This is a genomic window from Streptomyces sp. SCPE 10 (assembly GCF_051980735.1).
Classification (GTDB): domain Bacteria; phylum Actinomycetota; class Actinomycetes; order Streptomycetales; family Streptomycetaceae; genus Streptomyces; species Streptomyces misionensis.
In genome coordinates this window covers 4,212,665-4,270,335 of record NZ_CP197069.1, presented here as the reverse complement: position 1 = coordinate 4,270,335, position 57,671 = coordinate 4,212,665, and the positions used below count along the sequence as shown (strand labels likewise).

Below are 57,671 nucleotides of genomic sequence, written 5' to 3'. Positions count from 1 at the left end.
GACGCGCTCGGTGTCGCGCGCGCCGACGTGTACGGCACCTCGATGGGCGGCCGGGTCGCGCAGTCGCTCGCGATCCGATACCCGGAACGGATCCGCCGGTTGATCCTGGGCTGCACCTCCCCGGGCGGTCCGCACGCCGTGGAACGCGACGTGTCGGTACGGCGGTCCCTCGCGCAGCCGGACGCGGAGGCCGTACGCCGGGTGCTGGCCGACCTGATGTACTCCCCCGCCTGGCGGGCCGCGCACCCCGGCCCCTACCGGACCCTCGGCGACCCGCGGATGCCCGCCCACGCGCGCCGCGGTCACCTCGTCGCCAGCAACGAGCACGACGCCTGGAGCGATCTGCCGCGCATCGTGGCACCCACCCTGATCCTCCACGGCGACCAGGACCGGCTGACCCCGGCGGACAACCTCCGCCTGCTGGCCTCCCGTATCCCCGGTGCCCGCGCCCACCTTTTCCCGGGTGCCCGGCACGCCTACTTCGAGGAGTGCCGGGATGAGGCGGGGGAACTGGTGCGGAGGTTTCTCACCGAGGAGGCATGATGACGAGCGGCCGTGCCCTCCGGCCGGAACGGTCCGGCCGCGGGGCGGTTCACAGGCCGAAATATAAGGCGTAGAGGGCTGCCTGGGTGCGGTGGGTGGCGCCGATCTTCGCGTAGATGCTGCTGAGGTGGTTCTTTACGGTCTTCTCGGAGATGTGGAGGTCCCGAGCGATGAGCCGGTTGCTCAACCCCAGGGCCAGGAGGCGGAGCACGCCCTGCTCACGTGCGGTGAGGGCGGGGTCGGCGGGCGCTGCGTCGTTGTCGGGGAAGGTGGTGGACACCGGAGCGGACGAAGTCGCCCCCGCGGGGTCGGTCAGGCCTGCGTCCCGGGCATAGAGAGTCGCCTGGATCCGGTCGGTGGCGCCGATCTTCAGGTAGATGCTGCTGAGGTGGTTCTTCACCGTCTTCTCGGAGATGTCGAGGTCCCGAGCGATGAGCCGGTTGCTCAACCCCAGGACCAGGAGGCGGAGCACCTCCAGTTCCCGGGAGGTGAGTTCCGCGACCGATGCTTCTTCCACGTCCTGTCTCTCCATGCGTCTCCCAAAGGGCATGAGAAATAACGTCCAAGGAATTTCCTTCACCTGGCGCCCTCGCCCCAGGCGGTTTGCCGGCGAGGGCACGTGACACGCAACGGTCATGGTGGGCACCCCGGTGTTTCGATCGGCCGGACCGCGCACGGCCCGGGAAGGAGCGGAGGGAGAGGAGGCCGGCCGGTGGTCACGACGGTCTTCCGCCGGACCGAGGTACCTTCCTCCGGAAGCATCGCCACGAGTTCCAGATCCCAGCGGATCGACGGAAAGCGCACATGGGCATGGCGGCAATGAGAACTCCCCCGTGTGAATACGCCATATCGTTCGCAAGACGAAAATGGCTGTCATGGTGTCTTCGAACTCCCCGGCGGCGGCCAATGGTCGGCACCCCACTGGCGGACGGGGGGTTCTGCACGGTGGCGGCCGGATACTGCCCCGCCTCCGAGTCGGCCCGGTCAACTGAAGGGCTTCACCCCCTGCCGGTCGGCGGACAGGGGCTCGGGCGTGAACTCGCCGGAGTCACAGGGGAGGAGACTGCTGCCGGCCGCGGTCGTCCGCCGCTCACAAGCGGCGTCGACCAGCCGGTGGAAACGCCCGGTGGCGTCCGCCGGGACCCGATGTCATCGGCGGTGGCCGGGGCGGAAGACACGATCTTCGGGAGGGCGCGGGCGATCGGGTCGCCGGCTCGGTGCCGAGGGAAGAGGGCCTCGGTGACGGGGCTCCTGCCCGTGCCGTCCATGGGCACCGAGGCGGCCTTCGCGATCCGCCGGCGCGACATCGCGTCCCGACGCGTCGTCCTGCGCCTGGCAGACGCTCCGCCGTGGTCGCACCGGAACCATAACCCCGGCTCGGTCACCCACGGCCTGCGTAAACGGCGCCCACCGGGCCTGAACTGGGATGGCACTCCGGCCGCCGTGCGGCCCGGAACATCGTCGACCACGCGGGCCCGGCGACGGCGCTCGTCAGGTTGCCGCCCGACCTCGCGCCTCTTCGTGTACGGGGCCGCCGTGGGGTGATCGCACCCGGCCGACGCCGTCGGGGCAGCGTGGCTGCCTGTGAGGTCGTACGCCGCCCGGATCTCCATGATCTCCCTGCTGTCCTTCACCCGCTCGACCCTCATCGGGAGCGATCGTGCTCTTGCGAGCGGGGAGATATCTGGCAGTGCTCAGGAAACCCCTAGCCATCAGTGGGGCAATAAGATCATTCCATGGTCGCTGTCAAATGGCAACGGTTTAGGCCTTTCGCAGCGAAACCACGGGCCGGTGCCGGCCCGGGTCCTCGACGGCTTGATCCCGGAAGGCTCGACGAACCCTCCGGGATCGGTGAATTCCCACTCTCTGTAATCCCGGGAACCGGGCTGCGAAGACAGACGTGCGTGATCCTCGTCCTCAACGAGGAGAAGGATCACGCCAAGGTCGCCTTCGAGGCGGGCAGCACGCTCGACCGGCATGCCTCGCGGGCCGCCGCGAGGAGCCTCACGCGTGCCAGTCGCTTGCGATCTTCAGCAGGCGGTCGTTCGCCTCGGGAGTGCCGATGGTGATCCGCACCCCCTCGTCGCCGAAGGGGCGCACCATGATCCCCGCCGCCTCGCACGCGTCGGTGAACGCTCGCGCCTGCGAACCGAGGCGCGACCAGACGAAGTTGGCCTGGCTGTCGGGAACCGTCCAGCCCGCGGCACGGAGCGTGCGGGTGACCCGGGCGCGCTCGTCCACCAGGGTCCGCACCCGCTCCAGCAGTTCGGATTCCGCGTTCAGCGAGGCCCGCGCGGCGGCCTGGGCGAGTCCGCTGACGCCGAACGGCACGGCGCAGGCCCGCAGCGCGGCCGCGACCGGTGGATGCGCGACCGCGTAGCCGACGCGCAGCCGCGCCAGCCCGTACGCCTTGGAGAAGGTGCGCAGAACGGCGACGTTGGGCCGCTCGCGGTACACCTCGATGCCGTCGGGTACGTCGGGGTCGTCGACGAACTCGCGGTACGCCTCGTCGAGCACCACCAGTACGTCGCCCGGCACCCGGTCGAGGAGGTGCTCCAGCTCGTCGCGGTGCACGGCCGTGCCGGTCGGGTTGTTGGGATTGCACACGATGATCACTCTGGTGCGGTCCGTCACCGCGTCGGCCATGGCCTTCAGATCGTGCCGCTCCTCACGCAGCGGAACCTGCACAGCCGTCGCCCCGTTGGCCCAGGCGAGCTGCGGGTAAGCCTCGAACGAGCGCCAGGCGAACATGACTTCGTCCCCATCGCCGGCCGCGGCGCGCAGCAGGTCCCCGGTGACCCCGAGCGAGCCGGTGCCGGGCACGAGGTGCTCCGGGGGCACCGCGAGCGTCTCGGACAGCTCCGTGACCAACGCGCGGTTGGCCGGATCGGGATAGCGGTTGACGCGCTCCAGTTCCTCGCGCAGCACGGCGACGACCGACGGCAGCGGGGGATAGGGATTCTCGTTCGACGACAACTTGTCCACCCGGTCGCTGGGCGCGGCCCGGCCGGGGACGTAGCGAGGGAGCTGGGAGACGTCGGCGCGCAGTCGGGGGGCAGGCCTGGCAGGCATCAAAGGGACTTCCTGAACGGGGAGCGGGTTGTGGCGGGTGTCGTTCGCCGGGGCCCCGAGGGCCCGGCGGCACGACGGGCGCCTGGGCGTCGGATCAGTCCGCACGCCGTCGGCTCCGTCGTGTGCGGCTGCGTGTGTCACGCGCCCGTGACCCCGACGGCACGTGGCGCCGAGGCGCGGCGTGCCGCCGGGGTTGCCGGGGGCAGGGTCAGGCGGCGGCCTCGGCCGGCACGTTCTCCTCCTCGACGGCCGTGGTCAACACGCCCGCCTTGGCGAACTCCTCCAGGAAGGTGGGGAAGGACAGCCGGACGTCCTCGAAGCCCGAGAACCGGTTGGCGGACTGCATCCGCAGGCCCGCCACGAACAGCGACATGAAGATGCGGTGGTCGCCCCAGCTGGACAGCGTCACTCCACCGGGGTACGTCTGCGCGCCGCGGACCACGAAGCCGTCGCAGACCCCGTCCTCGTAGAGGACCTCGATGTCCACGCCCGCACGGGTCAGTTCGCTGGCCATGGCCTCGATGCGGGAGGCCTTGTGGAAGCGGGTGAGACGCCCGCCGGTCACCCGCAGGCTGCCCTGCACGTACGCCCCGAGGGCGGCGAGCGTGGGCACGATGTTGGGGCAGTCCCGCACATCCACTTCGAAGTCGCCGCGCATGCTTCCCGGCGGGTTGTCGACGGTCAGCGTCGAGGTGGCCCGGTCGAAGGTGACGCTCACTCCGAGCTGCTCCAGGATCGGGACGATCGCGAACTCGCCCTGCATGCTGTCGCCGTACACGTTGGTCAGGACGGTCCGGCCCGGGAAGAGCGCGGCGGCGGCCAGCAGGTACGAGGCCGAGGTGTAGTCCTCGCGCGTGGTGAAGTCCTGGGCCTGGTAGGCGGAGGGCTCCACCTGGTAGTGGCGCATGTCCTCCGACGCGGAGACCTTGATGCCCGCCTCGGTCAGGCTCGCCAGGGTCTGCCGGATGTACGACTTGGAGAAGACCTCGCCCGTCACCTCGATCTCCACCGGTCCCTCGGCCAGCGGCGCGGCGAACAGGATGGCGGTGATGAACTGCGAGCTGATGTCGCCCGGAAGCCGGCAGGTGCCGCCCTTCAGGCGGTGTCCCCAGTTGACGACCGGGGCCTGGTCCTTCCCGACGATCGACTCGATGTCCGCGCCGAGTTCGCGCAGTGCCTGGAGCAGGGGCTCCATCACGCGGTTGCGCAGCGTGGCGTCACCCGTGACGACGACCGGCGACGGCTGTGCGGAGGCCAGCGCCGTCACGACGCGGAACACCAGACCCGAGCCGCGCGACTGGATGACGCGCCCGATGCGCGGGGACGACTGTCCGATGCCCTCGATCTCCAGGAAGTCGTCGTGCTCGGTGATCTTCGCGCCGATCGCACGGCACGCGTTCTTCATGGTCTCCGTCTCGTCGCAGCGGAGATCGTTGAAGACGCGCGTCGTGCCATCGGCCAGAGTGCCGACGAGAATAGCCCGCTGCGTCTCCGGTTTCGAAGAAGGGACTCGGAACGTTCCGGAGAATGAATCGACCGGATCGACCTTCAGTAGCATCCTCGTATCTCCCGTTTTCCATCGTTCGCCGTCTGATACCTGTGCAAGCAATGTCGCTTCGACGTCCGGGCCGGTGGTATCCGCGGAGCGAGAACATGCCATCCCACCACTGGGACTTCGATGCCGGGGCGGGAAGTCGGAAAGCTTCTCCTGCCGCGCGGCGACTACCCTGCTTCGACAGTGGGGCGCGATAGGAATTCTGTGTCCCGTGCGGCGTGCGGGCAATAGGTCTATTTTCCCATTCCGGTTTCCACTCAGGCCAGGAACCGGAACTCCCGCTCGTAATAGACCATGGGGGCCGCGCCTTCGCCCAGGCGTGCGTCCGACACCCTGCCGATCAGGATCATGTGGTCCCCGGCCGGGTGCCGGGCGTGCACCTCGCAGTCCAGTTCGGCGAGCGCGCCCGCCACGGCCGGCAGTCCTGCGGGCGTACAGGACAGACCGCCCGATGCGAATTTGTCGGTGCCCTTGGTCGCGAACTGCTTCGCCACTGCTTCGTGTTCGGGTCCGAGCACACTGACCGCGAAGCGTCCGCAGGAGTCGAACGCCTCGAAGGAGTCGGCCGAGTTGGCCAGGCAGACCAGGATCAGGGGTGGCTGCAGGGACACCGAACAGAACGAACTGGCCGTGAATCCGCGCGGCAGTCCACCGTCGCCCAGAGTCGTCACCACGACAACTCCGGCCGCGAAGCGGGCCATTGCCGCCCGGAACTCCTCGGAGCTGGCTCGCCGTACCGTCTCCGTCGTCACAGCAACACCACATCCTGTCCCGCGAGATTCAGTCCGGATTCGAAGCCCAATTGCGGGGCGATGTCCCCTGCCGTGTGCGGCGCCGGCGATATCCGCGAAGCGCGTACACGTCATCCGCCCACGTGGTGCTCAGACAATGGGACGGCACGTGGGGAAGTGCCTTCTGGCGCGCAATGACAGCCCTCCACCGGCGGTGGGCGTGTCAGGAATTCTGTGTCCCGTGTGGCACGAGGGCAATAGGTCCATCTACCCATGGCGTTTCCGGCCTGCTGCCCTCTACGAGCCTGTCCCGGCGCCCCGTTCAGCGCACTCGGTCGGCTTTTCCGGCCGGTGTCCCGGCCCCTGGGCCGGCCCGCGGGAAGGGGGTGAGGACAGGGCGCGGAGACCGGCGGAGATCTGGCCGGTCCCACGCCGGACACGGGGGCCCGACGACCGTCGCGCCTGGACGGCGCGGGCAGGCCGGTGGCGAGGCCGGCGCCGGCCGACGTGTGCGTCACCCCCTGTGACCTGCATGTGTTCGAGACCACCCGGACATCGCCACGCCCCTGAGACCGGCGGTGTGCCCGCATCCGCGTCGCCGGGGCGCCGGGACCTAGGTCCTATTCTGGCCGGGCCGGTCCCATGCGAGGCTGGGGCAGCGCGAAAGCGCGTTGGGGGCCGTTCCGGAATTCACGTCATGTTTCTCCTTCGGTTTTGAGGGGCCCACCGCTGCCGTAAACCGGCCACCCTGGCCGGGCGCGATCATAAAGCCTTTGAACCGTGAGGACGACATCTATGTCCGGCGCAATTCTGTTTCTGACCCGCTGGCCTTTGTACGAGGACGAACGGCGCTGGGAGAACCGCCTCGCCGCTCCCGAGGTCGTCTTCGACCCGGAGACCGACCGCGTCACCTACGTGTGCGACGAGGGCGGCCGCAGCGGGGTACCCGCTGACGCCGAACGGGTGCACGTCGTACCGGACTTCGGCGATCTGGACGGCGTGCTGGAACTCGTCGACGCCATCGTCCGCGACCAGGGACCGTTCGACCACGTCATCGGCTTCTCCGAAATGCTCCTCGACCTCGCGGCGACCCTGCGCGAGCGGTACGGCATCCCGGGTCCCGGGCCTGAGGAGATCTCCAGGTTCCGCGACAAGACCGTCATGAAGGAGACGCTGCACCGGGCCGGTCTCCGGGTGCCGCGTTGGGCGTCCTGCCGGACCGAGGAGCAGATCCTCGCGACGGCCGAGGAGTTCGGTTACCCGGTGATCGTCAAGCCGGTGCGTGGGGCGTCCAGTCAGGGTGTGCGCGAGATCGCCTCGGCCGAGGAGCTGCGGGCCCTGTGCGCCGAACGGACCCTGGACGACCTGGAGATCGAGGAGTTCGTACAGGGCGAGATCCTGCACGTCGACGGCGTCCTGGACGCCGAGGGCAAGCCGCTGTTCCTGTGCACCTCGCGCTACATCTCCACCTGCCTGGACTTCGAGCGCCTCGGTGAACCGCTCGGCTCCGTCTTCCAGACGGACCCCGTGGCGCGCGGCCGCTGCGAGGACTTCGCCGTGCGTTGCCTGACCGCGCTCGGCCTGCGGAGCTCCGCCTTTCACCTGGAACTCTTCGACACCGGCGACGAGTTGGTGTTCCTGGAGGTCGGAGCCCGGGTGCCGGGCGCCGACGTGTCGTACGTCATCCATGACGTGCACGGTGTGAACCTGTTCCGGCTGTGGACCGACGTGCTGCTCGACCGCCCGCTCGACCTGCCGGTCCCGGACCCGGAGCTGAGCGGCGGTTGGCTGATCATTCCGGGCCCCAGGCCACTGCCCCAGAAGGTCACGTCCGCCACTCCGCTCTTGGGCGACGTCCCTTATGTCTACCGCGAACTGGTGCCGCGGCAGGGGGAGGTCCTGGTCTCCCGTCCCGGCTCGTACGCCACGCTCCAAGGCGGCCGCTTCCTCTTCCGGGGCGGCACCCAGGAGCAGATCGAGGCCGCCGTGCGCCAGGCGCGTGCGCAGTACCGCCTGACGACTGAGCCTGTCCTGTAACGCGCTCGAACATCTCGTGCCATTCGGCAGTCGAACCATCGAGTCTGTGGAGGAAAAGACGTGGGTCAGTTGAGCCATGCGGAGTTGATCGACAAGAAGTTCGTGCTGTTCGCCGAGGGCTGCTTCGGGCTCTTCACGAGCAAGATCGCGGCCTCGCTGATCCGCTACAACGGGGATCGCTGTGTCGCCGTGATCGACAGCCGCAAGGCCGGCAAGACCGTTCAGGACGTCCTCGGCTACGGTGGCGCGATCCCGATCGTCGGCCGTGTCGAGCACGCTCTGCATCTGCACCCCGAGGTAATGATCATCGGCAAGGGTCTGCACTCCGCCGAACTGCCCTCCGGCTGGCGGCCGCATCTCCTCGCAGCCGTCCAGAACGGCCTCCACCTGATCAACTCGATCCACTACCGCCTCAACGACGACCCGGACATCGCCCACGCCGTCCGTGAGAAGGGCGTCACCGTCTGGGAGACCAAGGACTCCCCGGCCGTGCCGCTCAACCGGGCTCGTGTCCTGGACCTGGACACCTGGGTCATCCACACCTGCGGCAGTGACTCCAACATCGGCAAGAAGACCGCCGCCCTGGAGATCTGGAACGAGGCCAACCGCCGTGGCATCCGCACCGGCTTCGCCGCCACCGGCCAGAGCGGCATGCTGATCTCGGGCCACGGCGTCGCGGTCGACGGCGTGGCCGGCGACTTCATGGGCGGTGCCGTCGAGCAGGCCGTCCTGGAGGCCGCGGCCGGCAACGACTGGGTGGTCGTCGAGGGCCAGGGTTCCCTCAACCACATCGGATTCAGCGGTGTCGCCCTCGCCATCCTCCACGGCTCCCTGCCGCACGCCCTGGTCTTCTGCCACCGTCTCGGCGCCGAGCGCACCAAGGTATGGGAGACACCCATCATCCCCATCCCCGAGCTGATCCGCATGAACGAGGAGCTCACCGTCTTCGAACGGCCCGCCAAGGTCGCCGCCATCAGCGTCAACAGCTTCGGTTTCACCGAGGAGGAGTACCGCCGGGAGGCCGAGAAGCTGGAGGCCAACACCGGACTCCCGGTCGTCGACCCGGTCCGTGAGGGCAGTGCCGCCCGGCTCGTGGACATCCTGCGTGCCCACCAGGCCGAGACCGAGGACCGTCAGGCGGCCCGCCTGCGCTGAGGGAGGTCCCCGTACCGGAACTTCGAGGAGATGCACAGATGAAGAGAGCGATCCTGCTCCTCCTGCACCTAGGCAAGTCGTACACCGAGGAGATCGCCGCGGCCGCCGCCGGGCTCGACCTGGCCCTCGTCGGCCTCAGCTCCCGGCCGGAGGAGCCGGCGGTCCTCGACGGGACCCGTCGCCATCTGGCGGACTGCGTGGTCACCGAAGAGGCCGAACTGCGCTCCGGCGACGTCGAGAAGGCCCTCCGCGAACTCACCGACCGGGGCTACCGGATCGAGGCCGTCCTTGCCTCCTTCGAGGGCTACCGGCTTTTGATGGCCGAGTTCAACGAGAAGCTCGGTGCGCGCGACTCCACCCAGGCCGCGTTGCGTCTCTGCCTCGACAAGTTCGAACTGCGCCGTTACCTCTTCGCCGAGGGACTGAGCGAGGTTCGGGTCAATCGCCTCGCCCCTGGCGCGATACCCGATCTCGACCCCGACACGCGCTGGTTCGTCAAGCCGGTGCGCGGTGCCTCGTCCTTCGCCACCTTCGTCCTGGACGACGTCGGGGATCTGGCCGAACTGCCCGCGATCCAGGAGCAGATGCGCGCCGACCGGCGCATGAAGGCGATCTTCATGGACCGGTACGACTTCCTCGTCGAGGAGTACGTCGAGGGACCGGAGTTCAGCTTCGAGACCGTCGTCCTCGACGGACGGGTCCACCACCTGTGCGTCCACGAGAAGGCCCGTGTGGAACGCCTGGAGCGGACCACCCTGGAGGGGATGTCGGTCAGTCCGCCCGCGAGCATCGACCGCGAACTCGTGCTGGAAGGATCCGACCACGTCACCCGCTGCCTCGCCGCGCTGGCGGGCCGCGGGCTGACCGCCGGCGTCTTCCACATCGAGGTCAAGTACTGGGAGTCCAGGAAGCGCTGGGAGATCATCGAGATCAACCCCCGGATGGGCGGCAGCCTCATCAACCCCAGCACCCAGACCGTCACCGGATACTCCCTCCTCGACCTGTGGACCGAGTCCCTGCTGCTGCCCGACGGCGAGCGGGACGCCTTCTGCGACCGGCTCACCCGCGCCTCCCAGCTGGAAGCCCTGCGCACCGGCGCACCCACCCGGGCGACCGTGTTCCTCAGCAAGTACGGGGAGAAGGGGCGGACCATCGACGAGATCCGCTTCGAGCCGCCCACCCGCCCGCCGCGGATCCTGCGCCTCCACGTGGTGGAGGGAACCGAACTCGACGCGTCCGACCGGGGGATCTGCCTGATGGACGCCCTGTGGGACGTTGCGGCCGACGACCTCGAGGCCGAGACCGCGTTCCTCGACCGACACGCGGCGGAGCACTTCCACGTCCGCTACCGCTGATGCCGGCGGCCTCGGCGCCGGGTCCACCCACGTCGTCGAGGAGATCGCCCGGGATTTGGCCACCACCGCGCCGGGTGGCGGCACACAGCACACCCTGCCTTTCCGTGTACGTCTGTCTGCGAACCCTCTTGTGAAGGAGAACGCGATGAACCGCGTGCAGAACACCGGGATCAACCATCCGAAGCCGCTCTACACCGAGGAACAGAGCCGTCTGAAGAAGGCCGAACTCGACCGCTATATGGACAAGAAGATGGCGGAGTGGAAGGCCACCGTTCCCTTCGCGTCCCACCTGACCGAGCCCGAGCTCCACCAGGCGTACTACCGCCGCACCCTCATCGAGCACGTGTGGCGGATCCGCCTCTCCCGGGTCAGCCAGTCCAAGGCCATCTACAAGATCGCACAGGTGGCGCCCAGGGCCGCCCGTGACTACGCGCAGTACCAGGCCGAGGAGATGCTGCACGACAAGCTGTACATCAGCGACGCCGAGGCCGCAGGCATCACCGAGGAAGAGATCCTCGCCACCGAGCCCTACCTCTCCACTCGCCTCCTCGAGGGCTTCTTCTACTACACCCTGGAGCACGAGTCGGCACTCGCCCCGGTCGTCTCCAACTACCTGGTCGAGTACACCCAGGTCAAGCTTCAGCCGGCCATCGTCGACAACCTGCAGGAGCGGCTCGGCAAGGAGAACGTCAAGGGGCAGGCCGCCCACCTCCACGTCGACACCACCGAGGACCACTCCCAGGAGATGTGGGACATCCTCCGCCAGCTGATCTTCACCGAGGAGGACTTCCAGCAGGTCTTCAAGTACATCGACGATGTCCAGGAGATCCTCGCGATGTTCTTCCGGGAGATCTACGAGGACACCGTCGCCAAGCGCCCGGAGCCCGCCGCCGTCTGATCCGTACATCCCGGATCCACGCCGCCGGCCGGACCGGCACGCGAGGATCTCGTGCGCTGGAGGGGTGAACGGTCGAGGCCTTCACGGGGACGGTCCGCGTCCCCGCGCCGAGACCACGGGTCCGCCGGGCGGTCTTCACCGGCGGACCCGCACCAGCCGCACCCTTCACCGCACCTCCTTACGCCCAGCAGAGAGGAAAACGGGGATGTCCGCACCCGACACAGCAGCGTTCGTCAAGGAATACCGGGAGAACGGCTTCGCGCTCGTCGAGCGGCTTTTCGACCCGAGCGAGGTCGCCGAGCTCAACACCGCCATCACCGAGGTCCTGGATGTCCCGGACATCGGCTCCGTGGCCGAGGTGGAGCCGGGCGACAACGGCATGGCCCGCCGGATCTGGGCGCCCACCAAGCAGCACGGTGCGTTCGAGCGTGCCTCCGCCAACCCCCGGCTGCTCGACCATGTCGAGGCACTCATCGGCCCCGACATCCTGTTCCACTACAGCAAGCTTCACCTCAAGGCGCCGCGGGTGGGCAGTGTCGTGGACTGGCACCAGGACTTCGCCTACTACCCCCACACCAACACCGACCTGGTGACGGCCCTCCTCTACCTGGACGACACCACCAGCGAGAACTCCGCCCTCCAGGCGATCCCGGGCTCGCACCTGCGCGGCCTCGCCGACCACTACGTCGACGGCTTCTTCCGCGGCAAGGTGGCGGGTGCCGACGCCCCGGACGCCTCGCTCGCGGTGTCGCTCGAGGCGCCCGCCGGCAGCGTGATCTTCATCCACCCCCTGCTGCTGCACTACTCCTCCCCGAACCGCTCCGACCGCTACCGCCGCGCCTTTCTGCCGGCCTACCGTGCGGCCGACGCCTACCCGATCCACTTCGGCGCGCACGCCGGCCACAACGAGGCCGGAGTAAGGCTGCTGCGCGGCAATGTGTCGGACTCGGCACGCGTGGAGGGCGGGGCGTGGCGCCTTCCGCTCGCGGAGCGCCCCTTCGGCTCGCTCTTCCAACTCCAGGAAGACGCCCGGGACACCGCGGCGGCCACCGGGTACGCCACGCTGGAGGACGCGAAGTGACAGCTCCGTGAGCGCGCCGAACGTGACGGTCGTCCACGCGTGTCTGCGGGGCGGCGCGGGCGGCAGTCCCACGGCCGTCGTGCTGGAGGACGACGCGACCGGCCCGCCGCCGGGCGCGGACGAGCGGTACCGGACCGCCGTCGCACAAGGCACCTCGCACGCCGTGTACATACGTCACGCCGACGACGCGACGGAGCTGCGTTTCTTCACCGCGGAAGGGGAACTGCCCGCCTGCGGTCACGGTACGGTCGCCGCCCTCGCCCTCCTCGCGGCACGGTACGGCGGTGCCTGGCCCTACCGGACGACCTTGCGGGCCGGGGGGCGCGTCTTCGCCGGCCGGGCCGAGCGTGACGGGGAACTGATCACCGCTGCCTTCGATCCCGGACCCGTCGATCTGCGCGAACCCACCGCGGAGGAGCGCGCCTTGGTTCTCCCGACCCTCGGGCTCGGGCCGGACGAGACCGGATCGGACGTCCGGATCGCGGGTGTGGGCCGCGAACGCATTCTGGTGCCGGTCCCCCATCGGGACGTGCTTGCCGCGCTGCGCCCGGACCTCGACGGCCTCAGGGCGGCCTGTGACCGGTTCGGCCTGCTCGGCGCGTACGTCTACTCGGAGCCTTCGCCCGAGGGGGCGATCGCCGCCCGGATGTTCGCTCCTTCGATCGGCGTTCCGGAAGACATCGCCAACGCCAACAGCACGGCCTGCCTCGCCGCGCATCTGGCCGGACGGGGTGTCCACCGGATCGCCGTCGACATGGGTGACGCCCTCGGCAGCCAGGCCACCATCACCGCCGCCGCGGGACCGGACCTGCACGTCGAACTCGGCGGCACCGCGAAGGTACTGACGGGGCAAGACCATCGGATTTTGAGCGATCGGAAGGTGTGAACGTGGTCGCGAGCAGTTTGTCAAGCCAACTGCGGTCAGACTCGGATGAGCTGAGAGTTCACTGGAACTCGCCGCTCAGTGGGCAGCAGAAGGCGACGGGGAAATACACGATCGGCCAGCTCGACTTCGACGGGATCGTCGACTTCGCGCGCGAAGCGGACGACCTGGGCGTCGACTCGCTCCTCATGGGGATCGGCTACCACATGCCCGACCCCCTGCCGATGCTCGGCGCACTGGTCCGCGAGACCGAGCGCGTCAAGTTCCTCCTCGCCTACCGTCCCGGGCTGCTGTCACCGACGCTCTTCGCCCAAGTGGTCAACACCGTCTCGTGGATGTCGGACGGACGGATATCCCTCAACCTGGTCGCCGGTACCTCCCCGGCCGAGCAGGCGTATTACGGAGATTTCCTCGCGCACGACGAGCGCTACGCACGGTCCAATGAATTCCTGGAGATTCTCCACCGGTTCTGGAGCGGTGAGAAGCCGCTGTCCTACGAGGGCGAGCATTATCGCATCAAGGACGCGCAGATCGGTCTGGGGTTCAAGGGGGGAAGCCGCCCCGAGATCTACATCAGCGGGGCGTCCGAGGTGGCTCAGCAGACCGCCGTGGACCACGGCGACTGCTGGCTGCGGTACGGCGATACGCCCGAGGGAATGGCCGCGGCGGCGAAGTCCGTTCTGACGCAGGGCGGCCGGGTGGGAACCCGTATGCACGTGTTGGCGAGAGAAACCCGTGAGGAAGCGTTGGCGGATCTCGCCGATCTGATGGGCGATCCCGATGAGAATCACCGGAAAATGATCGCGGACGCCGTGGCCTCCTCCGATTCCGTGGCGGTGAACACGTCTTTCCAGTTGGCCGAGGCCGCCGAGGCCGACTGGCTTTCTCCCATGCTGTACTCCGGTGCCGTGGCATATCGCGGTGGGCCGGCACTCTGTGTGGTGGGCAGCTATGAGGAAGTCGCGGCGTATCTCTACGAGTACAAGGCGGCCGGGATAAGCGAGTTCATTTTCTCGGGCTGGCCGACCCGGGATGAGATGCGGATCTTCTACACCCGTGTGCTGCCGCTGTTGCGCGAGCACGAACGCGCCGGCCAGAAGGTGTGAGAGGGCCGGAGGCGGTGTTCTGCCGGTCCTCTCATCGTTCGATGGCGTGAGGCCGGGGGGCGGCGTCCGCGGTCTCCACAGCGAGGTCCGCGCCGGCGCGCCCCGAAGGGGGGCCAGGGCGGGGCTGCCGCCTGTCCGGTCCCGGCGGCAGCCGATCGACGGCACCCGGTTCCGGGTCCTCGACAAGCACAAAGGCCCAGGTCAGATGCTATCTGACCTGGGCCTCACCTGAGCCGCTTTCGGGATTCGAACCCGAGACCTACGCATTACGAGTGCGTTGCTCTGGCCATCTGAGCTAAAGCGGCGTGCTGCGTGCACCTAGGGTGCGGTCGGCAACGTCGGTAAGTCTACACAGTTTCCGGGAGTGCTTCGTACCGGCCCCCGGACCGGGGTCCCGGGGCCGGGGCGGGGTCAGGAGCAGCGCTTGCCGCGGGCCGGCGGGGTGCCGTGCAGCAGGTAGCTGTCGATCGCGGAGTCGATGCAGGTGCTGCCCCGGCCGAAGGCGGTGTGGCCGTCGCCGGCGTAGGTGAGGAGGCGGCCCGAGGACAGCTGGCGGGACAGGGACTGGGCCCAGCGGTAGGGGGTCGCCGGGTCGCGGGTGGTGCCGACCACCACGATCGGTGCCGCGCCCCGCGCCGGGATGCGGTGCGGCTCGCCCGTGGCCCGGACCGGCCAGTACGTGCAGTTCAGCGAGGCCCAGGCGAGGCCCTCGCCGAAGACCGGGGACGCCTTCTCGAAGGCCGGCACGTCCTTCGCGAGCTGCTCGGGGCCGGTGAAGGCGGGCGGCAGGTCCAGGCAGTTCACGGCGGCGTTGGCCATCATCAGGTTCGTGTAGTGGCCCGAGGCGTCGCGTTCGTAGTAGCTGTCCGAGAGGGCGAGCAGGCCCTCGCCGTCGTGGTCCTTCATCGCCGAGGTCAGCGCCGCGCGCAGCCGCCCCCAGGCGCCCTGGTCGTACATCGCCGCGATCACGCCGGTGGTGGCCAGGGCCTCGCCCAGTTCGCGGTGCGGGTCGCCCGTGGGGAGGGGGCGCGCGTCCAGCTCGCGGAAGAAGACCTTGAGGCGGTCGCCGGCCTGGGCGGGCGTCGTGCCGCTGCCGCCGAGCGGGCAGTCCGTCTGCCGTGCGCAGTCCTCGGCGAAGGCCTTGAAGGCGGTCTCGAAGCCCGCCGTCTGCTCCAGGTTCACCGTGCGGGAGTCCAGGGAGGGGTCCAGCGCCCCGTCCAGGACCACGCGGCCCACCCGGCCCGGGAAGAGACCGGCGTAGGTCGCGCCGAGGAGGGTGCCGTAGGACGCGCCGACGTAGTTCAGCTTGGGGTCGCCCAGCACCGCGCGCAGCACGTCCATGTCCCGGGCCGCCTCGACGGTGGAGACATGCCGCAGCAGCCGTGCCGAGCGGGCCCCGCAGGCCTGTGCGAACTTCTTGTCCGCCGCCACCACCGCGTCGCGTTCCGCCTGGTCGTCGGGGGTCAGGTCGGTCTGCGTGTACGTGTCCATCCGGCGGTCGTCCAGGCATCCGACGGGCTCGCTGCGGGCGACGCCGCGCGGGTCCATGGCGACCATGTCGTAGCGGGCGCGGACCTCGGCGGGGTAGCCGAGACCGGCGTACTGCTGGAGGTAGTCGATCGCCGAGCCGCCCGGACCGCCCGGGTTGACCAGCAGCGAGCCGAGCGGCTTGGCGCCGCCGGTGACGGCCTTGCGGGCCACCGCGAGCCGTACGTCACCCGCGTCGGGCCTGGCGTAGTCCAGCGGTGCCTTCATCGTGGCGCACTGGAAGCCGGGAGCGCCGCAGTCGCGCCACTTCAGCCGCTGTGTGTAGTACGGCCTCAGCGACGCGGGCGTGGTGCGCGGCAGCGGGGCCAGGAGGGGGACGTCCGCCGCACCGGTCCGGGTGGCCGCCGCCGAGGACGACGCGACCGAGCCGCCGGGTGAGCACGCGGACACGAGGAGGGCCGCGGTCGCGAGGGCGACGGCCGTGAGGCGGGCCCGGGTGCGGGACGCCGTGCACCGGCGGCGGGAGGGGGAGGACCAGGTGTGCATCTGGCGAGATTAACGCTGTGCGATACAGGGAGTGCGGTGCGTGCGGATTGTCGCCCCGTACGAGGGACGGCGGGCGGCGGCGGTCCATCCCGTGGGTGACGGCGGGCGCAACCGGTCCACCCCTTGGGGGACGGCGGGCGTCGCCGGCACACCGTCGTCACTCGCCCGCGACAGGAGCGGGCGCCGTCAGCCCGCCCGCAGGGCCATCGTCATCGCCTCCACCGCCAGCAGCGGCGGCACATTGCGGTCCAGGGCCTCGCCGCAGGCGGCGATCGCCTCGATGCGGCGCAGGGTGGACTCCGGCGAACTGGCCCGGGCCAGCCGCTGCAGCGCGTCCTCGGCGTCCGTGTTGGCGATGGCCACGCGGGAGCCGAGCTGAAGGGCGAGGACGTCGCGGTAGAAGGTGGTGAGGTCGCCGAGGGCCACGTCCAGGCTGTCGCGCTGGGTGCGGGTCCGGCGGCGCTTCTGCATGTCCTCCAGGTCCTTCATCACGCCCGCCGTGCCGCGCGGCAGCCGGCCGCCCTGGGCCGCGCCGAGCGCCGCCTTCAGCTCCTCGGCCTCCTTGCCGTCCGTCTCCTCGGCGAGCTGCTTGGCGTCCTCGGCGGCCGCGTCGACCAGTTCCTGGGCGGCCCTGAGGCAGGCGCCGACCTCGTCCAGGCGCAGCGGGAGCCGCAGGACGGCGGCGCGGCGCTCACGGGCCGCCGGGTCGGTGGCCAGGCGCCGGGCCCGGTCCACGTGCCCCTGGGTGGCGCGGGCGGCGGCGGCCGCGGCCTCCGGTTCGACGCCGTCACGGCGTACCAGCATGTCGGCGATCGCGTCCACGGACGGGGTGCGCAGGTTCAGATGGCGGCAGCGGGAGCGGATGGTCGGCAGGACGTCCTCGACGGAGGGAGCGCACAGCAGCCAGACCGTGCGGGGGGCGGGCTCCTCGACGGCCTTGAGGACGGCGTTGGCCGACTTCTCGTTCAGCCGCTCGGCGTCCTCGACCAGGATGATCTGCCAGCGGCCGTTCGCCGGGGCGGTGAAGGACTTGCGGACGGTGTCCCGCATGTCCTTGACCAGGATCTCAGCGCCGACCGCGGCGACGGTGGTGACGTCCGCGTGGGTGCCGAGCAGGGCGGTGTGGCAGCCGTCGCAGAAGCCGCAGCCGGGGGCCCCGCCGAGGGCGCGGTCCGGGCTCACGCACTGGAGGGCCGCGGCGAAGGCCCGCGCGGCCTGGTTGCGGCCCGCGCCGGGCGGGCCCGTGAACAGCCAGGCGTGCGTCATCCTCGACGCCTCCGGCAGCGGCGCGTCGGTCGCCGCGGCGGTGACCTGGGCGTCGGCGTCCCGCGCGGCGGCGCCCAGCACCGCGCACACCTTTTCCTGCCCGACGAGGTCGTCCCACACGCTCACGGGTCACGCCGCCCTTCCGTCACACTCCGCGTTCCGACCTCCATTGTGCGGGTGGGGACCGACAACGGTGGCGCCCACCGATACGGAGCGGCGCCCGCCCCCTGCCCGGCAGGGAACGGGCGCCGCTTCCGCGAGGCGCGCGGGGATCAGCCCCGGCGGCCCCGGCGGGACCGGTCCTCGTCGTGGTCGTCGTACGAACCCAGCAGTTCGTCGGCCAGGGACGGCAGGTCGTCCAGCGGGGTCTCCTCGGCCCAGTCGGGGCGGGGGCGGCGGCGCGCGGTGCCCTCGGCGCCAGGCTGGGGCATCTCGCGGGTGCGGTCCTCGGAGCCGTCGGGTCCGGCCGCCGGGCGCTCGTCGCGGAAGAAGCCGCGCGGCATCCGGTCCGCCGGGGCGTCGTCGCGCACCGGAGGCAGTACGGCGGTCTCCTCCGCGTCCACCCGGGGCAGTACGGCGGTCTCGTCGGCGGCGCCCACCTGGGGCAGCACCGCCGTCTCGTCCGCCGCACCCGGAACGGCCGCCCCGGGGCCGACGGCCGGCGGCTGGGGCAGCTCGGCGGTCACCTCGGCGTCGGAGCCGGAGTCCCGGTGGCCGTCGCGGGCCCCGCGCCCGGCGAGCCCGTCCTGGTCCGGCGAGACGACCGGCGTGGGCACCGTCTCCTCCGTGCCCGGGCCGGGCGACACCACCGGGGTGGCGACCGTCGACGCGTCCGGGGTCACACCGGGGACCTTCGGGAGGGGGCTGCTGGGCCTGCGGGCCGCGGCATCGGCTGCGGCAGCCGCCTCGGCCGCCTGGCGGCGGGCCTCCTCGGCGCGGAGCAGTGCCGCCTCCGCCTTGCGCTGGGCCTCCAGGCGCCGCGCCTCCTCCTCGGCACGCTCCTTGGCCTGCCGCGCCTCCTCCTCGGCGCGCAGCCTGGCCTGCCGGGCCTCTTCCTCCGCGCGGATCCGGGCCTCTTCCTCGGCCTGCTTGCGGCGGCGCTCCTCCTCCGCCTTGCGGCGGGCCTCCTCCTCGGCGCGGGCCTTCTCCTCGGCGAGCAGGCGCTGACGCTCCTCCTCCGCGCGCCGGGCCGCCTCGGCCGCCCGCTGCCGGGCCTCCTCCGCCTGACGCTCGGCCTCGCGGCGCTGCGCCTCCTCCAGCTCGCGGCGCTTGCGCTCCTCCTCCTCGGCACGCAGCCGGGCCAGCTCCGCCTGACGCTCGCGCTCCAGGCGCTCCTCCTCGGCCTTGCGGGCGGCCTCTTCCTCGGCCTTGCGGCGCGCCTCCTCCTCGGCCTTGCGGCGCGCCTCCTCGCGGGCCTCGATCTCGGCCTGGGACAGCGGCAGCACGGTGTCGAGCCGGTGCCGGATCACGGTGGTGACGGCCTCGGGCTCCTGGGCGGCGTCGACCACCAGGTAGCGGCCCGGGTCGGCGGCGGCCAGGGTGAGGAAGCCGGCCCGCACCCGCGCGTGGAACTCCGCGGGCTCCGACTCCAGCCGGTCCGGCGCCTCGGTGAACCGCTCGCGGGCGGCCTCCGGGGAGACGTCGAGGAGCACGGTGAGGTGCGGGACGAGCCCGTCGGTCGCCCAGCGGTTGATGCGGGCGATCTCGGTCGGGGACAGATCGCGGCCGGCGCCCTGGTAGGCGACCGACGAGTCGATGTAGCGGTCGGAGATGACGACCGCGCCGCGCTCCAGGGCGGGGCGTACGACGGTGTCGACGTGCTCGGCGCGGTCGGCGGCGTACAGCAGCGCCTCCGCGCGGTGGGACAGGCCCGCCGAGGACACGTCCAGCAGGATCGAGCGCAGCCGCTTGCCGACCGGGGTGGCGCCCGGTTCGCGGGTGAGCACGACCTCGTGGCCCTTGCCGCGGATCCACTCGGCGAGCGCCTCGGCCTGGGTGGACTTGCCCGCGCCGTCGCCGCCTTCGAGGGCGATGAAGAAGCCGTTCGCCGCCGGGGTCTCCACGGGGTCGTCGCCGCCGAGCAGCGCGTCCTTGAGGTCCTGGCGCAGCGGGATGCCGGAGCGGTCGTCGACCTTGGCGAGCACCAGCGCGGCCACCGGCAGCAGCAGCGCGCCGATCAGCATCAGCGTGAACGAGGCGCCGCCGTGGGCGAAGACGAAGCGGCCGTTCTCCAGCCGGTGCCGGCCGATCAGCCCGGCGATCACCGGGGCGATCAGCGCGCCGAGCGCTATGCAGACGCGGACCACGGCCTGGAGGTGCTCGGTGACCCGCGCCCTGCGGTAGTCCTCGGTCTCCTGGTCGAGCAGCGCGTGCCCGGTGTTGGCGGCGACGCCCGCGGCGAAGCCGGCGAGGGTGGCGATCAGCAGCACGGTGGTGACGTCCGGGACCAGCCCGGCGGCCAGCAGCGCGATGCCGGTGAAGGCGATGGCCAGGGACAGCAGCCGGCGGCGGGACAGCGAGGGCAGCAGCGCGGGGGCCGTACGGATGCCGACGGCGACGCCGCCGGTCAGGCCCAGCACCAGCAGGCCGAACAGGACCGGGCCGCCGCCCAGGTCGGTGGCGTGCAGCACGCAGACGGAGACGGCCGCGGCGATGGCGCCGGCCACGGCGGCGCAGGCCGGGACCAGCAGCGGGATGGCGCCCGTGCGCCCCTTGTCGACACCGGTGCCGGTGCGCGGGCGGCGCAGGCCCTCCAGCGGGGACCGGGCGCGCGGGGTGCGCGTGTCGGGCAGTTCCAGGTAGGTCAGCAGGGACAGCGAGGCGGCGAACAGACCGGCCGCGACGTACGACGCGAGGGCCGCGTGGTGCTGGTCGAACCAGGGCACGCCGGTGCCCAGCAGGTTGTTCAGCAGGGCGGCCACGACCAGGGCGGCGGCGGCCAGCGGGACGGCGAGGAAGCCGGTGCGCAGCGCGAGGCGGCGCAACGCGTCCATGTGGTCCGGCAGCGGCCGTACCGTCGCGCCCTCCGGGGGCGGGGCGGGCAGCAGGGCGGGGGCGGCGCTCTCGCGGCACACCGTCCACAGCCGCTCGGCGACGCCGGTGACGAAGGCGGTGACCAGCAGCACGGCCGGCGCGTCCGCCGGGGTCCAGTCGATCCACAGCGGGGCGACGATCAGCAGCGCGGCCCGCAGTCCGTCGGCGCCGACCATGGTCCAGCGCCGGTCGAGCGGGCCCTCCTGCGCGGTGAGCGTGGTCAGCGGGCCGAGCAGGACCGCGCCGAACAGCAGCGCGGCGAGGCCGCGCGCCGCGAAGACGGTCGCCACTGCGAACGCCACGCCCCGGTAGCCACCGCCGAACGTCCCCTGGTCGATCGCCGCCTGGAGGACGAGGAGGACCAGGACCAGGAGGGCGAGGATGTCGCCGACGCCGCTCACCAGCTGCGCGCTCCACAGGCGCCGCAACTGCGGTCGGCGCAACAGGGAACGCACGGCGCGCTCGCGGGAGTCCGCGACCAGGGCGTCGTCCGGTTCTGGGGTGTGGGCCGTTGGCTGCTCGGCTCGCGTCATGCGTTCAGCCTATCCGTAGCCGACGACACCACACCTCGCTCTCCTGGCATGCGCACGCCCCGACACCAAAGTGATGCCGGGGCGTGTGCGAGGCGAAACGAGGAAAGCGTCGGCCGTCCGGACCGGGGGCCGGGGCTCGGCCCTCCGCGCCGGGCCGGGGCTCAGTCCTCCGTGCCGGAAGGCGTCGACTTGGCGGCCGTCGCCTTCTTGGCGGTCGTCTTCTTCGCCGTCGTCTTCTTCGCGGCGCTCGCCGTCTTCTTGGCCGCCGCCTTCTTCGCGGCGGTCTTCTTCGCCGGGGCGGTCTTCTTGGCCGCCGCCTTCTTCGCGGTCTTCTTGGCCGGGGCCTTCGCGCGCTTCTCGGCGAGCAGCTCGAAGCCGCGCTCGGGGGTGATCGTCTCGACGCTGTCGCCGGAGCGCAGGGTCGCGTTGGTCTCCCCGTCCGTGACGTACGGGCCGAAGCGGCCGTCCTTGACCACGACCGGCTTGTTGGAGACCGGGTCCTCGCCCAGCTCCTTCAGCGGCGGCTTGGCGGCGGCGCGCCCACGCTGCTTGGGCTGGGCGTAGATCGCCTGCGCCTCCTCCAGCGTGATCGTGAAGAGCTGGTCCTCGGACTGGAGCGAGCGCGAGTCCGTGCCCTTCTTCAGGTACGGGCCGTAGCGGCCGTTCTGCGCGGTGATCTCCACGCCGTCGGCGTCGGTGCCGACGACCCGCGGCAGGGACATCAGCTTCAGCGCGTCGTCCAGGGTCACCGTGTCCAGCGACATGGACTTGAAGAGGGAGGCCGTGCGCGGCTTCACCGCGTTCTTGCCGGTCTTCGGGGTGCCCTCGGGGAGCACCTCGGTGACGTACGGGCCGTAGCGGCCGTCCTTGGCCACGATGGTGTGGCCGGTCTGCGGGTCGGTGCCCAGCTCGAAGTCGCCGCTCGGCTTGGCCAGCAGTTCCTCGGCCAGCTCGACGGTCAGCTCGTCCGGCGCCAGGTCGTCCGGGATGTCGGCGCGCTGGTGCTGCTCGGTGTCCTTCTCGCCGCGCTCGATGTACGGGCCGTAGCGGCCGACGCGCAGCACGATGTCGTTGCCCACCGGGAACGAGGAGACCTCGCGGGCGTCGATCGCGCCCAGGTCGGTCACCAGCTCCTTCAGGCCGCCGAGGTGGTCGCCGTCGCCGTTGCCCGCGTCGGCCGCGGCGCCGGTGACGTTGCCCTCGCCGAAGTAGAAGCGCCGCAGCCACGGCACCGCCTTGGCCTCGCCGCGGGCGATGCGGTCGAGGTCGTCCTCCATCTTGGCGGTGAAGTCGTAGTCGACCAGCCGGCCGAAGTGCTTCTCCAGGAGGTTCACGACGGCGAACGACAGGAAGGACGGCACGAGCGCCGTGCCCTTCTTGAACACGTAGCCGCGGTCCAGGATGGTGCCGATGATCGACGCGTAGGTCGACGGGCGGCCGATCTCGCGCTCTTCCAGCTCCTTGACCAGGGATGCCTCGGTGTAGCGGGCCGGGGGCTTGGTGGCGTGGCCGTCGACCGTGATCTCGTCGGCGGACAGCGCGTCGCCCTCGGCGACCTGCGGCAGCCGGCGCTCGCGGTCGTCCAGCTCGGCGTTGGGGTCGTCGGCGCCCTCGACATAGGCCTTGAGGAAGCCGTGGAAGGTGATCGTCTTGCCGGAGGCGCTGAACTCCGCGTCCCGGCCGTCGGCGGCGGTGCCACCGATCTTCACGGTCACGCTGTTGCCGGTCGCGTCCTTCATCTGGGAGGCGACGGTCCGCTTCCAGATCAGCTCGTACAGCTTGAACTGGTCGCCGGTCAGGCCGGTCTCCGCGGGCGTGCGGAAACGATCACCCGAGGGGCGGATCGCCTCGTGCGCCTCCTGCGCGTTCTTCACCTTGGCGGCGTACGTACGCGGCTGCGGGGGCAGGTATTCGGCGCCGTACAGCTGCGTGACCTGGGCGCGGGCGGCCGCGATGGCGGTCTCGCTCAGCGTCGTGGAGTCCGTACGCATGTACGTGATGTAGCCGTTCTCGTACAGCTTCTGCGCGATCTGCATCGTCGCCTTGGCGCCGAAGCCGAGCTTGCGGCTGGCCTCCTGCTGGAGCGTCGTCGTACGGAACGGCGCGTACGGCGAGCGGCGGTACGGCTTGGACTCCACCGAGCGCACGGAGAAGCGGGTGTTCTCCAGGGCGGCGGCCAGCCCGCGGGCGGTCGCCTCGTCCAGGTGGAGCGTGTTCGCGCTCTTCAGCCGCCCGAGGGAGTCGAAGTCACGGCCCTGTGCGACACGCCGGCCGTCGACCGTCTGGAGACGGGCGACCAGCGAGGACGGGTCCGAGGGGTCGCCGGCCCGGCCGGTGCCGAAGGTGCCGGTCAGGTCCCAGTACTCGGCGGAGCGGAAGGCGATGCGCTCGCGTTCCCGCTCGACGACGAGCCGGGTCGCGACGGACTGGACACGGCCGGCCGACAGCCGGGGCATGACCTTCTTCCACAGCACCGGGGAGACCTCGTAGCCGTAGAGGCGGTCGAGGATGCGGCGGGTCTCCTGGGCGTCGACCAGCTTCTGGTTGAGCTGGCGCGGGTTGGCGACGGCCTCCCGGATGGCGTCCTTGGTGATCTCGTGGAAGACCATCCGCTTGACCGGGATCTTCGGCTTCAGGACTTCCTGGAGGTGCCAGGCGATGGCCTCGCCCTCGCGGTCCTCATCGGTGGCGAGGAAGAGCTCGTCGGAGTCCTTCAGCAGATCCTTGAGCTTCTTGACCTGCGCCTTCTTGTCCGCGTTGACGACGTAGACCGGCTGGAAGTCGTGCTCCACGTCCACGCCGAGGCGGCGGACCTCGCCGGTGTACTTCTCGGGCACCTCGGCGGCGCCGTTGGGGAGGTCACGGATGTGCCCGACGCTCGCCTCGACGGTGTAGCCGGGGCCGAGGTAGCCCTTGATCGTCTTCGCCTTGGCAGGCGACTCGACGATGACGAGTCGGCGGCCGCCCTGTGCGGTCTCGCTGGTCGGGGACAACTTCGCTCTTCTCTCCGGTCGACGCTTTGGCCTCCCCAGGCCTTCGTCCCGGGGTCGCGGCGTACTGCTGGCACGTGTGACGCTGCGGAGTGTGACGGTACATCCCGCCCCCGTGTCAAACGGGAAAAGCCCACAACGGCCACTCGAACGGTAACCCGACTACCGGCATTCCTGCCGCCCGGAGTGCCGGGTACCCCGGTGCGGCCTGTCCGGAGCGTATTGCTCCTCTTACTTTCGCGGCACGCTTTGGGAAGGACGCACGCCGACGTCAGAGGCGGGTGAGGCAGTAGCCGCCGAGGACCAGCGCCAGGGCTGCGGCGAGGCTCGCGACGGTGGCCGATGCGACCCGGTTCACACCGTCCGCCACCGGCTCCCCGCGCCGCAGCCGTACGCCGGTCCACACCAGGAGGGCGGCCCCGAACAGGGCGAACACCGCCCCCGCGAAGATCTCCGGTCCGCTTTCCATCTCCCGCCCGCCCCCTCTTTCCCCGCCCTGCGCGGGGAGCGTGACACGCCGGAGGGACACGGAGGGGACCGGCGGGCGACATCGGGGTGAACGACCTCCCGGCCGCCCCGGCGCCCCCGAGCGGGGGCCGGCCGCCTGGACCTTCCGCCCCGCAGGACCCGCACTATTCCGGCCGTTTTGCCGCCGGGTGTGCCGGAGGCATACGACGGGCGCGCGGCGGGGGCGGCACGCGGGGGGGCGTCCGGGGAGGGAGGGGCGGTGGTGACTGCCGGGGCGGGGCGCCGGGGGCGCACACGCCGGTGACCCGGCGACGCCCCCTCGGCGACGCGCGGGCGGCCCGGCCCGTCGGCTGGGCGGCGGGCCGGGCCGGCGGGACCACCCGCCCTCGTCACCTCACTGCGCCGGCTCCAGGAAACCCTGCTCGACGAGGAGCCTGATCTGGGCCGGGGTCTGGTCGCGCAGCCGGACGGAGTCCTCGCCCATCAGCTGGGCGATGGCGTCCAGGATGCGGCCGGCGCTCAGGCTGCCGTCGCACACGCCCGCGAAACCGGCGCCGACCGTGTCCACCTTGGTGGCACGGCGCATGCCGCGGTGCTGGCGCAGGACCACATGTTCGGGATCCTCCGCGCCGGGCAGCCCGACCTGCTCCTGCACCACCTCGCCGACCAGCCGGAAGTGGCTGGCGAGCAGGGCCGCGTCGTCGTGCTCCCGGAGGTAGTCGAGGCGGTCGAAGTGCGCCCGGATGGTGTCCCCGAGGGGCTGCTCGACCGGGTGCGGCCACTCCTCCACCGTGATGGAGGGCTCGGCCGCGCCCGTCCTGCGCAGGGTGATCCAGCCGAAGCCGACCGCCCTGACCTTGCGCGCCTCGAACTCGTCGAGCCAGGCGTCGTACCGCGCCTGGTACTCCGCCGGGTCCCCGCGGTGGTCCCCGGCGTCCCTCAGCCACAGCTCGGCGTACTGCGTGACGTCCTGCACCTCGCGCTGCACGATCCAGGCATCGCACCCGCGCGGCACCCACGACCTGAGCCTGTCCTGCCAGTCCTCCCCCGCCACGTGCTGCCAGTTCGCGAGGAACTGCGCGAACCCGCCCTCGTTCAGCCGTTCCCCCGCCTGCTGAACGAGCGAGCGGCACAGATCGTCCCCGCCCATCCCGCCGTCGCGGTAGGTGAGCCGCGCGCCGGGGGAGATGACGAAGGGCGGGTTGGAGACGATCAGGTCGAACTTCTCGTCGTCCCGGACCGGTTCGAACAGCGAGCCCTCGCGCAGCTCGGCGGCGGGGGCGCCGGAGAGGGCCAGCGTGAGCGCGGTGATGTGCAGGGCGCGCGGATTGAGATCGGTGGCCGTCACGCGCGTGGCGTGCCGCGAGGCGTGCAGCGCCTGGATGCCGGAGCCGGTGCCGAGGTCCAGCGCGGCGGCGACGGGCGTGCGCACGGTGATGCCGGCCAGTGTGGTGGACGCGCCGCCGACACCGAGCACCACACCTTCGGCGCGCTGTCCGATGCCGCCCGCGCCACCGACCGCGCACCCGAGGTCGGAGACGATGAACCAGTCCTCGCCGCCGGGACCGCCGTACGGCCGCACGTCCACGGTGGCGGCCACCTCGTCGCCGCCCACCCGTGTGAGCCAACCGGCCTCGACGGCCTCCTCGACGGGGAGCACGGCTGCCACCCGCTCCCGCGCCACGGGCTGCTGGAGCAGGAAGAGCCGTACGAGGGTCTCCAGCGGCGTGTCGCCACGGGTCGCCCTGAGCGCGGGCACGGTCTCGCTGCGGGCCAGCGCCGCGTACGCGGGGGCGCCGAGCAGGTCGAGCAGACCGTCGGCGGTGAAGGAGGCGGCCAGCAGCGCGTCCCGCAGGCGCGCGGTGGTCTCGGGCCGGTCGGCGGCGGGCAGGGAGGCGGGTCCGGAGTCAGTCACGCCCCCATTGTGTCCCGCGCGCCCCGTCAGGGACGGCCTGAGCACGCCCGGCGAGGGGGCGGCGCCGGCAACGGCCGCGCACCCCGGCCCGCCGACCGCCGACGGCGACACCGGCCCGCCACGGCCCTCGTCACGGCATCGACCCGGCCCCTGGGACGGCGTCAGCCCGCCGCGGCGCCCGTGGACGGCGACGCGGACGCCGCGTCGGCGACCTTCTTGCAGCTGGCCTGCTGCGCGATGGCGTCCTGGACCTCGCCCTGCTGGAGCTTCTTCAGCGACTCGGTGCCACTCTGGTGCTTCTTCTCCAGCTCCGTCATCTGCTGGGCGACGTCGTGCAGCCCGGAGGCGAACTTCGCCTGGTCCTTGGTGTTCAGCCCGTCGACCTGCTTCTTCAGGTCGGCGTAGGAGGCCGCCAGGCTGTTGAAGCTCCTGACGACGTCGTTCAGCCGCTTGGCGCCGTCCTCGACCCCGGGGGGCGCACCGGCCTCGTTGACGGCGGTGGCGATCGCCTTGTAGCCGTCGGCCATGTCCTGGAAGGCCTGGGAGTCGGTCTTCTGGAGCGTCTCGGGCTTGGCGGTGTCGGCGGCGGTCGTGGAGATCGCGTCGTTGGCCGCCTTGATCTTCGCGTCCTGCGCGGGCACGGCGTCGCACACCGACTTGGCCCAGGCGACCAGCTTGGGGTCGGGGCCCTTGGGCGCGCTGTTGCTGCTGCAGCCCGACAGCGCCACCACCAGTACCGCACCGCCGGACAGTGCGGCCGCGAGCTTCTTGTTCACCGGATTGGTCCCTTCCATGGCTCTCGGGCCCCGGACCCTACACGGCGGACGCACACCCTCCGCACACCGATCGCCCCCTAGGTACCTTTTCTTACTTTTTGCGCGAGAGAAGGCTCACGGCGGCACCGCACCCGCACACACGGACGGGCGGGCGGCACGCCGTCAGCACGCGCCGTCCGCCCGCCGGTTACCCGGGCTCCGCCCGAAAACCTACGAAACCACCGCCGCGTCCGCCGAGTTGGCGACCCGCTCGGCACTCTCGTCGTCGCCGACGGCGATGCCGCGCCGCTTGGAGACGTACACGGACACGATGATCACCAGCAGCGCGAGGATCGCGATCCCGATCCGCACGCCGAGGTTCTTGTCGCTGCCGTAGGAGAACTTGATCACCGCGGGCGCGATGAGCAGCGAGACCAGGTTCATGACCTTCAGCAGCGGGTTGATGGCCGGGCCGGCGGTGTCCTTGAAGGGGTCGCCGACCGTGTCGCCGATCACCGTGGCCGCGTGGGCCTCGCTGCCCTTGCCGCCGTGGTGGCCGTCCTCCACCAGCTTCTTGGCGTTGTCCCAGGCGCCGCCGGAGTTGGCGAGGAACACCGCCATCAGCGTGCCCGCGCCGATCGCGCCGGCCAGGTAGGAGCCGAGCGAGCCGACCCCGAGCGTGAACCCGACGAAGATCGGCGCCATCACCGCGAGCAGACCGGGCGTGGCCAGCTCCCGCAGGGCGTCCTTGGTGCAGATGTCGACGACCTTGCCGTACTCGGGCTTCTCCGTGAAGTCCATGATCCCGGGCTTCTCGCGGAACTGCCGCCGCACCTCGAACACCACCGAACCCGCCGAACGTGACACGGCATTGATGGCCAGGCCGGAGAAGAGGAAGACGACCGCGGCGCCCGCGATCAGACCGACCAGGTTGTTGGGCTGCGAGATGTCCAGGGACAGGCTCAGCGGCGCGCCCGGCCCGGTGAGCTTGGCCCCGACGTCCTGCACATTGGTGGTGATCGCGTCGCGGTACGACCCGAACAGCGCCGACGCGGCGAGCACGGCGGTGGCGATGGCGATGCCCTTGGTGATGGCCTTGGTGGTGTTGCCGACCGCGTCCAGGTTGGTGAGCACCTGCGCGCCCGCGCCCTCGACGTCGCCGGACATCTCGGCGATGCCCTGCGCGTTGTCGGAGACCGGCCCGAAGGTGTCCATGGCGACGATCACGCCGACCGTGGTGAGCAGGCCGGTGCCGGCCAGCGCCACCGCGAACAGCGCGAGCATGATCGAGGTGCCGCCGAGCAGGAACGCGCCGTACACGCCGAGCCCGATGAGCAGCGCGGTGTAGACGGCGGACTCCAGGCCGACCGAGATGCCGGACAGCACGACGGTGGCGGGACCGGTCAGGGAGGTCTTGCCGATGTCGCGGACCGGGCGCCGGGTGGTCTCGGTGAAGTAGCCGGTCAGCTGCTGGATGACGGCGGCGAGCAGGATGCCGATGGCCACCGCGACCAGGGCGAGGATCCGCGGGTCGCCGTCCTTGCCCTTGATCGCCGCGTCCGTGACACCGCTGAGGCCGGAGTACGTCGACGGCAGGTAGACGAAGACCGCGACGGCGACCAGCGCGAGGGAGATCACCGCGGAGATGAAGAAGCCGCGGTTGATCGCGGACATGCCGCTGCGGTCGGCGCGGCGCGGGGCGACCGCGAAGATGCCGATCATCGCGGTGATCACCCCGATGGCGGGCACCAGCAGAGGGAAGGCGAGCCCGGAGTCGCCGAACGCGGCCTTGCCGAGGATCAGCGCGGCCACCAGGGTGACGGCGTAGGACTCGAACAGGTCGGCCGCCATGCCGGCGCAGTCGCCGACGTTGTCGCCCACGTTGTCGGCGATGGTCGCGGCATTGCGCGGGTCGTCCTCCGGAATGCCCTGCTCGACCTTGCCGACCAGGTCGGCGCCGACGTCGGCGGCCTTGGTGAAGATGCCGCCGCCCACACGCATGAACATGGCGATCAGAGCGGCGCCGAGACCGAAGCCCTCCAGGACCTTCGGCGCGTCGGCGGCATAGACCAGCACCACACAAGAGGCACCCAGCAGGCCGAGGCCCACGGTGAACATGCCGACGACACCGCCCGTGCGAAATGCGATCTTCATCGCGGTGTGCGAGACGGTCGTGAGGTCTTTTTCGGGTTCGCCTTCGCCCGGCGTGGCTTCCCGGGCCGCCGCGGCGACCCGGACATTGCTTCGTACGGCGAGCCACATGCCGATATAACCGGTGGCCGCCGAGAACACGGCTCCGATCAGGAAGAACACCGAACGCCCGGCACGCTGATTCCAGTCGTCCGCGGGCAGCAGCAGGAGCAGGAAGAAGACGACCACGGCGAATACGCCGAGTGTGCGCAGCTGCCGGGCGAGATACGCCTTGGCGCCTTCCTGCACCGCTTCGGCGATCTTCTTCATGCTGTCGGTGCCCTCGCCCGCCGCAAGCACCTGGCGCACCAGGATCCCCGCGACCACCAGCGCGGCGAGGGCGACCGCCGCGATGACGGCCACGATGACCCTGTTGCCGTCGGTGAGTACCGCGGCCGCGAGGGATGTGGGGTGGTCCAACTGAGAGGGGGTAGAAAGCCCCGCCATTCGTCCTCCTTGACGCTTGGGCTGAGCTCAAGATGTGGACGGATTGTAGGTACCAGTGAGTGATGCCAAAAGAGCACGGTAAACGGAATTGCCTTGCCCGCCCAGGTGAGCGAACCCGAAAGAAGTAATGCCTCAAAGGCATTGACGGACGCCGTCGGTCCCATTGAACCTTGATCGAATGATACGGCTATTGATCGTGAATTCCTTCACGAATTCCGGGGCCCGTCTTTCGGCCGATCTTCCGACGGCGGGAAACGGTCTGCCCACAACGCGATCAGGGCCCCGCGCTCGGCAGGGCCCTGAGGTGGTTCGGAGGTGGTCGGGTGGTGGCGTCAGGCGGCGGTGACGGCCGGCGGGGCGGCCGGCCAGGTCATGCGGATCAGTCCGCCGTTCTCGCCGGTGGTGACCTCGACGTCGTCCACGAGGCCGCTGATGACCGCGAGGCCCATCTCGTCCTCCTCGGTCTCCACGTCCGCGTCGGCGGCGGCGCCCCGGGAGGTCCGCTCGGCGGGGACCGCGTGCGGGGCCTCGTCGCCGACCTCGATGGAGAACTGTTTCTCCTCCTCGATCAGCGCCACCTTCACGGGCGCCGTGATGCCACCGCTCTGGTGCAGTCCCACGGCACGGGAGCAGGCCTCGCCCACGGCGAGCCGGACCTCGTCCAGGACGGCCTCGTCCACTCCGGCCCTGCGCGCCACCGCTGCCGCCACCAACCGGGCGGTCCGGACGTGCTCGGGCAGCGCGCTGAAGCGGAGTTCGACGGTGGCCATGCATCCCCCTCGCGACTACGGGACTGCGGACGGGCCGGCCCGCGAACCGGCCCTCATGAACTTCGATACCCGGATCCTTCCGGGCACACCCGGCACGGGCCCCTACGAAGTACGAGTCCGGCCGGACCGGTCCAGGACGGGCACACCGACGTCCGCACCGGTCACCAGCCGTCGGTCAGGACGGTCGGCGACCGGAGTCGGCCGGTGGCCCGCCAAGGGCCGGCGACAGGGTCAGTCGGTGGCCGCCACCGCTTCCTCGACCGAGGTGTGAATCGGGAACACCTTGGTGAGGCCGGTGATGCGGAAGATCTTGAGAATGCGCTCCTGGTTGCAGACCAGGCGCAGCGAGCCCTCATGGGCACGCACTCGCTTCAGGCCGCCGACCAGCACGCCGAGACCGGTGGAGTCGAGGAAGTCCACGCCCTCCATGTCGACGACAAGGTGGAAATTGCCGTCGTTCACCAGCTCGACCAGCTGCTCGCGCAGCTTGGGCGCGGTGTAAACATCGATTTCGCCACCGACCTCGACGACCGTACGATCGCCGACGGTACGGGTCGACAGGGACAGGTCCACGGATCCTCCAGCACCTTGCTATCGAGCGGTCGCCCCTCGGGCACCTCGGCTTGCGGCCCCCGGGACGCAACGCCAGCCGCGATGGCATTCAATCACTTACCGGCAGGCGTGCACGACGCCTTGACTCCATTGTCCGTCACGCCAGTGACACACTCGGTGCCGATGGCCAACAATCACCGATCCGATCGACCCGTGCGGGACCCGGCGTCCCGCCCGTCGCCGGGCACGGTCCTGGACCGGCTCGCGTCCGGTCCGAGCCGGGCTGCGCGCATCACTCATACGGAGCACTTGCCCCCGCGTACGGGGCGCCATGCCGTCTGGCCTGACCGGATTCGGCCGGAGGTGATCGCGGCCTTGCGAGAGTGCGGCATCGAGCATCCCTGGGCGCACCAGGCGCTGGCCGCCGAGCACGCCCTGGACGGCGACTCGGTGATCGTCGCCACCGGCACCGCCTCCGGGAAATCGCTCGCCTACCTCGTCCCCGTGCTGTCCACCCTTCTGGAGGGTTCCCAGGCGCCGAACGGCCGAGGGGCCACCGCGCTGTACCTCTCCCCCACCAAGGCGCTCGCGGCGGATCAGTGCCGGTCGGTGAAGGAACTTTCACAACCTCTCGGCACCGCAGTACGCCCGGCCGTGTACGACGGCGACACTCCGTTCGAAGAACGCGAGTGGGTCCGGCAGTACGCCAACTACGTCCTCACCAACCCCGACATGCTGCACCGCGGGATCCTGCCCTCCCACCCGCGCTGGTCCTCCTTCCTGAAGTCGCTCAAGTACGTCGTGATCGACGAGTGCCACACCTACCGGGGCGTCTTCGGCTCGCACGTCGCCCAGGTGCTGCGCCGGCTGCGCCGCGTCTGCGCCCGCTACGGCTCCTTCCCGGTCTTCCTGCTGGCCTCCGCGACCGCCGCCGAGCCCGCCGTCGCCGCCCGCCGGCTGACCGGTCTGCCGGTGGTCGAGGTCGCCGACGACGCCTCCCCGCGCGGCGAGCTGGTCTTCGCCCTCTGGGAGCCGCCGCTCACCGAGCTGCACGGCGAGAGGGGCGCACCCGTGCGGCGTACCGCCACCGCCGAGACCGCCGATCTGCTGACCGACCTGACCGTGCAGGGCGTGCGCTCGGTCGCCTTCGTACGGTCCCGGCGCGGCGCGGAGCTGATCTCGGTGATCGCCCAGGAGAAACTGGCCGAGGTCGACCGCTCCCTGGTCCGGCGGGTCGCGGCCTACCGGGGCGGCTACCTCCCCGAGGAGCGCCGCGCCCTGGAGCGCGCCCTGCACTCCGGGGAACTCCTCGGTCTCGCCGCCACCACGGCCCTGGAACTGGGCGTGGACGTCTCCGGGCTGGACGCGGTGGTGATCGCCGGCTACCCGGGCACCCGAGCCTCCCTGTGGCAGCAGGCGGGCCGCGCCGGCCGCTCCGGCGAGGGCGCCCTCGCGGTCCTGGTCGCCCGCGACGATCCGCTGGACACCTTCCTCGTCCACCACCCGGAGGCGCTGTTCGACCAGCCGGTGGAGTCGACCGTCCTCGATCCCGACAACCCCTACGTCCTCGCCCCGCACCTGTGCGCCGCCGCCGCGGAGCTCCCGCTGACCGAGGAGGACCTGGAGCTGTTCGGGCCCGCCTGCGCCGATGTGCTGCCGCAGCTGGAGGCCGCGAAGCTGCTGCGCCGGCGGACCCGGGCCTGGCACTGGACCCGCCGGGAGCGGGCCGCCGACCTCACCGACATCCGCGGCACGGGCGGCCGGCCGGTGCAGATCGTGGAGGAAGGCACCGGGCGGCTGCTCGGCACGGTGGACGCCGCCGCCGCGCACTCCACGGTCCACGAGGGCGCGGTCCACCTCCACCAGGGCCGCACCTATCTGGTGCGCTCCCTCGACCTGGAGGACTCGGTCGCCCTGGTGGAGCAGGCCGACCCGCCGTACTCGACGGTCGCCCGGGACACCACCGCCATCTCCGTCCTGGAGACCGACGCCGAGATCCCCTGGGGCGACGGACGCCTGTGCTACGGCTCCGTCGAGGTCACCAACCAGGTGGTCTCCTTCCTGCGCAGACGCCTGATCACCGGTGAGGTGCTGGGCGAGACCAAGCTCGATCTGCCGCCGCGCACGCTGCGCACCCGCGCGGTGTGGTGGACGGTCACCGAGGACCAACTGGACGAGGCCCGGATCACCCCGGAGATCCTCGGCGGCTCCCTGCACGCCGCCGAGCACGCCTCCATCGGCATGCTGCCGCTCTTCGCGACCTGCGACCGCTGGGACATCGGCGGCGTGTCCGTGCCGCTGCATCCCGACACCCTCCTTCCCACGGTCTTCGTGTACGACGGCCATCCCGGCGGCGCGGGCTTCGCCGAGCGCGCCTTCCACACCGCCCGCGCCTGGCTGGCCGCCACCCGCGAGGCCATCGCCTCCTGCGAGTGCGAGGCCGGCTGCCCGTCCTGCATCCAGTCCCCCAAGTGCGGCAACGGCAACGACCCCCTGCACAAGAGAGGCGCGGTCCGCCTCCTCACGGTCCTGCTGCGCGGAGCACCGGAGGAAGGGCCGGATGACGGGCCGGGAGAAGGCCGGCCAGGAGAACGGCCAGGGGATGAGTTGAGGCCACGGCCGGAAGGGCTGGGAGAAAGGGCGGCTGCGGCTCCGCCCTCGGGTCCCGATCCGGCTCCGCCCTCGGGTCCCGATCCGGACCCGGCCCCGGGTCCCGCTCCGGACCCGGCCCCGGGTCCCGCTCCGGACCCGGCCCCGGGTTCCGCTCCGGCTCCGGTTCCGCCTCCACATCCGGCTCCGAGCCCGGCTCCCGGACAGTCGCCCCAGGTCTGAGCGCGGACGGCGGCGGACCGGGCGGAGACGGACCCGGCGTGGGCCGGCGGAGTGGGGAGCCGAGCGGATCCGGCCGGATTACGGCAAGTCACGCGGCGACCGGTCAGGCGGAGAAAGGTCAGGCGGAGGCAGACCGGGTGGCGGCGGCTCGGGCGCGGACAGGCCCGGTTGCCGCAGGCCTTGCGGTGGCGGACCCGCCGGGCCCGCCCTCGCCCTGACCCGCGCCGTGAACGGGCCCCTTCCCGAGGCCGCGGTCACGTCCGAGATCTCGCCGTCGACCGTGCACCGCACCAGCCGTGCGCCCTGGACCGCCGCCAGCCGACCGGCCCGGGCGCAGGCCGCCGGGCCGCCCTCGGCCCAGTGGTCCGCCGCCGCGAGCGCCGCGAGATCGGCACCGCCGGCCGCCCGGTGCCGGACGACCACGGCGTGTCCGAGGGCGAGCACGGCGCCGAACACCACACAGAGCACCGCGATCACCCCGAGGCTCCAGACGGAGGCGGAGCCCCGGTCGGCACCGGGGCCGGTCCACCCGCCGGTGCCGTGCTCAGGGACGCACCGGCCGGCCACCGCTCCCCGAGCCCGGCCAGTCACCCGGGCCTCCATCCGGCCCCGTCCCGGCCTCAGAGCCCTCAGACCGTGTCCCAACCTCGGAACCCGTCCTGGCCGAAGACCCCCTCCGGGCCTCAGCACCCGCCCCGACCAAGGACCCCCTTCCGGTCTCAGACCCTCTTCCGGCCTCGGACTCCCTTCCGGCCTCAGACCCACTTCCGGCCTCAGACCCGCTTCCGGCCTCATCGCTCCGCCCCCGGCGCCCCGACCGTCTCCTCCGCCAGTGCGACGGCGTCCTCGCGGAGTTCGAACGGCAGTCCGCTGAGCACCGGCGGCCGGGCCACCACCGTCACCCGGACCTGATCGCCCTCGCGCCCCACCGTCACCCGCGCCCCGCGCGGCGCCGCGTCCCGGGTCACCGACAGCACCGCGCCGGGCGGGTCCTGGCGGGCGGCGGACCGGGCGCCCGCACGGGCCGCGTCCACGCACCGGATCTGGGCGGCCACCACGAGCAGCCCCCAGACCAGCGCCATCGTGAACGCCACCAGCACGCAGAGCACCACGGCCGCCTCCACGGTCACGAACCCGCGGTCCGACCCCCGTTCACATCCGCGCACTGAGGGCCTTCTTCACGATGGACTGCAACTCCGCGCGGACCTGGCCGCTGGTGACGACCTCGTACAGCAGCACGGCGAAGCCGACGGCCGCGATGATGCCCATCGCGTATTCGGAGGTCACCATCCCGGCGTCCGCGCGGCACGCCCGCCGCAGCCCGGCCAGTGCGGCCACCGCTTTCCTGATCTTCCTGTTCATCTCAACCCCCGTGAGGTCTCGGTCCGTTCTCGTGTTCCTTGCTCGGCGGCCACGCTCGGCCGTCTCGGCGCCTCGCGCCTTTTCGTGCCCTTTTCGTGTGCGTCACCTCCCTGCCATGGCCCCGCCCGCGAGCCCGATCACCACGGGCAGCACGCCGATGGCGATGAAGGCGGGCAGGAAGCACAGGCCCACCGGGGCGGAGATCAGCACGGCCGCCCGGCGGGCCCGGGCCGTCGCGGCCCGCCCCCACTGCGCGCGGGTGTCCGAGGCGATGCGGGCCACCGGACCGGCCGCGGGCAGCCCCGACTCGTCGGCCCGCTCCAGCAGTCGGGCGAGGGGGCCGGCGCCGGGCAGCGCGGCCAGCCACCGCCAGGCGTCCGCCGGCGCGCCACCGAGCCGTGTCTCCGCCGCGCCCCGCGCCAGCGCCTGCCCGACGGGGCCGCCCAGGGCCTCCCCCACCGCCTGCGCGGCGACCACCGGTCCGGCGCCGGCCGCGATGCACGCCGCCAGCAGATCGGCGGCGAGCGGCAGTTGGCGCGCCGCCCCGGCGCTGTCCACGGTCTCCGGTCCGGCCGCCGCCTGTCGGCGCCACCACCGCCAGAGCACGACGCCGACGCCCAGCCCCAGCAGGCCCCCGGTGATTCCGCCGACCAGCACCCACACCCCGCCCGCCGCACCCACCGGCGGCAGCCATCGCCGTGCCGTGTCCGTGACCGGCAACCGCCGGCCGGGTGCCACCGGCTCGGGCGCCAGCAGCCCCACCGCCCGGTGCCTCGCCCGGCGCGCCCGGCGGACCTCCAGCACCAGCCGCACACCCCAGCCCAGCGCCACCACCGCGGCCGCGGCCGTCCCCAGCCTGTGCACAACATCCCCGTTCACGTCCTCACTCCTCGCCTCGTGTCCAAAACCGCTCGGCTCGGGCGGACGGCCGCTCCCTCACGCCGCCCCCGCTCCCCGCACGATCCGCGCCGCCCACCACAGCCCGGCCGCCTCGAACGCCGCGCCGATCAGCAGGCAGCCGAGGCCTGGGCCGGTGTGCAGGAGGACCCGCAGCGGGGCGGCGCCCAGGGCCGCACCGAGGAGCAGACCGAGGGCGGGCAGCGCCGCGAGCAGTACGGCGGTGGCTCTGGCGCCCGCCAACTGGGCGCGGAGATCGGCGCGTTGATCGCGTTCCGCGCGCAGCGCCGCGTCCAGCCGGTCCAGGCCGGCCGCGAGTCCCGCGCCCTGGTCGACGGCCACCCGCCAGCAGGCGGCCAGCCCGAGCAGTCCCTCGGCGCCCGCCCGGCGGGCCGCCACCGCGAGGGCACCGGGCACGTCCCCGCCGAAGCGGGCCGCCGCCACCACGGCCGCCTGCGCCCCGCCGAGCCCGCCCGAGTCCCGCGCCGCCCGCAGCAGCGCCTCCCCCGGCTGCCGTCCGGCGCGCACCTCACCGGCGAGCGCCCCGCACAGGGCGATCACCCGGTCCGCCCGTCGTTCCCGGGCGGTTCTCGCCCGCCGCGCCAGCCGCACCCGGCGCAGCACCGGCACCCCGGCCGCCCCCGCGACGACCGGAATCACCGAGGTGCCCAGCACCGCGAGCAGCAGCCCGGCGGCGAGGGCCCACCACTCGGCTCCCCAGCGGTCATGCAACCGCCGTACGGCCGCCGTGATTTGTTCCCGGGCCGGTGGCGTGGTCGTTGCCCCTGCGCCGCCGGCCAGCAGCAGCCTGGCCCGCCGCGTCCCGTGGTGCCGCTCGGCCAGCAGCCAGGCCGACGCCCCGAGACAGATCAGCGCGGCCCCCATCGACAGCTCAGTACGCACACGTCTCACCTCCGTCCTCACCCAGCAGGGGCGCCAGCCGCCCCCATCCCCGCTCCCGCACGAACGCCCGCTCGCCCCACCGCAGCGCGGGCACCGTCCGCACCAGCCCCGTGGCGTCCCGCTCCAGTACGTGCACCTCCGCGATCCGGCGCCGCCCGGCGCGGTCCCGTGCCAGGTGCAGCACCACGGAGAGGGCGGCCGCCAGTTGGCTGTGCAGGGCGGCCCGGTCGAGGCCGGCGGCCGTGGCCAGCGCCTCCAGACGGGCCGGCACATCGCCCGCGGTATTGGCGTGGATCGTGCAACTGCCGCCCTCATGACCTGTGTTGAGCGCGGCGAGCAGGTGCACGACCTCGGGCCCGCGCACCTCTCCGACCACCAGCCGGTCCGGCCGCATCCGCAGGGCCTGGCGCACCAGGTCCTCCAGGGTGACCAGCCCCGCTCCCTCCTGGTTGGCGGGCCGGGTCTCCAGCCGGACGACATGCGGGTGGTCGGGTCTCAGCTCGGCGGAGTCCTCGGCGAGCACGATCCGCTCATCGGGTCCGACCAGCCCCAGAAGGGCGCTGAGCAGGGTCGTCTTGCCGCTGCCGGTGCCGCCGCTGACCAGGAAGGACAGCCGGGCGGCCAGCAGGGCCCGCAGGATCCGGTCCCCGCCGGGCGGCACGGTGCCCGCCGCGACGAGTTCCGCGAGGGTGAAGGCCCGGGGCCGGACCACGCGCAGGGCCAGGCAGGTGCAGCCGACGGCGACCGGGGGCAGTACGGCGTGCAGCCGGGTGCCGTCGGGCAGCCTGGCGTCCGCCCACGGCCGGGCGTCGTCCAGCCGGCGGCCGGCCACCGCGGCCAGTCGCTGCGCGAGGCGTCGTACCGCCGCCGCGTCGGGGAAGGTCACCCGCGTCAGCTCCAGGCCGCCGCCGCGGTCCACCCACACCCGGTCCGGGGCGGACACCAGGACGTCGGTCACGTCCGGGTCCGCGAGCAGCGGCTCCAGAGGTCCGGTGCCGACGAGCTCGGACCTCAGCCGCTCGGCCGCGCCGAGGATCTCGGCGTCACCGAGCACCCGGCCCTGTTCCCGCAGCGCCTGGGCGACCCGCGCGGGCGTGGGCTCCGCGCCGCTTTCGGCGAGCCGCCGCCGGACCCCGTCGAGCAGGGCCGCGCCGTCGGCCGGGTCGAGTCCGGGAAGGTTCATCGCAGGCCTCCCGCCCCGGCCGGTCCGCGCTCCCCGGAGCGCGCTCGCGAGCCGCTCCGGCTGTCATCGGGACGGGCCGCGCCGTCCACCCGTCCGCGATCCGAGGAGGTCATCGCGTCCCTCCCGCCTCGGTCAACGCCCGCTCCCAGAACTCGGTGCAGAAGCGGGCCAGTGGGCCGCGGGCGCTCGCGCCGGGCGGTTTCCCGGTGCCGCGCGGGCGCAGCAGGGCGGGTTCGACCGGCACCTCACCGGCCAGCGGCAGACCCAGCAGCCGGGCCACCTCCTGGTCGTCCAGGCCGGGCGCGTAGGGGCCGCGGACCGCGACCCGCAGATCGCGGACGACCATGCCGACGGCGGCGGCGACCCGGCCGGCCGCCGCGACCGCCCGCAGTTCGGCCGGGACGACGAGCAGGGCCAGATCGAGCTGGGCGAGGACCTCGCCGACCCCGTCGTCCAGGCGGCGGGGCAGGTCGACCACGACGGTGCCGCCGCGCCGCCGGGCGGCGGCCAGCACCGCGCGCACGGCCTGGGGCGGCACGGCGACGCAGTCGCCGCGGTCCCAGCTGAGCACCCTGAGGGAGTGCAGCGCGGGCAGCGACTCCTCCAGGGCGCCGCCGCCTACCCGGCCGCGGGAGGCGGCGAAGGCGGGCCAGCGCAGGCCCTCGGCGCCCTCGCCGCCGAGCAGTACGTCGAGTCCGCCGCCGAGCGGATCGGCGTCCACGAGCAGGGTGCGCAGCCCCTCCCGGGCGGAAGTGACGGCGAGCGCGCAGGAGAGGGTGGACGCGCCGGCCCCGCCCCGGCCGCCGATCACGCCGACGGTGAGGGCCGGGCGGCCGACGCCCTCGGCGACGTCCGCGATCCGGTCGACCAGCCACTGTTCGCCTTCGGGGAGGATCAGGACGTGGTCGGCGCCGATCTCCACGGCGCGTCTCCACACCCCGGGGTCGTCCTGGTCCCGGCCGATCAGCACCACCTGGCGCCGGCGGGTGGAGCCGCGCAGCCGATGGGCGGCGTCGTCGCCGACCAGGACGAGCGGGGCGGTGTCCCAGTTGCCGCCCTGGTCCGGTAATCCGTGGTGCACCTCGGGTGTGGCGCCGGCGGCCGCGCACAGGCGCAGCAGGTCGTCCAGCAGCGCGGCGTCCTCGGTGACGATGAGCGGACTGCCGCCGGTGGCGGGCCGTGGGTCGTGGGTGATGGTCGCGGTCATGGGTGTTCCCCCTTCGCCACGTGGTGCGCGCACCGGCGCGACCACGAGATTTCCCGGCTTCCGCGGAAGCCGCGAGCGGCTTCCCCGTGAAGGGCCGACAGGAATCGGCCATACGCGCCCGCCACAAACGGAACCGGTCGTGAACTCGCCGTGCGCAGCGCGTCGGAAACACGATGCGGCGATCCGGGAAATCGTGTGGATCTTGGTGGAAAACAGTGGACAACTCAGGCCCTGTGAATAACTCGCTCACCCAAACCGGTGACCGCGCTCTGAACCGTGTACGACATCCACAGCGCAGCCCTACGATTACCGCCAGTAACGAATCATGGGCACGCGGAAGCGGCGGACTCGACGCGCAGGCGTCGGCCGCTGGGCCGTACGAGGGAGGGAAAGAGGCGGAAAAACCCGTCCGGACATGCGACGACCCCCGCCGGGGGGGAGAGCGGGGGTCGTCCCCACGGCCGACTCGGGGGGGGAGGAGCCGGACCGGGTTAGCACGGTCGCGAACGATCCGTGACTTCCATGGTGTACCCGAGAGCCTTCTCAGGCAAACCCACGCGCCCCACCTTACGCCGAATGGTGGGCGCCTATGCTCAGGGACGTGGAAAACCACTCCTTGCCCCGCGCCGCGGCCTTCTTCGACCTGGACAAGACGGTCATTGCGAAGTCCAGCACACTCACCTTCAGCAAGTCCTTCTACCAAGGCGGGCTGATCAACCGCAGGGTCGCCTTGCGCACCGCCTATGCGCAGTTCGTGTTCCTCGTGGGCGGCCTGGACCACGACCAGATGGAACGCATGCGCGCCTATCTGTCGGACATGGTGCGCGGCTGGAACGTCCAGCAGGTGCGGGAGATCGTCGCGGAGACCCTGCACGACCTGATCGACCCGATCATCTACGACGAGGCCGCCTCGCTCATCGAGGAGCACCACACGGCCGGCCGGGACGTGGTGATCGTGTCCACCTCGGGCGCCGAGGTGGTCGAACCGGTCGGCGAGCTCCTGGGCGCGGACCGGGTGGTGGCCACCCGCATGGTCGTCGGCGAGGACGGCTGCTTCACCGGCGAGGTGGAGTACTACGCCTACGGTCCGACCAAGGCGGAGGCGATCCGCGAGCTGGCCGCCTCCGAGGGCTACGACCTCGACCGCTGCTACGCCTACAGCGACTCGGCGACCGATCTGCCGATGCTCCAGACGGTCGGCCACCCGCACGCCGTCAACCCGGACCGCGCGCTGCGCCGCGAGGCGGTCGCACGGGGCTGGCCGGTGCTGGAGTTCCGCCGCCCGGTCCCGCTCAAGAAGCGGCTGCCCACCCTGTCCGTACCGCCGCGCCCGGCGCTGGTCGCGGCGGCGGCCGTGGGAGCGGCGGCCGCCACCGCCGGACTCGTCTGGTACGCCAGCCGGCGCCGCGGCACCGCCTGACCGCGCCCCCTTCGCCCCTTTTCGCACCCGGAGGCAAAGAAACGGGGGCAGGGGTTCCGCTCGCTTCCGGACCGGGGTACAAAGAGAAAAGAGGCCCGCGAGACCAAGGACATCCGAGAGGATTCCCAACCACTGCGCAATTGGCCCACGGACCACGCACAGAACACTGGGCACCCACGCGACGTCGACCCGTCGATTACGGGCCAGCCGCACCAGGTGACGGGCAAAGCACCCCGACCTGATGGGCGAGTTATCGAGGACGCTTGGTAACCCGGTGCTCGTGCCAGCGGCGGTACGAGAACTCGTACCGCCGCAACCCTGTCCGGGCTCCCGCGCTCAGGCCGCGCCGCGCTGCAGCGCCTCGCACACCGCCGTCGACTCGCGCACCCCGAGCTCGACCGCCCGCCCGCAGTGCGCGATCCAGGCCGCCATGCCCTCGGGGGTGCCGGAGACGTATCCCTCCAGGGCCGCCAGATACCCGGCGCGCCCCAGTTCGGCGTGACCCACCTCGGCCGGGCAGATCGCCTTGGGGTCGAGGCCGCTGCCGATCAGCACGATCCGCTCGGCGGCGCGCGCGACCAGCCCGTTGTGCGAGGTGAAGGGGCGCAGCGCGAGCAGTTCGCCGTGCACCACGGCCGCCGTCACCAGGGCCGGGGCGGAGGTGCCCGCGATGATCAGGTCCGCCAGGCCCTCCAGCCGCCCGGAGACCTCCCGTGCGTCCGGCAGCGCCAGCTCGACCAGCGGCTCGTCCACCGGCTCGCCGTCCTGGCGCGGCCTGCCGACCCGCGCCTCGTCGCTCGCCGCGGCCACCAGGTGCAGCCGGGCCAGCACCCGCAGCGGCGACTGCCGCCAGATGGACAGCAGCTGTCCGGCCTCGGCCGTCAGCCGCAGGGCCGCGCCCATGACCCGCGCCTCGTCGTCGGTGCCGAAGTCGGTGCGCCGGCGCACCTCCTCCAGCGCCCAGTCGGCGCCGGAGAGCGCCGCCGAGCCCCGGGCGGCGCGCAGGGCCGCCTCGGAGGTGACCTCGTTGCTGCGGCGCCGCATGATCCGGTGTCCGTAGACCCGGTCCACGGCCTTGCGCACGGACTCAACGGACTCGGCCACGCCGGGCAGCGAGCCCAGGGCCGCGAGCGGATCGGCGGTCGCGCCTGTCGTACTCATGAGTACGACACTACGCATCCCACCGGCAGACCCCACGAAGGAGTGGTCTTCTTCACTCAACCATGCCACCTACAGCAATCGCGCAACTACGCTTGGTGAACATGAAAATTGCTTTCGTCGGGAAGGGCGGGAGCGGCAAGACCACGCTCTCCTCCCTTTTCATCCGCCATCTCGCCGCGGCCGGGGCACCCGTCGTCGCGATCGACGCCGACATCAACCAGCACCTGGGTCCGGCCCTGGGCCTGGACGAGGCCGAGGCGGCCGCGCTGCCCGCGATGGGCGAGCGGCTGCCGCTGATCAAGGACTACCTGCGCGGCAGCAACCCGCGCATCGCCTCCGCCGCCACCATGATCAAGACCACCCCGCCGGGCCGGGGTTCGCGGCTGGTCCGGGTGCGCGAGCCCAACCCGGTCTACGACGCCTGCGCGCGTCCGGTGGAACTCGACGGCGGCGCCGTCCGTTTGATGGTCACCGGCCCCTTCACCGACGCCGACCTGGGGGTGGCCTGCTACCACTCCAAGACCGGGGCGGTGGAGCTGTATCTGAACCACCTCGTCGACGGCCCCGACGAGTACGTGGTGGTGGACATGACCGCCGGTTCGGACTCCTTCGCCTCCGGCATGTTCACCCGCTTCGACATGACGTTCCTCGTCGCCGAGCCGACCCGCAAGGGGGTCTCCGTCTACCGCCAGTACAAGGAGTACGCCCGCGACTTCGGCGTCGCCCTGAAGGTCGTCGGCAACAAGATCCAGGAGCAGGACGACATCGACTTCCTGCGCGCGGAGGTCGGGGACGACCTGCTGGTCACCGTCGGACGCTCGGACTGGGTGCGGGCCATGGAGAAGGGCCGCCCGCCCCGGTTCGACCTCCTGGAGGAGGCCAACGCCCGTGCCCTGAAGACGCTTCGGGCCACCGCGGACGCCACCTACGAGCAGCGGGACCGGGAGCGCTACACCCGGCAGATGGTCCACTTCCACCTGAAGAACGCCGAGTCGTGGGGCAACGAGCGCACCGGGGCCGACCTGGCGGCGCAGGTCGACCCCGGCTTCGTGCTCGGCGAGGGCGTCGGCGACGACAGCATCGGCGCAGGGCTCGGCGAAGCCGTCGGCACGGACGCCGAAGCCGGTGCCGACGCGAGCGTGTCGGCACCGGCCTGACGCCTACCCCTTGACGGCCGGCGCCCCGGGAACCCCCTTGGGCGCCGGAGCCGGGCGGCCGGAGAGGAAGGACGCCCAGCCCTGCCTGGGCGCCTCTCCCACCTTCAGACCGCGCAGCTTGTCGAGGGTCTTGGGGTCCTGGGCGTCCAGCCAGTCGGCCAGCTGGCGGAAGGAGACGCAGCGGACCTCCGGCTTGTTGCAGACCTCCTTCACCGTGTCCTCGACGGCGCGCATGTAGGTGCCGCCGTTCCAGGACTCGAAGTGGTTGCCGATGATCAGTGGCGCGCGATTGCCGTCGTAGGCCCGGTAGAAGCCCTGGACGAGACCGTCGCGCACCTGGTCGCCCCAGTAGTCGAACTTGTCGGGGTCGCCCTGGGTCTGGGTCCCGGACTGGTTGATCATGAAGTTGTAGTCCATGGTCAACTGCTCGTAGTCGTGCCCGGGGAAGGGGACCAGCTGCATCGACAGGTCCCACAGGCCGTCCTTCTTCTTCGGCCAGAGCTGGTTGTCGACCCCGCTGGAGTCATAGCGGAAGCCCAACTGGCGGGCCGCCTTCACGAAGTTCTTCTGCCCCTCCAGGCAGGGGGTGCGGCCGCCGATCAGTTCCTTTTCGTAGTCGAAGGGCAGCGGGGCGGCGTTCTTCATGCCCGAGTTGGTCTTCCAGTTCTCCACGAACTGCTTGGCCTGGGAGATCTCGCTCTTCCACTCGTCCACCGACCAGGTGCCGACCCCGCCGTCGGGCCCGCAGAAGTGACCGTTGAAGTGGGTGCCGATCTCGTTGCCGTCCAGCCAGGCCAGCCGCGCCTGCTTGACGGTGTCGGCGATTCCCTGCTCGTCGTTGAAGCCGATGTCGGAGCTGCCCGGCGGGTGCTGTGGCGGCTTGTACAGGTCTCGTTTGTCCTTCGGCAGGAGGTACACCCCGCTGAGGAAGAACGTCATGTTGGCGTTGTTCTCCTTGGCGACCTTGCGGAAGTGCGAGAACAGCTTCTGGCTGTCCTCACCCGCGCCGTCCCAGGAGAAGACGACGAACTGCGGGGGTTTCTGACCGGGCTTCAGCCGCTCGGGCCGGGGCAGATGGGGCTGCGCACCGGTGTACGCGGTCGATCCGTCGCCGATCAGCCGGAGCGCGCTCTTCGGCGCGGGCGCCGCCGGCACCCCCTTCTGCGGGCCGGACGCCCCTTGCCCGGAACCATTGGAGTCGGCCCCGCAGCCTGCCAGCGAGGCGGCACAGGCCGCGGCGACCACGGCGCCGACGGCGATCCTCTGGGTGGCGGCCATGTTCCGCCCACCTTCTTCCTTCTCTCAGACGACCTCTCAGGCGAAAGCCGGTGAGGGCTCTTTGTGGTGATCCGCCGGGATTGCACCGACGGTTCCGCCAAGATCGCACGGAGCCGGGAAGAAATAAGGGCGACAAGCTGATCAAATGATTTATTCACCGCAGAGAGGGATCGACTAGGCCATTCACCACGAAAAGCCATACGTGATCTTTACGTGGCATTGCCTACTCTTTACACAACGTCACCCCCCGCTTCGGACGGCGACCATCTCGCCGCGCACAGGTCTAAACCAATTTTCCCGCCGACCCTTGTCATCGCCCCCTCGCGTCTGATGAGCTGTGGCTTGGGACACATCGGACACCCTCGAAAGGCGGATGTCGTGAGCAATGAGAGCCTGGCCAACCTGCTGAAGGAGGAGCGCAGGTTCGCGCCCCCCGCCGACCTGGCAGCCCACGCCAATGTCACGGCGGAGGCGTATGAACAGGCCAAGGCTGACAGGCTCGGGTTCTGGGCCGCGCAGGCCGGCCGGCTGACCTGGGCCAAGGAGCCGACCGAGACGCTCGACTGGTCGAACCCCCCGTTCGCGAAGTGGTTCAAGGACGGCGAGCTGAACGTCGCCTACAACTGCGTGGACCGGCACGTGGAGGCCGGACACGGCGACCGGGTCGCCATCCACTTCGAGGGCGAGCCCGGCGACAGCCGCGCCATCACCTACGCCGAGCTCAAGGACGAGGTCTCCCGCGCCGCGAACGCCCTGCTCGAACTCGGTGTCCGCAAGGGCGACCGGGTCGCCATCTACATGCCGATGATCCCCGAGACCGCCATCGCGATGCTGGCCTCGGCCCGTATCGGCGCCGCCCACTCGGTCGTCTTCGGCGGCTTCTCCGCCGACGCCCTGGCCACCCGCATCCAGGACGCGGACGCCAAGGTCGTCATCACCTCCGACGGCGGCTACCGGCGCGGCAAGCCCTCCGCGCTCAAGCCCGCCGTGGACGAGGCGGTCGCGAAGGCCGGCAACGTCGAACACGTCCTGGTGGTGCGCCGCACCGGCCAGGACATCGCCTGGGACGACACGCGTGACGTGTGGTGGCACGACCTGGTGGCCCGTCAGTCCGCTGAGCACACCGCGGAGGCGTTCGAGGCCGAGCACCCGCTGTTCATCCTGTACACGTCGGGGACGACGGGCAAGCCCAAGGGCATCCTGCACACCTCCGGCGGCTACCTCACCCAGACCGCCTACACCCACTGGGCGGTGTTCGACCTCAAGCCGGAGACGGACGTCTACTGGTGCACCGCCGACGTCGGCTGGGTCACCGGCCACTCCTACATCGTCTACGGGCCGCTCGCCAACGGCGCCACCCAGGTCATGTACGAGGGCACCCCCGACACCCCGCACCAGGGCCGCTTCTGGGAGATCGTCCAGAAGTACAAGGTCTCCATCCTCTACACCGCCCCCACCGCGATCCGCACCTTCATGAAGTGGGGCGACGACATCCCCGCCAAGTACGACCTGAGCAGCCTGCGGGTGCTGGGCTCGGTCGGCGAACCGATCAACCCCGAGGCCTGGGTCTGGTACCGCAAGCACATCGGCCACGACCGCACCCCCGTCGTGGACACCTGGTGGCAGACCGAGACCGGCGCGATGATGATCTCCCCGCTGCCCGGAGTCACCGACGCCAAGCCCGGCTCCGCCCAGCGCCCGCTGCCCGGCATCAGCGCCACCGTCGTCGACGACGAGGCCAACGAGGTCCCCAACGGCGGCGGCGGCTACCTCGTGCTCACCGAACCCTGGCCCTCCATGCTGCGCACCATCTGGGGCGACGACCAGCGGTTCAAGGACACCTACTGGTCCCGCTTCGAAGGCAAGTACTTCGCCGGCGACGGCGCCAAGAAGGACCAGGACGGCGACATCTGGCTGCTCGGCCGCGTCGATGACGTGATGCTCGTGTCCGGACACAACATCTCCACCACCGAAGTCGAATCCGCGCTCGTCTCCCACCCCGCCGTCGCCGAAGCCGCCGTCGTCGGCGCCGCCGACGAAACCACCGGCCAGGCCATCGTCGCCTTCGTCATCCTGCGCGGCACCGCCTCCGAAACCGCCGAGCTGGTCGGCACACTCCGCGACCACGTCGGCGCCACCCTCGGTCCCATCGCCAAACCCAAGCGCATCCTCCCCGTCGCCGAACTCCCCAAGACCCGCTCCGGCAAGATCATGCGCCGCCTCCTGCGCGACGTCGCCGAAAACCGCCAGCTCGGTGACGTCACCACCCTCACCGACTCCAGCGTCATGGACCTCATCCAGTCCAAGCTCCCCACCACCAGCGAGGACTGAGCCGGCCCGGCGAGAGGGGGTATCCGGCAGTACGAATCAGGGCCCCCTCTCCCTCCGGTGGGTCTGCTCGGCAGGCTCAGCGGTACCGATCTCCAGATAATTTAGGTAAAGTAATAAAAGCGCCAGGAGCGCGACAAAATCCAAAATGGGGTGCGCCGGGAAGTCTGGTCGGCATGAAAGCCGTCCTGCCCACTTCCCGGAGGTCCCCACCGTGTCCGCCCCCCGCACCCCGAACACCGCCCGCAAGGCCCTGGGGCGCCTGTCGCTGCCCGAGCGGACCTTCATCGCGGACGCGCTGCGCACGGAGACCGTCGGCGGCGTCATCCTGCTGCTCGCCGCCGTGGCCGCGCTGATCTGGGCGAACATCCCCGCCCTGCGCCACAGCTACGAGGCGGTCAGCCACTTCGGCTTCGGCCCCACCGCGCTCGGCCTGAACCTCTCCGTCGCCCACTGGGCCGCCGACGGCGTCCTCGCGATCTTCTTCTTCGTCGCCGGCATCGAGCTCAAACGCGAGCTGGTCGCCGGGGAGCTGCGCGACCCGAAGGCGGCCGCGCTGCCCGTGGTGGCCGCGCTGTGCGGCATGGCCGTACCGGCGCTCGTCTACACCGTCACCAACCTCGCCGGGCACGGCTCCACCCAGGGCTGGGCGGTGCCCACCGCCACCGACATCGCCTTCGCCCTCGCCGTGCTCGCGGTGATCGGCACCTCGCTGCCCAGCGCCCTGCGCGCCTTCCTGCTCACCCTCGCGGTCGTCGACGACCTCTTCGCCATCCTGATCATCGCGATCTTCTTCACCGACCAGCTGAACTTCGCCGCGCTCGGCGGCGCGTTCGTGGGGCTGGGCGTCTTCTGGCTGCTGCTGCGCAGCGGTGTGCGCGGCTGGTACGTGTACCTGCCGCTCGCGGTGGTGAACTGGGCGCTGATGTACAACAGCGGCGTGCACGCCACCATCGCCGGCGTGGCGATGGGCCTGATGCTGCGCTGCACCACCCGCGAGGGCGAGGAGCACTCGCCGGGCGAGCGGGTCGAGCACCTGGTGCGCCCCCTGTCGGCCGGGCTCGCCGTACCGCTGTTCGCACTGTTCAGCGCGGGTGTGACGGTGTCCGGCCGGGCCCTCGGGGACCTGTTCACCCGGCCCGAGACGCTGGGCGTCGTCCTCGGCCTGGTCGTCGGCAAGGCGCTCGGCATATTCGGCGGCACCTGGCTGACCGTCCGCTTCACCCGCGCCTCCCTCAGCGAGGAACTCGCCTGGGCGGACGTCTTCGCGGTGGCCTCGCTCGCCGGCATCGGCTTCACGGTCTCCCTGCTGATCGGGGAACTGGCCTACGACGGGAACGTGCTGCTGACCGACGAGACCAAGGCGGCCGTCCTCACCGGATCGCTGATCGCCGCGGCCTGTGCCACGGTGCTGCTGAAGGTACGCAACGCCAAGTACCGCCGGCTGTGCGAGGACGAGGACCGCGACGAGGACCTGGACGGCGTGCCGGACGTCTACGAGCAGGACGACCCCGCCTACCACCTGCGCATGGCCGAGATCCTGGAGCGCAAGGCCGCCGAACACCGGCGGATCGCCGCCGAGCGCGCGGCCGCGGCGGGCGACGGGCGTGCGGAAGTGGCGGGCGGGGCAGGCGAGGAGGGCGGCCGTCCGGCATGATCTGACGAGACGGTACAAATCAAGACGGTCACCATGAGCGGGGCGGCGGCGCCATGACGGCTCGCGCCGACGGCTCATGGAGACGAGAAGACTCGTAAGGGAGAACGCGATGAGCGCACCCGACGGCAGCCCGGTCGGCGCCGAACGCAGCATCGGCCAGCTGTTCGCCTCCGCGACGACCGAATTGTCGGCGCTGGTGCACGACGAGATCGCGCTGGCCAAGGCGCAGCTCAAGCAGGACGTGAAGCGCGGCGCGACCAGCGGTGGCGCGTTCTCGCTGGCGGGCGCCGTCCTGGTGTTCTCCCTGCCGATGCTCAACTTCGCGCTGGCCTACGGCATCCGCACCTGGACCCACTGGAACCTGGCGATCTGCTTCGTGCTGTCCTTCGCGGCCAATGTGCTGGTCGCCGGACTCCTCGCGCTGACCGGCGTGGTCTTCGCGAAGAAGGCCAAGAAGGGCCGGGGTCCGCAGAAGGTCGCCGCGTCGATGAAGGAATCGGCGAACGTCCTGGGGAAGGCCAAGCCGCACCCGCGCCCGGAGCTTCCCGAGCATCGCACCCCCGCGGCCATCGAGGCTGTGGCACGCTCGTCCTCATGACGGACCCCGCGAATCCCTCGGTCGTACGGATCGACCTGCCGCACGGACGCAAGGTGATCCACCGGGACGTCGCCGCGAACGGCGCCCGCTTCCACATCGCGGAGCTCGGCGACGGCCCCCTGGTGCTGCTGCTCCACGGCTTCCCGCAGTTCTGGTGGGCCTGGCGGCACCAGCTGGCCGCCCTGGCGGACGCCGGCTACCGGGCGGTGGCCATGGATCTGCGGGGCGTCGGCGGCAGCGACCGCACGCCGCGCGGCTACGACCCGGCCAACCTCGCCCTGGACGTCACCGGCGTCATCCGCTCGCTCGGCGAGCCGGACGCCGCGCTGGTCGGCCATGACCTCGGCGGCTATCTGGCGTGGACGGCGGCGGCCATGCGGCCCAAGCTGGTCCGGCGGCTCGCGGTGGTGTCGATGCCGCACCCGAGGCGCTGGCGCGCGGCGATGCTGCGGGACGCCCGGCAGACGGCCGCCAACTCCTACATCTGGGGCTTCCAGCGGCCCTGGGTCCCCGAGCGCCAACTCACCGCGGACGACGGGGAGCTGGTGGGCCGTCTGATCCGCGACTGGTCCGGACCCCGGGCACCGGAGGACGAGGCGGTGCTCGCGTACCGGCGCGCCATGTGCATCCCGTCCACCGCGCACTGCTCGGTCGAGCCGTACCGCTGGCTGGTGCGCTCCCTGGCCCGCCCGGACGGCGTGCAGTTCTACCGCAGGATGAAGCGACCGGTGCGGGTGCCCACACTGCATCTGCACGGTTCACTCGATCCAGTGACCCGCACGCGCAGCGCGGCCGGTTCCGGAGAGTACGTCGAAGCGCCGTACCGCTGGCGGCTGTTCGACGGCCTCGGGCATTTCCCACACGAGGAGGACCCGGTGGCGTTCTCCACCGAGCTGATCAACTGGCTGAAGGACCCCGAGCCCGACCGGTGACGACCGGGTGACGGGACCGATGCGCGGAGTGTCCGGTTCCGCGCCGGTTGTCCCCCGTACGGCCACATGCCTGCCGCATAGGCCAATTGGCCGCCGTCCAAGCGGTTATGGACCATGGGTCGGGGGCACACGCAGGGGTATGGGCTGGACGCACGACTACAGTGACGCACCCCGCAACCGCCGCTCGGCCGCGGGTCTGAGCACGCCTCAGCGAGGCACCCCCCAATTGGCGGAGGCGGACCTCCGCGTGGGGATCCCGCACATCCTGCGCCGCCGGGCCCGCTGGGTCTCGGTGCGGCTGCGTCACCCGCGCGGCTGACGCGCCGGCTCACAGCGCGCAGCGGTCCGTACCCACCTGCTCGTTCGCCGTACGGCCGAGAGTGATGTCCGGCCGGATCTCGTCCGCCGTCAGGGCGTACCCGGTGTCGGTGTCGTCCAGCGACTTGGCGAACACCACCCCGTACACCTTGCCGTCGGGGGTGAGCAGCGGGCCGCCGGAGTTGCCCTGGCGCACGGTCGTGTACAGCGAGTAGACGTCACGGCGGACGGTGCCGCGGTGGTAGATGTCCGGGCCGTTGGCCGAGATCCGCCCGCGCACGCGCGCCGCGCGCACGTCGTACGCGCCGTTCTCCGGGAATCCGGCCACGATCGCGCCGTCGCCGCCGGTCGCCTCGTCGCCGGTGAACTTCAGCGCGTTCGCCTTGAGGTCGGGTACGTCGAGCACGGCGATGTCGCGCTTCCAGTCGTACAGGACGACCTTCGCCTGGTACCGCCGGCCCACGCCGCCGATCTGGACGGTCGGCTCGTCGACACCGCCGACGACGTGCGCGTTGGTCATCACGCGGCGGTCGGCGAAGACGAAGCCGGAGCCCTCCAGGACCTTGCCGCAGCTCTGGGCGGTGCCGGTGACCTTGACGATGGAGCGCTGGGCGCGGGTGGCGACCGGGCTGCCGGCGAGGGCCGGGTCGGGCGGCTGGACGTCCTTGATCGGCTCGTCGGAGAACGGGCTGAAGACCTGCGGGAAGCCGTTCTGGGCGAGGACCGAGGAGAAGTCCGCGAACCAGGTGTCGGCCTGCGCGGGCAGCGCCCGGGAGACCCCGAGCAGCACCCTGGAGCCACGCACCTGCTTGCCGAGGGTCGGCAGGGTGGTGCCGGCCAGCGCGGAGCCGATCAGCCAGGCCACCAGCAGCATCGCCGCCACGTTGACCAGCGCGCCGCCGGTGGCGTCCAGGGCGCGGGCCGGGGACCAGGTGATGTGCCGCCGCAGCTTGTTGCCGAGGTGGGTGGTCAGGGCCTGGCCGACGGAGGCGCACACGATGACGACGACCACGGCGACGACGGCCGCGGTGGTGCTCACGTCGGCGTTGCCGGTCGCCGCGTCCCAGACGACGGGCAGCGCGTACACCGCGGCGAGGCCGCCGCCCAGGAAGCCGATGACCGACAGGATGCCCACGACGAAGCCCTGGCGGTAGCCGACGACCGCGAACCACACGGCCGCGACCAGCAACAGGATGTCCAGCACGTTCACCGCTTCAGGCCTCGCCTACTCCAATTCCGCTTCCCGCGGCTCGGACGAGGCGTCCGGCCCGCCCCCGCGGGGCAGAGGGACCCAGCGTCCCCGGGAAAGAGACAGCACGGGGATCACCCTGTCATGCGCGCCAGTCGAGCGGGACCCGCTTCTCCCGGTCCCAGGGGCGCTCCCAGCCCGCGTAGTGCAGCAGGCGGTCGATCACCCCGGCCGTGAAGCCCCACACCAGGGCCGATTCGACCAGGAATGCCGGGCCCTGGTGGCCTCTGGGGTGGACGGCGGTGGCGCGGTTGGCGGGGTCCGTGAGATCCGCCACGGGAACGGTGAAGACCCGTGCCGTCTCGTTGGGATCGACGACCCCGACCGGGCTGGGTTCGCGCCACCAGCCGAGCACCGGGGTGACGACGAAGCCGCTGACCGGGATGTACAGCCGGGGCAGCACACCGAAGAGCTGCACCCCGGCCGGGTCGAGCCCGGTCTCCTCCTCGGCCTCGCGCAGCGCGGCCCGCAGCGGGCCCTCGCCGCGCGGGTCGCCGTCCTCCGGGTCGAGGGAGCCGCCCGGGAAGGAGGGCTGGCCCGCGTGCGAGCGCAGGGAGCCGGCGCGCTCCATGAGCAGCAGCTCGGGTCCGCGCTCGCCGTCCCCGAACAGGATCAGCACGGCCGACTGCCGGCCCGAGCCGTTCTCCGGCGGCAGGAAGCGGCTGAGCTGGCGCGGCTGGATGGTCTCCGCCGCGCGCACCACCGGGTCCAGCCAGGCGGGCAGTCCCCGGCTGTCGAGCGTCACCGCCCCGTCCCGCGCCTCACTGGCCCGCGTCATCGCCCACCCCCTCGCTCTGCCTTCCTCCAACGCCGGGGTCGCCGCGATCGTTCCGTCACGCGGCCCCCAGCGGCGGCGCCGGCCTGCCACCCGCGTCGAGGTAGGCCTGCGGTGGCTTGAGCCGCTGGCCGGGCAGGCCGCCCTTCTCGTACTTCAGCAGCTTCTTCGCCTTCTCCGGGTCGGTCTCGCCCTCGCCGTAGGCCGGGCAGAGCGGGGCGATCGGGCAGGCGCCGCAGGCGGGCTTGCGGGCGTGGCAGATGCGGCGGCCGTGCCAGATGACGTGGTGGGACAGGTCGGTCCAGTCGCTCTTGGGGAACAGCGCGCCGACGGCGGCCTCGATCTTGTCCGGGTCGGTCTCCTCGGTCCACTTCCAGCGCCGCACCAGCCGCTGGAAGTGGGTGTCCACGGTGATCCCCGGCCGCCCGAAGGCGTTGCCGAGCACGACGAACGCGGTCTTGCGGCCGACGCCGGGCAGCTTGACCAGGTCCTCCAGCCGTCCCGGCACCTCGCCGCCGAAGTCCTCCACCAGCGCCTTGGACAGCCCTATGACCGACCTGGTCTTGGCCCGGAAGAACCCGCAGGGGCGCAGGATCTCCTCGACCTGCTCGGGGTCGGCTGCGGCCAGGTCCTCGGGGGTGGGGTAGCGGGCGAAGAGCGCGGGGGTCGTCTGGTTGACGCGCAGGTCGGTGGTCTGGGCCGACAGCACGGTGGCGACCAGCAGCTGGAAGGGGTTCTCGAAGTCCAGCTCGGGATGGGCGTAGGGGTACACCTCGGCCAGCTCGCGGTTGATCCGGCGGGCCCGGCGGACCAGGGCGGTGCGGGACTCCCCGGCGGGCGGTTCGACGGCGACCTTCTTGGCGGGCGCGGCCTTCTTCACGGCCACCGGCGCACCGGCGGCGACGGCCTTCTTGGCCGGGGTGATCTTCCTGGCGGAGGCCGCTTTACCGGCGGAACCCGCCTTCCTGGCAGATCCCGTCTTCTTGGCCGAAGCCGACTTTTCTGTCACCTCAGCCTTTTTTCTACTTTTCTTACTGCCCTCGGGACCCTGTTCGCCCACAGCGGAATCGCGACGTACAACCACCCGCTAAGCCCCCTTGGCCTGTGCTCTCACCGGCGTTTTGGACACCCGGCCAGCCTAGAGCCCGTCACCGGCATCCGCCTCGGACCCCGAAGATCGGCCCCCGATTGGACCCCTGACGCTTACCCCGGCACACCGGTGCGGCATCCTTGTGACAGATCACACTGTTTGGACCGTCCGGCAAAATGAGAACACGGTCCCCTGGCACACAGGGGATGCAAGATCCCCTGAGCAGGTCGAATAGGAGAGAACTCGTGGACGACGTTCTGCGGCGCAACCCGCTCTTCGCGGCGCTCGACGACGAGCAGGCCGCGGAGCTTCGCGCCTCCATGAGCGAGGTGACCCTCGCTCGCGGCGACTCCCTGTTCCACGAGGGCGACCCGGGCGACCGCCTGTACGTCGTCACCGAGGGCAAGGTCAAACTGCACCGCACCTCCCCCGACGGCCGCGAGAACATGCTCGCCGTCGTCGGCCCCGGCGAGCTGATCGGCGAGCTGTCGCTGTTCGACCCGGGCCCGCGCACGGCGACCGCGACCGCGCTGACCGAGGTCAAGCTCCTCGGCCTCGGCCACGGTGACCTCCAGCCCTGGCTGAACGCCCGTCCCGAGGTGGCCGGCGCCCTGCTGCGCGCCGTCGCCCGCCGGCTGCGCAAGACCAACGACGCCATGTCCGACCTGGTCTTCTCCGATGTCCCCGGCCGCGTCGCGCGCGCCCTGCTGGACCTGTCGCGCCGCTTCGGCGTGCAGTCCGAGGAGGGCATCCACGTAGTCCACGACCTCACCCAGGAGGAGCTGGCCCAGCTGGTCGGCGCGTCCCGCGAGACCGTGAACAAGGCCCTGGCCGACTTCGCCCAGCGCGGGTGGCTGCGCCTGGAGGCCCGCGCGGTCATCCTGCTGGACGTGGAGCGGCTGGCGAAGCGCTCGCGCTGACGCCGGTCCCGGCCGCCACGACGCGCAGGGCGGGCCTTTCCCGGGCCCGTGCGTGCCCCGCGTCGCGCCGAACGCTCCGGGAGGGCCCGCGCCGGGCCCCCGGGCGCGGGACGGCCGTGCGCCGTCGGCCCGCGCTCGAAAACCGGCTGCCCGCGTCAAGGGGCGTACGGCACAGTGACCCCATGCCCCAGCCACCCCGCCCGCACGGCCTGGACGCCGACGGCTTCATCGCCCGGGAAGGCTCCCTGGCCCGCGTGTCCGCCGCCTTCCGTCCCGTCGTGGCCGCCGTCCGGGCGCGGCTGCCGGAGGTCTTCGGGGCGCGGCTGGACGGCGCGTACCTCTACGGCTCGATCCCCCGCGGCACCGCGCGGACCGGCCGCAGCGACCTGGACCTGTTCGTCGTCCTGCGCGAGGAACCGGCGGACGCCGACCACACGGCCGCCCGTGCCCTGGGCGCGGCCCTGGACCGGGAGTTTCCGCAGATCGACGGGGTCGGCACGCTGCTGTACGGCCGGCCGCGGCTGCTGAGCGAGCGGGAGCGCTACGACCTGGGCTGGTTCGTGGCCTGTCTGTGCACCCCGCTGCTCGGCGCCGACCTGGCCGAGCACCTGCCCCGCTACCGTCCCGACTCGCTGCTCGCCCGTGAGACCAACGGCGACCTCGGCCGCCTGCTGCCCCGCTGGCGGCGGCGGATCGCCGACGCCGGGAACGGCGAGGCGGCCCTGCGGCCCCTGGTGCGCTTCATGTCCCGGCACCTCGTGCGCACCGGCTTCACCCTCGTCATGCCCCGCTGGAACGGCTGGACGAGCGAGCTGGGCGAGATGGCCGAGGTCTGCGGGGCGTACTACCCGGAACGCGCCGCGCAACTGCGCACGGCGGCCCGCTACGGCCACGAGCCCGTCGGCGACCCGGGGGTGCTGCGGACGTACGTGGACGACCTGGGCCCCTGGCTCGCCGCCGAGTACGCGCGCGTGCACGGCGTGAAGGCCCCGCGACCGCGGGACGAACCGGCCGGCTGAGCCACCGGCCGGTTCGTCCCGCCGCCGGTCAGATCAGCCCGTGCTCGGTCAGGTACTCCAGCTGGGCCCGCACCGACAGTTCCGCCGCGGGCCACAGGGAGCGGTCCACGTCGGCGTAGACGTGGGCGACGACCTCGGCCGCGGTGCGGTGGCCGTTCTCGACCGCCGTCTCCACCTGGGCGAGCCGGTGGGCGCGGTGGGCCAGGTAGAACTCCACGGCGCCCTGTGCGTCCTCCAGGACCGGTCCGTGGCCCGGCAGCACGGTGTGCACGCCGTCGTCCACGGTGAGCGAGCGCAGCCGGCGCAGGGAGTCCAGGTAGTCGCCGAGCCGCCCGTCGGGGTGGGCCACCATCGTGGTCCCCCGCCCGAGGATGGTGTCACCGGTCAGCACCGCCCGGTCGGCCGGGAGATGGAAGGACAGCGAGTCGGAGGTGTGCCCGGGGGTCGGTACGACCCTCAGCTCCAGGCCACCGGTCGTGATCACGTCGCCCGCCGCCAGGCCCTCGCCGCCGAGGCGGAGCGCCGGGTCGAGGGCCCGCACCCGGGTGCGGGTCAGCTCCGCGAAGCGGGCCGCGCCCTCGGCGTGGTCCTCGTGGCCGTGGGTGAGCAGGGTCAGGGCTATGCGCCTGCCCGCCTTCTCGGCCGTGTCCAGGACCGCCCGCAGGTGCCCCTCGTCCAGCGGGCCCGGGTCGATCACCACGGCCAGGTCGGAGTCGGGCTCGGCGACGATCCAGGTGTTGGTGCCGTCCAGGGTCATCGCGGAGGCGTTGGGCGCGAGGACGTTGACGGCCCGCTCGGTCGCGGGGCCGGAGCGGACCGCGCCCCTGGGCTGGCCCGGCAGCGCGCCGGCGTGGGTCATGCGCGGCCTCCTCCGGTCGCGTCGGCGGCCTTCGCCGCGGTCGGCACGTGCTTGGTGAACTCCTCGTGCCCCGGCCAGGACAGCACGATCTCGCCGTCCACCAGCCGGGCGGTCGCCTGGACCGGCGTCAGATCGCGGGCGTCGGCGGCCGCGAGCGCCTCGGCGGCGGTGCCGTACGGCAGCAGCTCGCGCAGGGCGGCGATGGTGGGCGGCATCATCAGCAGCTCGCCCCGGTCGTACCCGGCGGCGGCCTCGGCCGGGCGGGTCCACACCGTGCGGTCGGCCTCCGTGGAGGCGTTGCGGGTGCGCTGTCCCTCGGGCAGGGCGGCCACGAAGAACCAGGTGTCGTAGCGGCGCGCCTCGAACTCCGGGGTGATCCAGCGGGCCCAGGCGCCCAGCAGGTCCGAGCGCAGCACCAGGCCGCGCCGGTGCAGGAACTCGGCGAAGGACAGCTCGCGCGCGACCAGGGCGGCGCGGTCGGCCTCCCAGTCGGCGCCGGTGGTGTCGCCGACGACCGTGTCCGGGCCGGGCCCGGCGAGCAGCACGCCCGCCTCCTCGTACGTCTCCCGTACGGCCGCGCAGACGACGGCCTGGGCGCCCGCCTCGTCCACCCCGAGCCGCTTCGCCCACCACGCGCGTGTGGGGCCCGCCCAGCGGATCCGGGTGTCGTCGTCGCGCGGGTCGACACCGCCTCCGGGATACGCGTACGCGCCTCCGGCGAAGGCCATGGAGGCGCGTCTGCGCAGCATGTGGATGACCGGTCCGGCCTCGGTGTCCTTGAGCAGGAGCACCGTCGCCGCGCGCTTGGGGGCCACCGGGGTGAGGGCGCCGTCCGCGAGCGCGCGGATGCGGTCCGGCCACTCCGGGGGGTACCACTGACCGTTCGCCATGGCCGGAGGCTATCCCGTGTAGGGCGAATGTTCGAGAGGTACCCGAGGTCGGAGCGCTGCCGGTGGGACTGCCGGGCGGTGGGACTACGGGGCCAGCTCCACCTGGATCTCGACCTCGACCGGCGCGTCCAGCGGCAGCACCGCGACGCCGACCGCGCTGCGGGCGTGCACGCCCTTGTCGCCGAGCACCTCGGCGAGCAGCTCGCTGGCGCCGTTGACGACACCCGGCTGGCCGGTGAAGTCGGACTGGGAGGCGACGAAGCCGAC

The 57,671-nt window shown here is 71.8% G+C and carries 47 protein-coding genes and 1 tRNA gene (2 of these 48 running past the window's edge); 18 read left to right on the top strand and 30 right to left on the bottom strand.

Annotated elements, in window-relative coordinates; genetic code table 11:
* Positions 1 to 543, top strand: the 3' portion of a protein-coding gene (locus ACSP97_RS19840; protein ID WP_358679101.1) for an alpha/beta fold hydrolase. 264 nt of this gene lie to the left of the window's left edge; only the last 543 of its 807 coding nucleotides appear in the window; the start codon falls outside the window, past its left edge; the stop codon is at positions 541 to 543.
* 49 nt (positions 544 to 592) lie between these two features.
* Here the strand turns inward: ACSP97_RS19840 and ACSP97_RS19835 are convergent, their stop codons facing one another.
* The 4 genes from ACSP97_RS19835 to ACSP97_RS19820 form a co-directional block, all read right to left on the bottom strand.
* Positions 593 to 1,060, bottom strand: a complete 468-nt coding sequence (locus ACSP97_RS19835; protein ID WP_355149670.1) for a LuxR C-terminal-related transcriptional regulator — start codon at positions 1,058 to 1,060, stop codon at positions 593 to 595.
* 1,487 nt (positions 1,061 to 2,547) lie between these two features.
* Complete coding sequence (hisC, locus tag ACSP97_RS19830) at positions 2,548 to 3,615, bottom strand: histidinol-phosphate transaminase (protein WP_440553613.1); 1,068 nt, start codon at positions 3,613 to 3,615, stop codon at positions 2,548 to 2,550.
* Between the two features lie 208 nt (positions 3,616 to 3,823).
* Complete coding sequence (aroA, locus tag ACSP97_RS19825) at positions 3,824 to 5,173, bottom strand: 3-phosphoshikimate 1-carboxyvinyltransferase (protein ID WP_355149666.1); 1,350 nt, start codon at positions 5,171 to 5,173, stop codon at positions 3,824 to 3,826.
* 254 nt (positions 5,174 to 5,427) lie between these two features.
* On the bottom strand, positions 5,428 to 5,922 hold the full coding sequence (locus ACSP97_RS19820) for a flavin reductase family protein (RefSeq protein WP_355149664.1): 495 nt from the start codon (positions 5,920 to 5,922) through the stop codon (positions 5,428 to 5,430).
* Between the two features lie 774 nt (positions 5,923 to 6,696).
* On the opposite strand from ACSP97_RS19820, the gene ACSP97_RS19815 reads away from it, so the two are divergent.
* The 7 genes from ACSP97_RS19815 to ACSP97_RS19785 all read left to right on the top strand — a co-directional run bounded on the left by ACSP97_RS19815 (position 6,697) and on the right by ACSP97_RS19785 (position 14,416).
* On the top strand, positions 6,697 to 7,938 hold the full coding sequence (locus tag ACSP97_RS19815; RefSeq protein WP_355149662.1) for an ATP-grasp domain-containing protein: 1,242 nt from the start codon (positions 6,697 to 6,699) through the stop codon (positions 7,936 to 7,938).
* Between the two features lie 60 nt (positions 7,939 to 7,998).
* Positions 7,999 to 9,093 (top strand): DUF1611 domain-containing protein, encoded by a 1,095-nt coding sequence (locus tag ACSP97_RS19810; protein ID WP_355149660.1) that lies wholly within the window; start codon positions 7,999 to 8,001, stop codon positions 9,091 to 9,093.
* Positions 9,094 to 9,131: 38 nt separating this feature from the next.
* Positions 9,132 to 10,448 (top strand): ATP-grasp domain-containing protein, encoded by a 1,317-nt coding sequence (locus ACSP97_RS19805; protein ID WP_440553611.1) that lies wholly within the window; start codon positions 9,132 to 9,134, stop codon positions 10,446 to 10,448.
* A gap of 145 nt (positions 10,449 to 10,593) precedes the next feature.
* Entirely contained in the window at positions 10,594 to 11,346 is a 753-nt protein-coding gene (locus tag ACSP97_RS19800; RefSeq protein WP_355149656.1) for an iron-containing redox enzyme family protein, read from the top strand.
* Between the two features lie 205 nt (positions 11,347 to 11,551).
* On the top strand, positions 11,552 to 12,427 hold the full coding sequence (locus tag ACSP97_RS19795; protein ID WP_355149654.1) for a phytanoyl-CoA dioxygenase family protein: 876 nt from the start codon (positions 11,552 to 11,554) through the stop codon (positions 12,425 to 12,427).
* Between the two features lie 7 nt (positions 12,428 to 12,434).
* Positions 12,435 to 13,313 (top strand): PhzF family phenazine biosynthesis protein, encoded by an 879-nt coding sequence (locus tag ACSP97_RS19790; protein ID WP_440553609.1) that lies wholly within the window; start codon positions 12,435 to 12,437, stop codon positions 13,311 to 13,313.
* 2 nt (positions 13,314 to 13,315) lie between these two features.
* Entirely contained in the window at positions 13,316 to 14,416 is a 1,101-nt protein-coding gene (locus tag ACSP97_RS19785; RefSeq protein ID WP_355149650.1) for an LLM class flavin-dependent oxidoreductase, read from the top strand.
* 231 nt (positions 14,417 to 14,647) lie between these two features.
* On the opposite strand, the gene ACSP97_RS19780 is transcribed toward ACSP97_RS19785, so the two are convergent.
* The 11 genes from ACSP97_RS19780 to bldG form a co-directional block, all read right to left on the bottom strand.
* Positions 14,648 to 14,721 (bottom strand) — tRNA-Thr (locus tag ACSP97_RS19780).
* Positions 14,722 to 14,827: 106 nt separating this feature from the next.
* Positions 14,828 to 16,450 (bottom strand): alpha/beta hydrolase, encoded by a 1,623-nt coding sequence (locus tag ACSP97_RS19775; protein WP_440553606.1) that lies wholly within the window; start codon positions 16,448 to 16,450, stop codon positions 14,828 to 14,830.
* 186 nt (positions 16,451 to 16,636) lie between these two features.
* Complete coding sequence (locus ACSP97_RS19770; RefSeq protein ID WP_355328040.1) at positions 16,637 to 17,842, bottom strand: DNA polymerase III subunit delta'; 1,206 nt, start codon at positions 17,840 to 17,842, stop codon at positions 16,637 to 16,639.
* 146 nt (positions 17,843 to 17,988) lie between these two features.
* Positions 17,989 to 21,282: a dTMP kinase gene (gene tmk, locus ACSP97_RS19765; RefSeq protein WP_440553604.1), complete on the bottom strand. Its 3,294-nt coding sequence runs from the start codon at positions 21,280 to 21,282 to the stop codon at positions 17,989 to 17,991.
* Positions 21,283 to 21,443: 161 nt separating this feature from the next.
* Positions 21,444 to 24,275, bottom strand: a complete 2,832-nt coding sequence (gene topA / locus ACSP97_RS19760; RefSeq protein ID WP_440553602.1) for a type I DNA topoisomerase — start codon at positions 24,273 to 24,275, stop codon at positions 21,444 to 21,446.
* A 268-nt stretch (positions 24,276 to 24,543) separates the two neighbouring features.
* Positions 24,544 to 24,741: a hypothetical protein gene (locus ACSP97_RS19755; protein WP_358274354.1), complete on the bottom strand. Its 198-nt coding sequence runs from the start codon at positions 24,739 to 24,741 to the stop codon at positions 24,544 to 24,546.
* 393 nt (positions 24,742 to 25,134) lie between these two features.
* On the bottom strand, positions 25,135 to 26,655 hold the full coding sequence (locus ACSP97_RS19750; protein WP_355149638.1) for a class I SAM-dependent methyltransferase: 1,521 nt from the start codon (positions 26,653 to 26,655) through the stop codon (positions 25,135 to 25,137).
* A gap of 161 nt (positions 26,656 to 26,816) precedes the next feature.
* On the bottom strand, positions 26,817 to 27,449 hold the full coding sequence (locus ACSP97_RS19745; RefSeq protein ID WP_355328036.1) for a small secreted protein: 633 nt from the start codon (positions 27,447 to 27,449) through the stop codon (positions 26,817 to 26,819).
* 192 nt (positions 27,450 to 27,641) lie between these two features.
* The gene (locus tag ACSP97_RS19740) at positions 27,642 to 30,047 is read right to left on the bottom strand and encodes a sodium-translocating pyrophosphatase (protein WP_355149634.1); all 2,406 of its coding nucleotides are present in this window, start codon (positions 30,045 to 30,047) and stop codon (positions 27,642 to 27,644) included.
* A 332-nt stretch (positions 30,048 to 30,379) separates the two neighbouring features.
* Complete coding sequence (locus tag ACSP97_RS19735) at positions 30,380 to 30,817, bottom strand: ATP-binding protein (protein WP_355149632.1); 438 nt, start codon at positions 30,815 to 30,817, stop codon at positions 30,380 to 30,382.
* Between the two features lie 231 nt (positions 30,818 to 31,048).
* Positions 31,049 to 31,390: an anti-sigma factor antagonist BldG gene (gene bldG, locus ACSP97_RS19730; RefSeq protein ID WP_010986038.1), complete on the bottom strand. Its 342-nt coding sequence runs from the start codon at positions 31,388 to 31,390 to the stop codon at positions 31,049 to 31,051.
* A gap of 81 nt (positions 31,391 to 31,471) precedes the next feature.
* Here bldG and ACSP97_RS19725 point away from each other — a divergent pair, with 81 nt between their 5' ends.
* The gene (locus ACSP97_RS19725) at positions 31,472 to 34,201 is read left to right on the top strand and encodes a DEAD/DEAH box helicase (protein ID WP_440553598.1); all 2,730 of its coding nucleotides are present in this window, start codon (positions 31,472 to 31,474) and stop codon (positions 34,199 to 34,201) included.
* Positions 34,202 to 34,279: 78 nt separating this feature from the next.
* On the opposite strand, the gene ACSP97_RS19720 is transcribed toward ACSP97_RS19725, so the two are convergent.
* From ACSP97_RS19720 to ssd, 7 genes are all read right to left on the bottom strand, one after another.
* Positions 34,280 to 34,804, bottom strand: coding sequence for an Rv3654c family TadE-like protein (locus tag ACSP97_RS19720; protein WP_435851845.1), 525 nt, complete (start codon positions 34,802 to 34,804; stop codon positions 34,280 to 34,282).
* A gap of 188 nt (positions 34,805 to 34,992) precedes the next feature.
* Positions 34,993 to 35,331, bottom strand: a complete 339-nt coding sequence (locus ACSP97_RS19715) for a TadE family type IV pilus minor pilin (RefSeq protein WP_355149628.1) — start codon at positions 35,329 to 35,331, stop codon at positions 34,993 to 34,995.
* Positions 35,332 to 35,353: 22 nt separating this feature from the next.
* The gene (locus tag ACSP97_RS19710; RefSeq protein WP_355149626.1) at positions 35,354 to 35,563 is read right to left on the bottom strand and encodes a DUF4244 domain-containing protein; all 210 of its coding nucleotides are present in this window, start codon (positions 35,561 to 35,563) and stop codon (positions 35,354 to 35,356) included.
* 102 nt (positions 35,564 to 35,665) lie between these two features.
* Positions 35,666 to 36,442 carry a type II secretion system F family protein gene (locus ACSP97_RS19705; protein WP_440553595.1) on the bottom strand — a complete coding sequence of 259 codons (777 nt, stop codon included), beginning with the start codon at positions 36,440 to 36,442 and terminating at the stop codon, positions 35,666 to 35,668.
* Between the two features lie 57 nt (positions 36,443 to 36,499).
* Positions 36,500 to 37,345 carry a type II secretion system F family protein gene (locus ACSP97_RS19700; protein WP_440558455.1) on the bottom strand — a complete coding sequence of 282 codons (846 nt, stop codon included), beginning with the start codon at positions 37,343 to 37,345 and terminating at the stop codon, positions 36,500 to 36,502.
* A 7-nt stretch (positions 37,346 to 37,352) separates the two neighbouring features.
* Positions 37,353 to 38,546 carry a TadA family conjugal transfer-associated ATPase gene (locus ACSP97_RS19695; protein WP_355149622.1) on the bottom strand — a complete coding sequence of 398 codons (1,194 nt, stop codon included), beginning with the start codon at positions 38,544 to 38,546 and terminating at the stop codon, positions 37,353 to 37,355.
* A 109-nt stretch (positions 38,547 to 38,655) separates the two neighbouring features.
* Positions 38,656 to 39,753 carry a septum site-determining protein Ssd gene (gene ssd, locus ACSP97_RS19690; protein WP_440553592.1) on the bottom strand — a complete coding sequence of 366 codons (1,098 nt, stop codon included), beginning with the start codon at positions 39,751 to 39,753 and terminating at the stop codon, positions 38,656 to 38,658.
* Positions 39,754 to 40,342: 589 nt separating this feature from the next.
* Here ssd and ACSP97_RS19685 point away from each other — a divergent pair.
* Complete coding sequence (locus tag ACSP97_RS19685; protein WP_355149618.1) at positions 40,343 to 41,173, top strand: HAD family hydrolase; 831 nt, start codon at positions 40,343 to 40,345, stop codon at positions 41,171 to 41,173.
* Positions 41,174 to 41,509: 336 nt separating this feature from the next.
* On the opposite strand, the gene ACSP97_RS19680 is transcribed toward ACSP97_RS19685, so the two are convergent.
* Positions 41,510 to 42,334: an oxidoreductase gene (locus ACSP97_RS19680; RefSeq protein ID WP_355149616.1), complete on the bottom strand. Its 825-nt coding sequence runs from the start codon at positions 42,332 to 42,334 to the stop codon at positions 41,510 to 41,512.
* 101 nt (positions 42,335 to 42,435) lie between these two features.
* On the opposite strand from ACSP97_RS19680, the gene ACSP97_RS19675 reads away from it, so the two are divergent.
* Positions 42,436 to 43,491, top strand: a complete 1,056-nt coding sequence (locus tag ACSP97_RS19675) for a nucleotide-binding protein (protein ID WP_355529593.1) — start codon at positions 42,436 to 42,438, stop codon at positions 43,489 to 43,491.
* Between the two features lie 3 nt (positions 43,492 to 43,494).
* Here ACSP97_RS19675 and ACSP97_RS19670 read toward each other — a convergent pair whose 3' ends face one another.
* Positions 43,495 to 44,769, bottom strand: coding sequence for a hypothetical protein (locus tag ACSP97_RS19670; RefSeq protein ID WP_355149612.1), 1,275 nt, complete (start codon positions 44,767 to 44,769; stop codon positions 43,495 to 43,497).
* A gap of 378 nt (positions 44,770 to 45,147) precedes the next feature.
* Here ACSP97_RS19670 and acs point away from each other — a divergent pair, with 378 nt between their 5' ends.
* From acs to ACSP97_RS19645, 5 genes are all read left to right on the top strand, one after another.
* A complete protein-coding gene (acs, locus tag ACSP97_RS19665) occupies positions 45,148 to 47,100 on the top strand; it encodes an acetate--CoA ligase (protein WP_358274337.1) in 1,953 nt (650 codons plus the stop codon).
* Positions 47,101 to 47,311: 211 nt separating this feature from the next.
* Positions 47,312 to 48,754, top strand: coding sequence for a Na+/H+ antiporter NhaA (gene nhaA, locus ACSP97_RS19660; RefSeq protein ID WP_355529587.1), 1,443 nt, complete (start codon positions 47,312 to 47,314; stop codon positions 48,752 to 48,754).
* A gap of 109 nt (positions 48,755 to 48,863) precedes the next feature.
* Positions 48,864 to 49,352 (top strand): phage holin family protein, encoded by a 489-nt coding sequence (locus ACSP97_RS19655; RefSeq protein WP_355529584.1) that lies wholly within the window; start codon positions 48,864 to 48,866, stop codon positions 49,350 to 49,352.
* A complete protein-coding gene (locus ACSP97_RS19650; RefSeq protein WP_355149604.1) occupies positions 49,349 to 50,284 on the top strand; it encodes an alpha/beta fold hydrolase in 936 nt (311 codons plus the stop codon). The genes ACSP97_RS19655 and ACSP97_RS19650 overlap by 4 nt, the downstream gene beginning before the upstream one ends.
* Before the next feature lie 139 nt (positions 50,285 to 50,423).
* Positions 50,424 to 50,603 (top strand): hypothetical protein, encoded by a 180-nt coding sequence (locus ACSP97_RS19645; RefSeq protein ID WP_070022044.1) that lies wholly within the window; start codon positions 50,424 to 50,426, stop codon positions 50,601 to 50,603.
* Positions 50,604 to 50,612: 9 nt separating this feature from the next.
* Here the strand turns inward: ACSP97_RS19645 and ACSP97_RS19640 are convergent, their stop codons facing one another.
* From ACSP97_RS19640 to nth, 3 genes are all read right to left on the bottom strand, one after another.
* The gene (locus ACSP97_RS19640) at positions 50,613 to 51,812 is read right to left on the bottom strand and encodes a MarP family serine protease (protein ID WP_355149602.1); all 1,200 of its coding nucleotides are present in this window, start codon (positions 51,810 to 51,812) and stop codon (positions 50,613 to 50,615) included.
* A gap of 121 nt (positions 51,813 to 51,933) precedes the next feature.
* Positions 51,934 to 52,629: an NUDIX hydrolase gene (locus ACSP97_RS19635; protein ID WP_355149600.1), complete on the bottom strand. Its 696-nt coding sequence runs from the start codon at positions 52,627 to 52,629 to the stop codon at positions 51,934 to 51,936.
* Between the two features lie 55 nt (positions 52,630 to 52,684).
* Positions 52,685 to 53,635 carry an endonuclease III gene (gene nth, locus ACSP97_RS19630; RefSeq protein ID WP_355149598.1) on the bottom strand — a complete coding sequence of 317 codons (951 nt, stop codon included), beginning with the start codon at positions 53,633 to 53,635 and terminating at the stop codon, positions 52,685 to 52,687.
* 326 nt (positions 53,636 to 53,961) lie between these two features.
* Between nth and ACSP97_RS19625 the strand changes: the two genes are divergently transcribed.
* Positions 53,962 to 54,636: a Crp/Fnr family transcriptional regulator gene (locus ACSP97_RS19625; RefSeq protein WP_014674022.1), complete on the top strand. Its 675-nt coding sequence runs from the start codon at positions 53,962 to 53,964 to the stop codon at positions 54,634 to 54,636.
* 182 nt (positions 54,637 to 54,818) lie between these two features.
* Positions 54,819 to 55,655 carry a nucleotidyltransferase domain-containing protein gene (locus ACSP97_RS19620; RefSeq protein ID WP_440553585.1) on the top strand — a complete coding sequence of 279 codons (837 nt, stop codon included), beginning with the start codon at positions 54,819 to 54,821 and terminating at the stop codon, positions 55,653 to 55,655.
* Positions 55,656 to 55,683: 28 nt separating this feature from the next.
* Here the strand turns inward: ACSP97_RS19620 and ACSP97_RS19615 are convergent, their stop codons facing one another.
* The 3 genes from ACSP97_RS19615 to ACSP97_RS19605 form a co-directional block, all read right to left on the bottom strand.
* On the bottom strand, positions 55,684 to 56,514 hold the full coding sequence (locus ACSP97_RS19615; RefSeq protein ID WP_440553583.1) for an MBL fold metallo-hydrolase: 831 nt from the start codon (positions 56,512 to 56,514) through the stop codon (positions 55,684 to 55,686).
* Entirely contained in the window at positions 56,511 to 57,404 is an 894-nt protein-coding gene (locus ACSP97_RS19610; RefSeq protein WP_355149592.1) for an NUDIX hydrolase, read from the bottom strand. The genes ACSP97_RS19615 and ACSP97_RS19610 overlap by 4 nt, the downstream gene beginning before the upstream one ends.
* Positions 57,405 to 57,488: 84 nt before the next feature.
* Positions 57,489 to 57,671, bottom strand: partial view of a RidA family protein gene (locus tag ACSP97_RS19605; protein WP_364730900.1) — the 3' end only. 282 nt of this gene lie beyond the right edge of the window; the window shows 183 of its 465 coding nt (coding positions 283-465); its start codon lies off the right edge, out of view; the stop codon is at positions 57,489 to 57,491.

Excerpts from the sequence above, each read along its gene's own strand:
- hisC (WP_440553613.1), bottom strand. The coding sequence starts at position 3,615 with ATGCCTGCCAGGCCTGCCCCCCGACTGCGCGCCGACGTCTCCCAGCTC.
- aroA (WP_355149666.1), bottom strand. The coding sequence starts at position 5,173 with ATGCTACTGAAGGTCGATCCGGTCGATTCATTCTCCGGAACGTTCCGA.
- ACSP97_RS19815 (WP_355149662.1), top strand. The coding sequence starts at position 6,697 with ATGTCCGGCGCAATTCTGTTTCTGACCCGCTGGCCTTTGTACGAGGAC.
- ACSP97_RS19805 (WP_440553611.1), top strand. The coding sequence starts at position 9,132 with ATGAAGAGAGCGATCCTGCTCCTCCTGCACCTAGGCAAGTCGTACACC.
- ACSP97_RS19800 (WP_355149656.1), top strand. The coding sequence starts at position 10,594 with ATGAACCGCGTGCAGAACACCGGGATCAACCATCCGAAGCCGCTCTAC.
- ACSP97_RS19795 (WP_355149654.1), top strand. The coding sequence starts at position 11,552 with ATGTCCGCACCCGACACAGCAGCGTTCGTCAAGGAATACCGGGAGAAC.
- ACSP97_RS19775 (WP_440553606.1), bottom strand. The coding sequence starts at position 16,450 with ATGCACACCTGGTCCTCCCCCTCCCGCCGCCGGTGCACGGCGTCCCGC.
- tmk (WP_440553604.1), bottom strand. The coding sequence starts at position 21,282 with ATGACGCGAGCCGAGCAGCCAACGGCCCACACCCCAGAACCGGACGAC.
- ACSP97_RS19755 (WP_358274354.1), bottom strand. The coding sequence starts at position 24,741 with ATGGAAAGCGGACCGGAGATCTTCGCGGGGGCGGTGTTCGCCCTGTTC.
- ACSP97_RS19745 (WP_355328036.1), bottom strand. The coding sequence starts at position 27,449 with ATGGAAGGGACCAATCCGGTGAACAAGAAGCTCGCGGCCGCACTGTCC.
- ACSP97_RS19740 (WP_355149634.1), bottom strand. The coding sequence starts at position 30,047 with ATGGCGGGGCTTTCTACCCCCTCTCAGTTGGACCACCCCACATCCCTC.
- ACSP97_RS19735 (WP_355149632.1), bottom strand. The coding sequence starts at position 30,817 with ATGGCCACCGTCGAACTCCGCTTCAGCGCGCTGCCCGAGCACGTCCGG.
- ACSP97_RS19725 (WP_440553598.1), top strand. The coding sequence starts at position 31,472 with ATGGCATTCAATCACTTACCGGCAGGCGTGCACGACGCCTTGACTCCA.
- ACSP97_RS19720 (WP_435851845.1), bottom strand. The coding sequence starts at position 34,804 with ATGGAGGCCCGGGTGACTGGCCGGGCTCGGGGAGCGGTGGCCGGCCGG.
- ACSP97_RS19710 (WP_355149626.1), bottom strand. The coding sequence starts at position 35,563 with ATGAACAGGAAGATCAGGAAAGCGGTGGCCGCACTGGCCGGGCTGCGG.
- ACSP97_RS19700 (WP_440558455.1), bottom strand. The coding sequence starts at position 37,345 with ATGGGGGCCGCGCTGATCTGTCTCGGGGCGTCGGCCTGGCTGCTGGCC.
- ACSP97_RS19695 (WP_355149622.1), bottom strand. The coding sequence starts at position 38,546 with ATGAACCTTCCCGGACTCGACCCGGCCGACGGCGCGGCCCTGCTCGAC.
- ssd (WP_440553592.1), bottom strand. The coding sequence starts at position 39,753 with ATGACCGCGACCATCACCCACGACCCACGGCCCGCCACCGGCGGCAGT.
- ACSP97_RS19685 (WP_355149618.1), top strand. The coding sequence starts at position 40,343 with ATGCTCAGGGACGTGGAAAACCACTCCTTGCCCCGCGCCGCGGCCTTC.
- ACSP97_RS19680 (WP_355149616.1), bottom strand. The coding sequence starts at position 42,334 with ATGAGTACGACAGGCGCGACCGCCGATCCGCTCGCGGCCCTGGGCTCG.
- ACSP97_RS19675 (WP_355529593.1), top strand. The coding sequence starts at position 42,436 with ATGAAAATTGCTTTCGTCGGGAAGGGCGGGAGCGGCAAGACCACGCTC.
- ACSP97_RS19670 (WP_355149612.1), bottom strand. The coding sequence starts at position 44,769 with ATGGCCGCCACCCAGAGGATCGCCGTCGGCGCCGTGGTCGCCGCGGCC.
- ACSP97_RS19655 (WP_355529584.1), top strand. The coding sequence starts at position 48,864 with ATGAGCGCACCCGACGGCAGCCCGGTCGGCGCCGAACGCAGCATCGGC.
- ACSP97_RS19650 (WP_355149604.1), top strand. The coding sequence starts at position 49,349 with ATGACGGACCCCGCGAATCCCTCGGTCGTACGGATCGACCTGCCGCAC.
- ACSP97_RS19645 (WP_070022044.1), top strand. The coding sequence starts at position 50,424 with ATGGGCTGGACGCACGACTACAGTGACGCACCCCGCAACCGCCGCTCG.
- ACSP97_RS19635 (WP_355149600.1), bottom strand. The coding sequence starts at position 52,629 with ATGACGCGGGCCAGTGAGGCGCGGGACGGGGCGGTGACGCTCGACAGC.
- ACSP97_RS19620 (WP_440553585.1), top strand. The coding sequence starts at position 54,819 with ATGCCCCAGCCACCCCGCCCGCACGGCCTGGACGCCGACGGCTTCATC.
- ACSP97_RS19615 (WP_440553583.1), bottom strand. The coding sequence starts at position 56,514 with ATGACCCACGCCGGCGCGCTGCCGGGCCAGCCCAGGGGCGCGGTCCGC.
- ACSP97_RS19610 (WP_355149592.1), bottom strand. The coding sequence starts at position 57,404 with ATGGCGAACGGTCAGTGGTACCCCCCGGAGTGGCCGGACCGCATCCGC.